The following is a 52,900-nucleotide window of genomic DNA, read 5'->3' as shown; positions in this document are numbered from 1 at the left end:
TGAGCCGATATCGAGACCGAAAGGTCTCTTTTTTATGCACAAAAACAAAACCGAAGGTTTAATAAGATATCAACAAATCAAAGTGTTATAGCTTTACGAAGAGCAAGCATTTGAAGTCGATGAATTAAGAATATTGGTTTATTATTAATAAGGCTTATGTTAGGTATTACATTTACAATACATGGTGCTCAAAAAATATTTGGTGGCTTTAAAGAGCCAATGGCAATGATGTCTGATTTAGGTTTCCCTGCCTTCTTCGGTGTTATTTTAGGATTATTTGAATTCATCGGAGGCATTTTAATGATCATTGGTTTATTTGCTAATTATGTAGCTGCCGGCTTTATCGTAATTATGCTTGGAGCTTTATTTACTGTCCATCTGTCACAAGGTTATATGGCATCTGAACTTGTGATTATACTATTGGTGATGAGTGTAGCCATATTGATTTCTTATAATTGGAAGAAAGCACTTGAACTGTATTAAGAAACTATTAATGTCTAATTATTACTTAATATAAACGATGGCACGTCGACAAGTTTTTAACTTATGGACGTGCTTTTTTTACTATACAGTTAATGATTTTATTAAAACGTCGGTGTGCTCTTTAAGTTTATGATTCGGAATACCACCAAATCCAATAATAAATTTTGGAAGTAGTTCATTTTCTTCCGCATAATTGTAAACGTTCAATTTTAATTTCAGTTTCTCAGCATTGTGGAGGCATTGAGACATTGTAAGTCCATTGTCAACAGTTATAGTAAAATGCATTCCTGTTAAAGCACCTTCGATTTTTAATTGATCTTCATGTGGCTTCAAACGTTCTAATATATAATTTAGTTTCTCTCTATAAATCTTTCTCATTTTATTTAAATGACGCTCAAAACTTCCAGATGACATGAAGTTAGCAATAATTTGTTGGATATGCACAGGTACTGTGTTGCTTTCTTTATAAGGCATTGACAGATAAGATTGTAATAATTTTTGAGGTAAAACAATATAAGCAATACGGCAACTCGGGTAAAGTGACTTTGAAAATGTACTAATATAAATCACTTTGTCATTTTTATCTAAACTTTGTAAAGCTGGAATAGGTTTACCGTAATATCTAAATTCTGAATCATAATCGTCCTCAATTATATATCGGCTATTTTGTTGATGTGCCCATTTAATTAACTGTGTTCGTTTCTTTAAATTCATGACATATCCTGTAGGAAACTGATGTGACGGTGTTATATAAACAATATCGTTATTAGAATTTATGATGTCAATCATATTAATTCCATCTTTTTCAACTGTTGCCTGTATATAATCATGCTTGTTTTTATCTAAAACATGTTTTATGGGCGGATAACTTGGTTTTTCTATTATAAAAGATGATGTTTTAAGTAAATCTGTAATCATGTTTAACAGCTGCTCTGTAGAAGATCCAATGACGATTTGATTGGGATGGCACGAAACCCCTCTACTATTAAATAGATAATGGGCAATTTGTTGACGTAAATTTAATTCTCCTTGGATATCACCTTTTTCTAAAAGTGCTAATTCATTATCTTCAAAGGCTTCTTTTGCATACTTTCGGAAAAGGTTGAGGGGGAAGTATTCTGCATCAATTTCAGCTAAATTAAAAGCATACTTGTATTGTTTACTCTCAGGTGTCTTAGGTTCGGTTTCTATAAATTGATTATTAATATTGATGACAGGTAATGACTGAATATCGGAAACATAATAGCCAGAACGTGGTTTAGAGTATATAAAACCTTCATCAAGTAGGAGTTGATAGGCGTGTTCAATCGTTGTATGACTAAGAGATAAATGTTCACTTAACTGGCGTTTCGATGGAAATTTGTCTTGTGCTTGGTATTGACCTTCTATAATTTGGTTTTTTAATTGTTCATAAAGTGAGATATATAATTTTTGCTTTTTCATTTTAATAACTGACCCCTAATTTTATAAATAAATTGTACCTTTTTAAATATCAGTTTATAACTTAAAATGAATTTAATCAAATTGGAAAAGGGGTTAATTTTATGTCAAAAATCGTAGGATCAGATCGAGTTAAACGAGGAATGGCTGAGATGCAAAAAGGCGGCGTTATTATGGACGTTGTTAATGCAGAACAAGCTAAAATTGCAGAAGAAGCTGGCGCAGTTGCGGTTATGGCTTTAGAACGTGTACCATCTGACATCAGAGCAGCTGGTGGGGTAGCACGTAGCGCTAATCCTAAAATTGTTGAAGAAGTAATGAATGCTGTATCAATTCCAGTTATGGCGAAAGCACGTATTGGTCATATTACTGAAGCACGTGTGTTGGAAGCTATGGGCGTAGATTATATTGATGAATCAGAAGTGTTAACACCTGCTGATGAAGAATATCATTTAAGAAAAGATCAATTCACGGTTCCTTTTGTATGTGGTTGTCGTAACTTAGGTGAAGCTGCGCGTCGTATTGGTGAAGGTGCTGCAATGTTACGTACTAAAGGTGAACCTGGTACTGGTAACATTGTAGAAGCAGTTAGACATATGAGAAAAGTTAATTCAGAAGTTAGTCGCTTAGTTGTGATGAATGACGATGAAATTATGACTTATGCAAAAGAACTTGGTGCGCCTTATGAAGTTTTAAAACAAATCAAAGATCACGGACGTTTACCAGTAGTTAACTTTGCAGCTGGTGGTGTTGCTACACCTCAAGATGCTGCTTTAATGATGGAATTAGGTGCTGATGGTGTATTTGTTGGTTCAGGTATTTTCAAATCTGAAGATCCTGAGAAATTTGCTAAAGCAATTGTTCAAGCTACAACGCATTACCAAGATTATGAGCTTATTGGCAAATTAGCTTCAGAATTAGGCACAGCAATGAAAGGTTTAGATATTAATCAAATCTCATTAGAAGAACGTATGCAAGAGCGTGGTTGGTAATATATGAAGATTGGTGTATTAGCATTGCAAGGTGCCGTACGTGAACACATCCGTCATATTGAACTTAGTGGTCACGAAGGTATTGCAGTTAAAAAGGTTGAACAATTAGATGAGATAGATGGGTTAATTCTTCCAGGTGGCGAATCTACTACATTGCGAAGATTAATGGATTTATATGGATTTAAAGAAAAATTACAACAATCTGATTTACCAATGTTTGGCACATGTGCAGGTCTTATCGTACTAGCGAAAGATGTCGAAGGTGAAACTGGCTATTTGAAGAAATTAGACATAACTGTTGAACGTAATTCATTTGGACGACAAGTAGATAGTTTTGAAGCAGAGTTAGATATTAAAGGTATTGCTGAAGACATTGAAGGTGTATTTATTAGAGCACCTCATATCGCTAGTGTTGAAGAGGGCGTAGAAATATTAAGCACAGTTGGCGATAAGATTGTAGCAGTAAAGCAAGGCAAATATTTGGGCGTATCATTCCATCCGGAATTAACAGATGATTACAGAGTAACGCAATACTTTATTGATCATATGGTTAAATAAATGAATAATGGCAATTTTAGGGATGTTTTAAAAGTCTTCAATTTGCAAAAAAATAACCTAGAACTTCTTTATAAATTGGAAGTTCTAGGTTATTTAATTTCGATATTAGATAAAGAAACCAGCAATTGCAGCTGAAATGAATGATACTAATGTTGCACCAAATAATAACTTAAGTCCAAAGCGCGCTACGACATCACCTTTTTCAGAGTTAAGTGATTTAATGGCACCTGAGATAATACCGATTGAACTGAAGTTTGCGAATGATACTAAAAATACAGACGTTACACCTTTCGCATGTTCAGATATATCTTTTAAGTTACCTAATGATTGCATTGCAACAAATTCATTAGATAATAATTTAGTTGCCATAACGGAACCTGATTTAACAGCGTCTTCCCAAGGTACACCAGCTAAGAATGCTAATGGTGCAAAGACAAATCCGATTAATGTTTGGAAGTCCCATTTAATTGCGCCACCTGATACTAAGCTAAATGCACCACTTACTAAACCGTTTAATAATGCGATGATTGAAATATAACCAATTAACATTGCGCCTACGATTACTGCAACTTTGAAACCATCTAAAATGTATTCTCCTAACATTTCGAAGAATGACTGTTTTTTAGTTTCGCTTTCGTCTACTAATAGTTTATCGTCTTCTTCATTAACTTTATAAGGGTTAATGATTGAAGCAATAATGAAACCACCAAATAAGTTTAAAACAACAGCTGTAACAACATATTTAGGTTCAATCAATGTGAAGTATGCACCAATAATTGACGCTGATACTGTAGACATTGCTGAAGCTGTTAATGTGTACAAACGTTGTTTAGGTATGTAAGGTAACTGTTGTTTCAATGAAATGAATACTTCAGATTGACCTAAGATTGCAGCAGCAACTGCATTGTATGATTCTAAACGTCCCATACCATTAATTTTAGAAATTAAGAATCCTAAAACATTAATAATCCATGGTAAGATTCGAGTATATTGTAAGATACCAATTAATGCTGAAATAAATACAATTGGTAGTAACACACTGAAGAAGAATGGTGGGTTTTTAGGATCTACGAACTTAAATCCGCCAAACACGAAGTTAACCCCTTCTGCAGCTTTTTGTAATAAGTAGTTAAATCCTTCCGAAATGCCCCCAATAACTGTAATACCTGCTGTCGTTTTCAATAAAATAAACGCGAACACAAGTTGGATAACTAATAAAATACGAACATATTGCCAGCGGATATTTTTTCTGTCAGAGCTAAACAAAAATGCAAGTGCCAAAAAGAAAATTATCCCTATAATCCCAATAAGAATATGCATAATTCTACTCCTTTAAATTTACTTAACTAATATAATACAATAAATTCTTACATGTAACATCAATAATTTTAGAAAATTAAAAAACAAATTGGTTGAAAAAGGTCAAAGATGCTCATATAATATAGTCAAAGAAGGTCAAAAGAGGTGGTAAATCATGCACAACATGTCTGACATCATAGAACAATACATTAAAAAGTTATTCGAAGAAAGTAATGAAGACGTGGTAGAAATTCAACGAGCAAATATTGCTCAACGGTTCGACTGTGTACCTTCTCAATTAAATTATGTCATTAAAACTAGATTCACAAACGAACATGGTTATGAAATAGAAAGTAAACGAGGTGGTGGAGGTTATATCCGAATCACCAAAATTGAAAATAAAGATGCAACGGGGTATATTAATCATCTGTTGCAAATCATTGGGCCATCCATTTCCCAGCAACAAGCTTACTATATTTTAGATGGTTTGCTAGATAAAGGTCTCATTAGTGAAAGAGAAGCAAGAATGATTCAAGTTATAGTTGATCGAGAGACTTTGAAAATGGATGTTGTTGCTCGAGATATTATTAGAGCGAATATTTTAAAACGTTTGTTACCAATCATTAGTTTTTATTAATAGAAAAGCGAGGTGTCTATGTGTGCTTTGCGAAAACTGCCATTTAAATGAAGCAGAGGTTAAACTTACAGTAAAAAGTAAAGAAGGCACTTCTGAGAAATGGGTATGTTCTATATGTGCTCAAGGTGAAAATCCTTGGCAACAAAATGAAACGCCATCCCCGCATTCTCAGTTTCAAGACGATATTGAAGAAGCATTTGTCGTCAAACAAATATTGCAACATTTGGCAACGAAACATGGTATTAATTTCCATGAAGTAGCTTTTCAAGAAGAGAAGCGATGTCCAACGTGTAAGATGACATTAAAAGATATTGCGCATGTAGGGAAATTCGGGTGTGCAAATTGTTATGCCACTTTCAAAGATGACATCGTAGATATAGTAAGACGCGTTCAAGGTGGACAATTTGAACACGTAGGTAAAACGCCTCGTTCGTCTCATAAGAAACTTGCCATCAAGAAACAAATTGAGGAAAAAACAAAATATCTCAATGTACTAATAGATGAACAAAACTTTGAAGAGGCTGCTATCGTTAGAGACGAAATAAAAGCATTGAAAGACGAGAGCGGGGTGGAACGCAATGAGTGATATGAATGCACATATCAGTGAATGGATGAAGGAAACTGAAGAATCTCCAATTGTTATGTCATCAAGAGTTCGATTGGCTAGAAATTTAGAAAATCACGTTCACCCACTCATGTTTCCATCAGAACAAGATGGGTTCAGAGTTATAAATGAAGTACAAGATGTATTGCCTGATTTAGATTTAATGCGTTTAGATACAATGGATCAACAAAACAAAATGAAACTTGTTGCAAAACATTTAATTAGTCCTGAACTGATTAAACAACCCGCATCAGCAGTGTTATTGAATAAAGATGAATCAATAAGTATTATGATTAATGAAGAAGATCATATACGCATACAAGCAATGGGCACCGATTTATCTTTACACGACTTATATAACAAAGCTAGTGAGATTGATGATACTTTAGATCAATCACTAGACATTAGTTATGATGAACATTTAGGATATTTAACTACGTGTCCAACAAATATTGGTACAGGTATGCGAGCAAGTGTGATGTTACACTTGCCAGGATTATCCATTATGAAACGTATGAATCGTATTGCACAGACAATTAATCGTTTCGGTTTTACAATTCGAGGTATATATGGAGAAGGCTCGCAAGTGTATGGCCATATTTATCAAATCTCAAATCAATTAACACTTGGTAAGACTGAAGATGAAATCATAGATAATTTAACTGAAGTTGTTCAACAAATCATAAATGAAGAAATGCAAATTCGTGAACGTTTAACTCAATACAATGAATTAGAAACGCTAGACCGTATTTATCGGTCATTGGGTATTTTACAAAATAGTCGAATCATTTCAATGGAAGAAGCTTCTTATCGTTTAAGTGAAGTGAAATTAGGTATCGATTTAGGGTATTTAACATTGAGTGATTTTAAATTTAATGAATTAATGGTAAGTATTCAATCAGCGTTTATCTATAACGATGAAGATGAAACAATCTCTGTAAATGAAAAGAGAGCAAATATATTAAGAGAATATACTCAATAGGAGGTACAAAAATATATGCTATTTGGTAGATTAACTGAACGTGCACAACGTGTCCTAGCACACGCACAAGAAGAAGCGATACGTTTAAATCATTCTAATATAGGTACAGAACATTTGTTATTAGGTTTAATGAAAGAACCAGAAGGTATTGCTGCTAAAGTATTAGAAAGCTTTAATATTACCGAAGATAAAGTGATTGAAGAAGTCGAAAAATTAATCGGTCACGGACAAGATCAAACAGGAACATTGCATTATACACCAAGAGCTAAGAAAGTAATTGAACTTTCAATGGATGAAGCAAGAAAGTTACACCATAACTTTGTAGGTACAGAACACATATTACTAGGTTTAATTCGTGAAAATGAAGGCGTAGCTGCTCGCGTATTTGCTAATCTTGATTTAAATATTACAAAAGCGCGTGCCCAAGTCGTCAAAGCACTAGGTAGTCCTGAAATGAGCAATAAAAATGCTACAGCAAATAAATCAAATAATACCCCTACATTAGATGGATTAGCACGTGATTTAACTGTCATTGCCAAAGATGGAACGTTAGATCCAGTTGTTGGTAGAGATAAAGAAATTACTCGTGTAATTGAAGTGTTAAGTCGTCGTACTAAAAACAATCCTGTACTAATTGGTGAACCCGGTGTAGGTAAAACTGCAATTGCAGAAGGCCTTGCTCAAGCTATTGTTAATAATGAAGTACCTGAGACACTTAAAGGTAAACGCGTGATGTCACTTGATATGGGAACAGTTGTAGCTGGTACTAAATATCGTGGTGAATTTGAAGAACGTTTGAAAAAAGTAATGGAAGAAATTCATCAAGCTGGTAACGTAATCTTATTCATTGATGAATTACACACATTAGTTGGTGCTGGTGGAGCTGAAGGCGCAATCGATGCGTCAAACATATTAAAACCAGCATTAGCACGTGGTGAATTACAATGTATCGGTGCGACAACATTAGATGAATATCGTAAAAACATCGAGAAAGATGCAGCGTTAGAACGTCGTTTCCAACCTATTCAAGTTGATGAACCAACAGTTGAAGACACAATTGCAATTTTAAAAGGATTACGTGATCGTTATGAAGCACATCACCGCATCAATATTTCAGATGAAGCACTTGAAGCGGCTGCTAAATTAAGTGATCGTTATGTATCAGATCGTTTCTTACCCGATAAAGCGATTGATTTAATTGATGAAGCAAGTTCAAAAGTAAGACTGAAAAGTCATACAACACCTAACAACTTGAAAGAAATTGAGCAAGAAATTGAAAAAGTAAAAAATGAAAAAGACGCAGCAGTTCATGCTCAAGAATTCGAAAATGCTGCTAATTTACGTGATAAACAAACTAAACTTGAAAAACAATATGAAGATGCCAAAAATGAGTGGAAAACAACTCAAGGCGATCAATCCACTTCTCTATCTAAAGAAGATATTGGTGAAGTCATTGCAGGTTGGACAGGTATCCCGCTTACAAAAATTAATGAAACTGAATCAGATCGATTATTAAATCTTGAACAAACGTTACATGATAGAGTTATAGGCCAAAATGATGCTGTAACTTCTATTAGTAAAGCGGTACGCCGTGCTCGTGCAGGATTGAAAGATCCTAAACGTCCAATCGGTAGTTTTATCTTCTTAGGTCCAACAGGTGTAGGTAAAACAGAATTAGCTAGAGCATTAGCAGAATCAATGTTTGGTGAAGAAGATGCAATGATTCGCGTTGATATGAGTGAGTTTATGGAAAAACATGCTGTGAGTCGTTTAGTTGGAGCGCCTCCAGGCTATGTAGGTCATGATGAAGGTGGCCAATTAACTGAGAAAGTAAGACGTAAACCATACTCAGTTATCTTATTTGATGAAATCGAAAAGGCGCATCCAGATGTATTTAATATTCTATTGCAAGTTCTAGACGATGGTCATTTAACTGATACAAAAGGACGTCAAGTTGATTTCCGAAATACAGTGATTATCATGACTTCAAATGTTGGTGCTCAAGAATTACAAGATCAACGCTTTGCTGGTTTCGGTGGCAGTTCTGAAGGTCATGACTATGAAACAATTCGCAAGACAATGATGAAAGAATTGAAAAATTCATTCCGCCCAGAGTTCTTAAACCGTGTTGACGACATCATCGTATTCCACAAACTTTCTAAAGATGAATTGAAAGAAATCGTTACAATGATGGTTAATAAACTAACACAACGACTATCTGAGCAAGATATTAATATTATTGTAACTGATAAAGCAAAAGAAAAAATTGCTGAAGAAGGCTATGATCCAGAATACGGTGCCCGTCCATTAATCAGAGCTATTCAAAAAACAGTTGAAGATAACTTGAGTGAATTAATTTTAGACGGTAACCAAATTGAAGGTAAAGAAGTTGTCATCGACCATGATGGTGATGAATTTAAATATAATATCAATGAAAAAAATAATGGTATTTCAGATGAAGACAACGAAGTAACTGAAACTGAAGCATAATACTATAAAATTAATGTTAAATATAAGCTGAGACATATCATATTCGAATGTCTCAGCTTTAATTTTTTGATTTCAATGAATCAATTTTAATCATTATAAGTATTAATTATCACTAAAATAAATAGAATCAAATTTATACTAATTTGCTTAAGTTTACATTTGTCATTGTGCAACGTTACATATAAAATAGATTTGTTCAAAGAAAAATCGGGGGTGCAATTTTGGCCAAAAAGAAAGTAATTTTTGAATGTATGGCTTGCGGCTATCAATCTCCAAAATGGATGGGAAAGTGTCCTAATTGTGGGTCATGGAATCAAATGGAGGAAATTGTTGAAAAAGTTTCAAATCCTAAACACGGCGTAAAGACATCAACGTCTAGCGCAAAAGTCCAGAAATTAAATGATATCAAGAATGAAGTGACACCGAGAGTTCAGACAGAATCAAAAGAGTTCAACCGCGTTTTAGGTGGTGGCATTGTAAGTGGCTCTTTAGTGTTAATAGGTGGAGATCCTGGTATCGGTAAATCAACGTTATTGCTGCAAATTTGTGCATCATTGTCACAAAAATTAAATGTACTGTATATTACAGGTGAAGAATCACTAAATCAAACTAAATTACGTGCCGGTCGACTAGATGAAGATTCGAGTAATTTAAATGTGTTAGCAGAAACAGATTTAGAGGTAATACATCAAACAGTTCAACAAGCACAACCTGATATTTTAGTTGTGGATTCCATTCAAACAATATATCATCCTGAAATTAGTTCGGCACCTGGTTCTGTGTCTCAAGTTAGAGAAAGTACACAGAGTTTAATGAATATTGCTAAACAAATGAATATTGCAACATTTATCGTCGGACATGTTACAAAAGAAGGTCAAATTGCAGGACCGCGTCTATTAGAACATATGGTTGATACTGTACTGTACTTTGAGGGAGATGAGCATCATGCTTATCGTATCTTGAGAGCGGTTAAGAACCGTTTTGGTTCTACTAATGAAATGGGCATTTTTGAGATGAAACAAAGCGGGTTAAAAGGCGTTCATAATCCTTCTGAAATGTTCTTAGAGGAACGTTCTACCAATGTGCCGGGATCAACGATTGTAGCAACTATGGAAGGTACACGACCTCTATTAATAGAAGTTCAGGCCTTAGTGACGCCTACAACATTTAATAACCCTAGACGTATGGCAACAGGTATAGATCATAATCGTTTGAGTTTATTAATGGCTGTATTAGAGAAAAAAGAAAACTATTTATTACAACAACAAGATGCATATATTAAAGTAGCTGGTGGCGTTCGATTGACAGAGCCGGCAGTTGATTTAAGTGTTATAGTAGCAACAGCTTCAAGTTTTAAAGATAAAGCAGTAGATGGGCTTGATTGTTATATTGGAGAAGTAGGTTTGACCGGTGAAGTGAGACGTGTTTCTCGAATTGAACAACGTGTTCAAGAAGCAGCTAAATTAGGCTTTGAACGTGTTATTATTCCACAGACAAATATCGGTGGATGGCAATTTCCTGAGGGCATTAAAGTAGTAGGAGTGTCTACAGTACATGATGCACTAAAGTATGCATTCAAATCGTAAATAAAGTGAAAAAGAGGTGAGACTTATGAAAGTATTAAAAGGAATTGTAATCATCATATATATTATTCTAGGTGCCGCACTTGGTATTTTGTTAATACCTGAAATACTCAAGGATTTTAATATTGATGGTTACCCATTTTTACATAACTATTATATTGATGGCTTAATTGGAATAGTAGTATTTTTCTTGATTTTTGGCTTCTTTATTAATAAAGTTACGAAAACTTTTAAAGCCATTGAACATTGGATTATGCAACGTAGTGCTGTTGAAATTTTATTTGCAACACTTGGACTTATCATTGGATTATTTATATCAGTTATGGCTTCGTTTATTCTAGAAATGATTGGAAACACGATATTAAATCATCTAGTACCACTTATTATTACATTATTGCTATGTTATTTAGGTTTCCAATTTGGTTTGAAAAAGCGTGACGAAATGTTAATGTTCTTGCCGGAAAATATGGCACGCTCTATGTCTAAAAGTAATATTAGTGCTGTACCTAAACTTTTAGATACAAGTGCAATTATCGATGGACGTATTTTAGATGTCATTCGTTGTGGTTTTATAGATGGTGAAATCCTTATACCGCAAGGTGTTATTAATGAACTTCAAGTTGTAGCTGATGCGAATGATAGTGTGAAACGTGAGAAAGGACAACGCGGTTTAGATATATTAAATGAATTGTATGACTTAGAGTATCCTACACGCGTGATACATCCACAAAAGTCTCACAGTGATATTGATGAACTATTGGTAAAGTTAGCACAAACTTATCATGCGCATGTGATTACTACCGATTTTAATTTAAATAAAGTATGTCACGTTCAAGGAATTAAAGCTTTAAATGTAAACGACTTATCTGAAGCAATTAAACCGAATGTTCATCAAGGTGACCGCATTAATATTCTATTGACTAAAATGGGTAAAGAGCCTGGTCAAGGTGTAGGCTATTTAGATGACGGCACAATGGTAGTCGTTGACAATGCGAAATCACTTGTAGGTAAATATGTAGATTTAGAAGTCATCAGTTTATTACAAACATCATCAGGACGTATTATTTTCGCTAAAAAAATAGACGATTCAGAGTAATGATAAATATGTTCTTTAAACTTAGAGATTAAGAAGATATGTTCAATTATAAAAAAATTAAATTATTGTAAGTGATTAGGTTTCATGTGAAACGCTAAATGTGGAGGGCACTCTTTTCAAGAAGCGAAGCATGGAACCTATTTACATAAAGTAGATTTATGAATTAATGATAATCTATAGCGCAAACAAGTGACTTATCAAAGTGTTGATTTAGTGCTACAATAATGAAGAAATGCGAACTTTTATCTAAGGTTAATGTAAAGTGGAAAGTTATTCGGGAACATGTCTAAAATGATAGTTTAGAATAGCTTTTTTCTAATGGTTTGAAGGTGTTTCTTACTGGCGTAGAACGACTCGGTTAGAGTGTAAAGTTTGTAGCCTGTATTAGATAAAGCGTATAAATTCGAAGTTAAAACATAACTAATATTTATAGGAGTGAATACGATGAGTGAACGCATTAGAGTGAGATATGCGCCAAGTCCAACTGGATATTTACACATTGGTAATGCAAGAACTGCATTATTTAATTATTTATTTGCTAAGCATTATGATGGTGATTTCGTAGTGCGTATTGAAGATACGGATAGTAAACGTAATCTTGAAGATGGTGAGTCATCTCAATTTGATAACTTAAAATGGTTAGGATTAGATTGGGACGAATCAATCGATAAAGACAAAGGTTATGGACCTTATCGCCAATCAGAACGTGGTGATATCTATAATCCACTTATTCAACAATTATTGGACGAAGATAAAGCGTACAAATGTTACATGACTGAAGAAGAGCTTGAAAAAGAACGTGAAGATCAAATCGCACGTGGTGAAATGCCTCGTTACGGTGGTCAACATGCACATTTAACTGAAGAAGAACGTCAACAATTTGAAGCTGAAGGTCGTCGCCCATCAATTAGATTCCGTGTGCCTAAAGATCAAATGTATACGTTTAATGATATGGTTAAAGGTGAAATTTCATTCGATTCAAACAATATAGGTGACTGGGTTATCGTTAAAAAAGATGGCATCCCTACCTATAACTTTGCTGTAGCTATCGATGATCATTACATGGAAATTTCCGATGTTATTCGTGGTGACGATCACGTTTCTAACACACCAAAACAACTTATGATTTATGAAGCATTTGGTTGGGAAGCGCCACGGTTTGGTCATATGTCGCTAATTGTTAATGAAGAACGTAAAAAATTAAGTAAACGTGATGGCCAAATTTTACAATTTATTGAGCAATACCGTGATTTAGGTTACTTGCCAGAAGCGTTATTTAACTTTATTACATTATTAGGTTGGTCTCCAGAAGGAGAGGAAGAAATCTTTTCTAAAGAAGAATTTATTAAGATCTTTGATGAAAAACGTCTCTCTAAATCACCAGCGATGTTCGATAGACAAAAATTAGCATGGGTTAATAACCAATATATGAAAACAAAAGATACTGACACAGTATTTGAACTTGCATTGCCTCATCTTATTAAAGCTAATTTAATCCCAGAATCTCCAAGTGAAGATGATAAAGAATGGGGTCGCAAATTAGTGGCACTATATCAAAAAGAAATGAGCTATGCTGGCGAAATTGTACCTTTATCTGAAATGTTCTTCCATGAAATGCCTGAATTAGGAGAAGAAGAACAAGAAGTCATTAATGGAGAACAAGTTCCTGAATTGATGACACATTTATATGGTAAATTAGAAGCTTTAGAGCCATTTGAAGCGGCTGACATTAAGAAAACAATTAAAGAAGTACAAAAGGAAACAGGTATTAAAGGTAAACAATTATTCATGCCTATTCGTGTTGCCGTAACTGGTCAAATGCATGGTCCTGAATTACCTAATACAATTGAAGTATTAGGTAAAGATAAAGTACTTTTACGATTGAAAAAATTCGTGTAAAGGACATCAGGCAAGTTGCACGAATGAGATGCTAATTTAACTTATCTAACACTTGAAATTTCACATTAAAGCAAATATGATAATGTTAAAGATGGCGAAGCCATTTTGGTATGAGTATTTAAAGGCGAAGGATTAGTAAATATTAGACTATGATTTCAGAGAGTGTACGGTTGCTGTGAGTACGCCATAGACGATGTTGAATGCACCTTTGTATAACCAACTAAATATAGTAAATGAGTATGATAAAGTGAATCTAGTAACCTATAGTTATATAGATATACTAGCTTGCATTTATCTAGAATACAGAGTGGAACCGTGCAATAGCGCCTCTAGCATCTTAAGTGTTAGGGGCGCTAATTATTTTATTTAGAGTGTATTTAAGTATTTTGTTATTAAATTTGGAAATTTTTAAACTTTTTAAAAAACTGAGGGGGCGACAGTCTTGATAAAAAGAATGAGAGACGATGTGAAAATGGTATTCGAACAAGACCCAGCAGCTCGTACAACATTTGAGGTTATTACAACATATGCTGGATTACATGCAGTTTGGAGTCACCTTATTGCACACAAACTATATAATAAGAAATGCTACGTATTGGCGAGAATTATATCTCAAGTATCACGTTTCTTTACAGGTATTGAAATACATCCAGGCGCGAAAATTGGCAAACGCTTATTTATAGACCATGGTATGGGTGTAGTAATTGGTGAGACTTGTACAATTGGTGATAATGTGACTATTTATCAAGGTGTAACACTGGGTGGTACGGGCAAAGAAAAAGGAAAGCGTCACCCTGATATTGGCGATAATGTATTAATCGCAGCTGGGTCAAAAGTGTTAGGTAATATTCAAATTGATTCAAATGTGAATATTGGTGCGAATTCAGTGGTATTACAATCAGTTCCAAGTTACACGACTGTAGTCGGTATTCCTGGACATATTATTAAACAAGAGGGTAAACGTATCGGTAAAACATTTGATCACCGTAATTTACCTGACCCTTTATATGAACAAATTAAGCAACTAGAAAAACAACTTGAAAAAGCGAAGAACGGAGAGATTAAAGATGATTACATTATATAATACATTAACGCGTCAAAAAGAGACATTTGAACCTATCGAACCAGGTAAGGTGAAAATGTATGTCTGTGGTCCGACAGTATACAATTATATTCACATTGGTAATGCACGTCCTGTCATAAATTATGATGTTGTACGTAGATATTTTGAATATAAAGGATACGAAGTGATTTATGTTTCAAACTTCACAGATGTAGACGATAAATTAATAAACCGTTCTAAGGAATTGAATGAGAGTGTACCGGATATTGCAGATAGATACATTAAAGCATTTTATGAAGATGTTGGTGCATTAAACGTTAAGAAAGCGACTTCGAATCCACGTGTAATGAATCATATGGATGAGATTATTGATTTTATTAAAGAGCTAGTTGATGAAGGTTACGCTTATGAGAGTGACGGCGATGTCTACTTTAGAACACGCAAATTTGAAGGTTACGGTAAATTAAGCCATCAATCATTAGATGATTTAAAGGTAGGAGCAAGAATAGAAGCTGGGGAACAAAAAGAAGATGCGTTAGACTTTACTTTATGGAAAAAAGCAAAACCAGGTGAAATTAGTTGGGAAAGTCCTTTTGGTGAAGGGCGTCCAGGTTGGCATATTGAATGTTCAGTAATGGCGTTTCATGAACTAGGCAAAACAATTGATATTCATGCTGGTGGTTCTGACTTACAATTCCCTCATCACGAAAACGAAATTGCGCAATCAGAAGCGCATAATCATGCCCCATTTGCTAATTACTGGATGCATAATGGTTTTATAAATATAGATAACGAGAAAATGAGTAAATCGTTAGGTAACTTTATACTAGTTCATGACATCATAAAAGAAGTAGATCCTGACGTTCTACGATTCTTCATGATTAGCGTACATTATAGAAGTCCTATTAATTATAATCTAGAACTTGTTAATGCAGCTAAGAGTGGTTTAGAACGCATTCGTAATAGCTATCAATTGATAGAAGAACGTGAAACAATCGCGACAGACATCGTTGACCAATCTAAATATATCGAACAAATCGATGCTATTTTAGAGCAATTTGAGACAGTAATGGATGATGATTTCAACACTGCTAATGCTGTTACGGCTTGGTACGATTTATCTAAACTTGCGAATAAATATGTTTTAGAGAACAATACATCTACTCAAGTCATTTCTCGATTCAAAGAAGTTTATCAGATATTTAGTGATGTACTTGGAGTTCCACTAAAAGGTAATAAATCAGATATGTTACTTGATGAAGATATTGAAAAGCTTATCGAAGAACGTAATGAAGCGCGTAAAAATAAAGACTTTGCACGTGCAGATGAAATAAGAGATATGCTTAAAGAACAAAACATTATATTAGAGGATACGCCACAAGGTGTACGCTTTAAACGTGGATAATATGGATATTAAATTGTTAAACCCGTTAACATTAGCCTACATGGGTGACGCAGTGTTGGACCAGCACGTGCGAGAATATATCGTTCTTAAATTACAAAGTAAGCCTAATCGATTGCATCAAGTTTCGAAAAGTTATGTGTCTGCGAAAAGTCAGGCGCAAACTTTAGAAACATTATTTGAAATGGGTTGGTTCACGGATGAAGAATTAGATATTGTTAAAAGAGGTCGTAATGCTAAAAGTCACACTAAGGCTAAAAATACGGATATTCAAACTTATCGTAAAAGTTCTGGTTTAGAAGCAGTCATTGGATATTTATATTTAGATCATCAAGAAGAAAGATTGGAAAATTTACTTGATATGATTGTTCAAACAGTCAATGAAAGGTAGTGAAAACAGTGGAAGATATCGTTATTGTCGGTAGGCATGCTGTTAAAGAAGCGATTGTTTCTGGCCATACAATTAATAAAATTTGGATACAAGAGGGAATCAGAAAGCAACAAATCAATGATATTTTACAAAATGCTAAAGAGCAAAAATTGATTGTGCAAACAGTTCCAAAATCCAAATTAGATAATTTAGCAAATGCACCTCATCAAGGTGTTGCTGCACTTATTGCACCATATGAATATGCTGATTTCGATCAATTTATTCAATCTCAAAAGGATAAAGAAGGTTTATCAACTGTAGTGATTTTAGATGGCCTTGAAGATCCGCATAACTTAGGCTCTATATTGAGAACGGCAGATGCTAGCGGTGTTGATGGTGTTATTATTCCTAAAAGACGTTCAGTAGCATTAACGCAAACAGTTGCTAAAGCGTCAACAGGTGCGATACAACATGTTCCAGTTATGCGTGTTACGAATTTAGCAAAAACAATTGACGAATTAAAAGAACATGGCTACTGGGTAGCAGGTGCTGAAGCGGATAATGCAACAGACTATAGAGAAATGGCGGTGGATATGCCATTAGCTATCGTTATCGGTAGTGAAGGACAAGGCATGAGTAGATTAGTGAAAGATAAATGTGATTTTTACATTAAAATACCTATGGTTGGACATGTTAATAGCCTCAATGCATCGGTAGCTGCTAGTTTAATGATGTATGAAGTATATCGTAAACGTCATCAAATCGGAGATAACGCATGAAAGATAAATATTTGATAATTGATGGCTACAATATGATTGGACAGTCACCTGAACTCGGTAAAATTGCAAAAGATAATTTGCAAGAAGCACGAGAGCAATTATTAGATGCTATAGCAAACTATAATGCTGTTGTAGCTGATGAAATTGTATGTGTGTTTGATGCGTATGAACAATCAGGTATAGAAAGAGAATACATTTATCATGGTGTAAAAACAGTATTTACAAAAGAAAAAGAGACTGCGGATAGCTATATAGAACGTTATGTTTATAATTTATATAACAAGCACACGACACATATTACCGTTGTAACCAGTGATATGAGCGAGCAACATGCAATATTTGGTGCTGGCGCATATCGTGTATCTTCGAGAGAGATGTGGCGTGATTTAAGAGAAAATGAAATCACAGTGAGTAAGTCATTAGATGATTTCACAGAAAGTAAACCGAGAACTCGCATTTCGTTATCAAATGATGTATTAGCAGAATTTGAAAAGATTAGACGTGGAAATCATAACAAAGATTAAAATCGTCCACTTGTCTTTTGAAAATGACTTCATATAAACTTTGCCTAACTTAATTTGAAAGGTAAGGTTTATGGCGCATCAATTTATACAACTAGAGAAGATCTTTAAAGCATTCCAAAATAGTCGTAGTAGTCACGAACAAGAGAGATTATTTATAGATATAGTAAACCACATACAACCTAAACTTTTTATAAAATTTAAAAGTTATGGAATGAAAAATGAAGATATTGAAGATTTAGTACAAGAAACTTTAATCAGGATTTATTTAGCACTTCATACATTTGATTTTAGTACAGATGTTCCTTTCGAACACTATTTGAATTGTATCGTACGATCGATGCGAAATGATTTTTGGAGAAGAAAATATATTGAGACTGATAAGCACGAAAGCATCATTAATGACTATGTTATTGATTACAAATTGAATCAATCAAGTAAACATATTGAAGATATCTTTATGATAAAAGAGAAGCGAGAATTGCTAGCGAGTAGTTTAACAGTATTAAGTCGATTCGAGCGAAGCGTAGCTGAATTACTAATGTCTGATTATTCGCCTAGTGAAATTGCAAAACAGCTAGGTATTAAAGATAAAGTGGTTTACAATAGTATTCAACGTTGTAAAATGAAAATGAAGTACTATTTATTGAGGCGTCTTTATTAAGTTGTATCAACTCATACACATCGGCGCTTGTTTGACATTTAATGTTAGGTTTATGTATAGTATACTGGTATTAAAATGAGCAAAGGTGAACTGATTTGAAAAAAGTACCTTTAATTTGTGATGTTTGTGGTACTAGAAATTATAACGTACCGAAAAAAGAAACTTCTGCAACGAGACTAGAAATAAAAAAATATTGTTCGAGATGTAATGCACATACGATTCATAAAGAGTCTAAATAATAGTGAAAGTATTGCTATTAAAGTTAACGGTTAACTAACTGTGAGTATGGAGGTAATTTTGATGGCTAAAGATAAGGGCACAAACAAAGAAAAAGACAGTTTCTTCCAAGGCGTTAAAAGTGAAATGGAAAAAACGAGTTGGCCAACAAAAGAAGAACTTTTTAAATATACTGTAATTGTAGTTTCTACAGTAATCTTCTTTATGGTCTTTTTCTGGGTATTAGATATAGGTATTGGGAATTTAATTGAACTATTTAGATAAGAATAAGGAGTGACAACATGTCTGAAGAGGTTGGCGCAAAGCGTTGGTATGCTGTGCATACGTATTCTGGATATGAGAATAAAGTTAAGAAGAATTTAGAAAAAAGAGTAGAATCAATGAATATGACAGAACAGATTTTTAGAGTTGTCATACCTGAAGAGGAAGAAACACAAGTTAAAGATGGTAAAGCTAAAAAACAACTAAAAAAAACGTTCCCTGGTTATGTACTTGTAGAACTAGTGATGACTGATGAATCTTGGTATGTAGTACGTAACACACCTGGTGTTACAGGATTCGTTGGTTCAGCTGGAGCAGGTTCTAAACCAAACCCATTATTACCTGAAGAAATGCGATTCATTTTAAAACAAATGGGACTTAAAGAAAAAACAATCGACGTAGAATTAGAAGTCGGAGAACAAGTTCGTATTAAATTTGGACCGTTCGCTAATCAAGTTGGAGAAGTTCAAGAAATCGAACCTGATAAATTTAAATTAACAGTATTAGTTGATATGTTTGGAAGAGAAACACCAGTTGAAGTTGAATTTGATCAAATAGAAAAACTATAATCAATTAAATTTTAAAAACATTGAACAACAAAAAAGATGAAATTTTACTATTGCTTTTTAAGTTGGTTCAGTGTTAAAATAATGTGGTCGCGTTTTTATAGCGCTCATTTCGTCACGAAATGTTTATGAGTGGGAGGGCAAAACTGAGCCCTGTGACCACATCACGATATCAAGGAGGTGCACATCGTGGCTAAAAAAGTAGAAAAAGTAGTTAAATTACAAATTCCTGCAGGTAAAGCGAACCCAGCACCACCAGTTGGTCCAGCATTAGGTCAAGCAGGTGTGAACATCATGGGATTCTGTAAAGAATTCAACGCACGTACACAAGAACAAGCAGGTTTAATCATTCCGGTAGAAATCAGTGTTTATGAAGATCGTTCATTTACATTCATTACTAAAACTCCACCGGCTCCAGTACTACTTAAAAAAGCGGCTGGCGTAGAAAAAGGTTCTGGTGAACCTAACAAAACTAAAGTTGCTACAGTAACTAAAGATCAAGTACGTGAAATTGCTCAAACTAAAATGCAAGACTTAAACGCTGCAGACGAAGAAGCAGCTATGCGTATTATCGAAGGTACTGCTCGTAGTATGGGTATCACTGTACAATAATTAATGAATACAAAGTTAGTTTAATTTTGAAATAAACTGATAGACGATAGCAGGTAACAGAAATGACAACGACAATATTGTCTATGATTAGTCTGGGTGACTAGTAATCTTTCTTAAGATTACTCAAACATTAGACATTCATCTGTTATCTGCTCTTAACTTGTGTTAGGCACAAGTAAGCGTGGGAGGAAATTCCGCTAAAACCACTAAAGGAGGAACAATAAATGGCTAAAAAAGGTAAAAAGTATCAAGAAGCAGCTAATAAAGTTGATCGTACTAAACATTATAGTGTTGAAGAAGCAATCAGCTTAGCTAAAGAAACAAGCATTGCTAACTTTGACGCATCAGTTGAAGTTGCTTTCCGTTTAGGAATTGATACACGTAAAAATGACCAACAAATCCGTGGTGCAGTAGTATTACCAAACGGAACTGGTAAATCACAACGTGTATTAGTATTTGCTAAAGGTGACAAAATCACTGAAGCAGAAGAAGCAGGCGCAGATTACGTAGGTGAATCTGAGTACGTACAAAAAATCCAACAAGGTTGGTTCGACTTTGACGTAGTAGTAGCTACACCAGACATGATGGGCGAAGTAGGTAAATTAGGTCGTGTATTAGGACCTAAAGGTTTAATGCCAAACCCTAAAACTGGTACAGTAACTATGGACGTTAAAAAAGCTGTTGAAGAAATCAAAGCTGGTAAAGTTGAATACCGTGCTGAAAAAGCAGGTATTGTACATGCTTCAATCGGTAAAGTTTCATTCAGCGATGAAAAATTAGTTGAAAACTTCAAAACTTTACAAGATGTATTAGCTAAAGCTAAACCATCATCTGCTAAAGGTACTTACTTCAAATCTGTTGCTGTAACTACAACAATGGGTCCTGGAGTTAAAATTGATACTTCATCATTCAAATTATAATTAAGTGTAAACTTATTTAATTATAGAACCTGTGACTTTCGAATGTCACAGGTTATTGTTATGTATATACAGAAATAACTTTTGTGTGAACATGATGTAATCTATAAATGGAATTTATTTATTCCGAACATATTGAAGTCTATGTCTTCATATATGATGGCGAAGAAATAATTAGTCGATAGAGAAGTAATAACTTTATCTCATTTATAGAAAAAATTGGAAAAGTGATTGACATATTACAATAATGAGGTTATATTATTTATTGTGATTATTTTACCTAAGACAGTAGGAGTTATAGTATAACTTAAAAATTATCCTGCCGAGGCTAAAATTGACTTGAACGTGTGATCATAAAAATGATCTTTCAAGCGCTTTTTGCCGTGGGTAGAAAGTGCTTTTTTTATTGAGAAATTTAAAAAGCACCAAAAATAAAAATGGAGGTGTCTGAATGTCTGCTATTATCGAAGCTAAAAAACAACAAGTTGATGTTATTGCTGAACAACTTAAAAATTCAGTTTCAACTGTTATCGTTGACTACCGTGGCTTAACAGTTGCAGAAGTAACTGAACTACGTTCACAATTACGTGAAGCTGGTGTTGAGTACAAAGTTTACAAAAACACTATGGTTCGTCGTGCAGCTGAACAAGCAGGTATCGAAGGCTTAGATGAATTCTTAACAGGTCCTACAGCTGTTGCAACTTCAACTGAAGATGTAGTAGCACCAGCGAAAGTTATCGCAGGATTTGCTAAAGAACATGAAGCTTTAGAAATCAAAACAGGCGTTATGGAAGGTAGCGTTATTTCAGCAGAAGAAGTTAAAACTGTTGGTTCATTACCTTCACACGATGGTCTTGTTTCTATGCTTTTATCAGTATTACAAGCTCCAGTACGCAACTTCGCTTATGCGGTTAAAGCTGTTGGAGAACAAAAAGAAGAAAGCGCTGAATAATTGCGCATAAAAAATTAAAATAATTGGAGGAAATATAAAATGGCTAATCAAGAACAAATCATTGAAGCAATTAAAGAAATGTCAGTATTAGAATTAAACGATTTAGTAAAAGCAATTGAAGAAGAATTTGGTGTAACAGCAGCAGCTCCTGTAGCAGCAGCTGGTGCAGCTGGTGGCGGAGACGCAGCAGCAGAAAAAACTGAATTTGACGTTGAGTTAACTTCAGCTGGATCTTCAAAAATCAAAGTTGTTAAAGCAGTTAAAGAAGCAACTGGCTTAGGCTTAAAAGATGCTAAAGAATTAGTAGATAACGCACCTAAAGTAATCAAAGAAGGCGTTGCTAAAGAAGAAGCTGAAAAACTTAAAGAACAATTAGAAGAAGTTGGAGCTACTGTAGAATTAAAATAATTCTAGTATCTTAACTTAATATCGAAGGTTATGTGTTTTTGATGTATTAATAATGCATTATCAGAAGTAACCCGAATTCTTTGAGAAATTAAAACCCCGTTATCACGATAACGGGGTTTTTACTTCATTTTCTAGTAAAATAAAGATGAACAATGAAAAAAGAGGTGACGTTATGGGACACTATTATGATGAAAATCCAAATGTACAAAGTGATGAAAGAGTCATTCAATATCATTATCATTCCCATCAATTAAATTTAACTACAGATGCAGGTGTGTTCTCAAAAGCACAAGTAGATTTTGGATCAGATACGTTAGTACAAACATTTTTAAACGAGCATCGTCCTGGACCAAGTAAGACGATTGCTGATGTCGGATGCGGGTATGGTCCGATAGGATTAATGATTGCAAAAGTTTCGCCACATCATCAAGTTACTATGGTTGATGTGAATCATCGTGCCTTAAATCTTGCTGAAAAGAATAAAAAAGCAAATCAAATTGATAACGTCATTATCAAAGAAAGTGATGGTTTATCACAACTAAAGGATAGTCATTTTGATTATGTACTAACCAATCCTCCCATTAGAGCTGGCAAAGAAGTTGTTCATCGTATTTTTGAAGAAGCATATCAACAGTTAAATTCACAAGGTGAGTTGTACGTTGTGATTCAAAAGAAACAAGGTATGCCTTCTGCTAAAAAGAAAATGGAAGAAATTTTCAATAATGTCGAAGTTGTTAACAAGAATAAAGGGTACTATATATTGAAAAGCCGAAAAGGTTGATTTCAAAGTCGTATTCTGATATAGTTATAAAATGTAAAAATTTATGTTCAATAAGTGTGTACTTTTACGCGAAAAGAGTACGATAAACAAGAATAAATGTAGAATCGAAAATGGTGTCATCAACTGTGTTGCCGTTTTCTTTTTGTCTTGTTATACGATTTTACGCGTATTGGTTCATCACACAATATTTGAGGGGTGAATCTGTTTGGCAGGTCAAGTTGTCCAATATGGAAGACATCGTAAACGTAGAAATTATGCGAGAATTTCAGAAGTATTAGAATTACCAAACTTAATAGAAATTCAAACTAAATCTTACGACTGGTTCCTAAAAGAAGGTTTATTAGAAATGTTCCGTGATATTTCTCCAATTGAAGATTTCACAGGTAACCTTTCTTTAGAGTTTGTAGATTATCGATTAGGTGAACCAAAATATGATTTAGAAGAATCAAAAAACCGTGACGCTACTTATGCTGCACCTCTTCGTGTTAAAGTACGTCTAATAATCAAAGAAACTGGCGAAGTTAAAGAACAAGAAGTATTTATGGGTGACTTCCCATTAATGACAGATACAGGCACATTCGTAATCAATGGTGCAGAACGTGTAATCGTGTCTCAATTAGTACGTTCACCATCCGTTTATTTCAATGAAAAAATTGACAAAAACGGTCGTGAAAACTATGATGCGACAATTATCCCTAACCGTGGTGCATGGTTAGAATATGAAACAGATGCTAAAGATGTAGTTTATGTACGTATTGATAGAACGCGTAAATTACCATTAACAGTATTATTACGTGCTTTAGGCTTCTCAAATGATCAAGAAATTATTGATTTATTAGGAGACAGTGAATATTTACGTAATACGCTTGAAAAAGATGGCACTGAAAATACTGAGCAAGCATTATTAGAAATATACGAACGTTTACGTCCTGGTGAGCCACCAACAGTTGAAAATGCGAAAAGTTTACTTTATTCACGCTTTTTCGACCCTAAACGTTATGATTTAGCAAGTGTTGGTCGTTACAAAGCTAATAAAAAATTACACTTAAAACACCGCTTATTTAACCAAAAATTAGCAGAACCAATCGTTAATAGCGAAACTGGTGAAATTGTTGCCGAAGAAGGTACAGTTTTAGACCGTCGTAAATTAGACGAAATTATGGAAGTTTTAGAAACAAATGCTAATAGTGAAGTGTTTGAATTAGAAGGTACAGTTATTGATGAACCTGTTGAGATTCAATCAATCAAAGTTTACGTACCAAATGATGAAGAAGGTCGTACGACTACTGTAATTGGTAATGCATTACCAGATTCAGAAGTTAAATGTATTACACCAGCAGATATTATTGCTTCAATGAGTTATTTCTTTAACTTGTTAAATGGCATTGGTTATACAGATGATATTGACCACTTAGGAAACCGTCGTTTACGTTCAGTTGGTGAATTATTACAAAACCAATTCCGTATCGGCTTATCAAGAATGGAACGTGTTGTACGTGAAAGAATGTCAATTCAAGACACAGACTCTATCACACCGCAACAATTAATTAATATCCGTCCAGTTATTGCGTCAATTAAAGAGTTCTTCGGTAGCTCTCAATTATCACAATTCATGGACCAAGCCAATCCATTAGCTGAGTTAACGCATAAACGTCGTCTTTCTGCATTAGGACCTGGTGGTTTAACACGCGAACGTGCTCAAATGGAAGTACGTGACGTTCACTACTCTCACTATGGTCGTATGTGTCCAATCGAGACTCCAGAGGGACCAAACATTGGTTTGATTAACTCATTATCAAGTTATGCACGTGTGAATGAATTTGGTTTCATTGAAACACCATATCGTAAAGTAGACTTAGACACTAACTCTATTACAGATCAAATCGACTACTTAACAGCTGATGAAGAAGATAGCTATGTAGTTGCTCAAGCGAACTCTCGCTTAGATGAAAATGGTCGTTTCTTAGATGATGAAGTCGTATGTCGTTTCCGTGGTAATAACACAGTTATGGCTAAAGAGAAAATGGACTACATGGACGTATCTCCTAAACAAGTAGTTTCAGCTGCGACAGCATGTATTCCTTTCCTTGAAAATGATGACTCTAACCGTGCATTAATGGGTGCAAACATGCAACGTCAAGCAGTACCATTGATGAACACAGAAGCACCATTTGTTGGTACAGGTATGGAACATGTTGCTGCACGTGACTCAGGCGCTGCAATTACAGCTAAATATAGAGGTCGCGTTGAACATGTTGAATCTAAAGAAATCTTAGTTCGTCGTTTAGTAGAAGAAAACGGTACTGAACATGAAGGTGAATTAGATCGTTATCCATTAGCTAAATTCAAACGTTCAAACACTGGTACTTGTTACAACCAACGTCCAATTGTTTCAGTTGGCGATGTCGTTGAATATAATGAAATTTTAGCTGACGGACCATCAATGGAATTAGGTGAAATGGCATTAGGTCGTAACGTTGTCGTTGGTTTCATGACTTGGGACGGTTACAACTATGAGGATGCTGTTATTATGAGTGAACGTCTAGTTAAAGATGACGTTTATACTTCAATTCATATTGAAGAATATGAATCAGAAGCCCGTGATACTAAACTAGGACCTGAAGAAATCACTCGTGATATTCCAAACGTTTCAGAAAATGCACTTAAAAACTTAGATGATCGTGGTATTGTCTACGTTGGTGCTGAAGTTAAAGACGGTGACATCTTAGTAGGTAAAGTAACGCCTAAAGGTGTGACTGAATTAACAGCTGAAGAAAGATTATTACACGCTATCTTCGGTGAAAAAGCACGTGAAGTACGTGATACATCATTACGTGTACCTCACGGAGCTGGTGGTATCGTTCTAGATGTTAAAGTGTTTAATCGTGAAGAAGGCGATGATACTTTATCTCCAGGCGTTAACCAATTAGTACGTGTATACATCGTACAAAAACGTAAAATCCATGTTGGGGACAAAATGTGTGGTCGTCATGGTAACAAAGGGGTTATCTCTAAGATTGTACCTGAAGAAGATATGCCTTACTTACCAGATGGACGTCCAATTGATATCATGTTAAACCCACTTGGTGTACCATCTCGTATGAACATCGGACAAGTATTAGAATTACACTTAGGTATGGCTGCTAAAAACTTAGGCATCCATGTTGCATCTCCAGTATTCGATGGTGCGAACGATGATGATGTATGGTCAACAATCGAAGAAGCAGGTATGGCTCGTGACGGTAAAACAGTCTTATACGATGGTAGAACTGGTGAACCATTTGATAATCGTATTTCTGTTGGTGTTATGTACATGCTTAAACTTGCACACATGGTTGACGATAAATTACACGCTCGTTCAACTGGTCCATACTCACTAGTTACACAACAACCGCTTGGTGGTAAAGCACAATTCGGTGGACAACGTTTCGGTGAGATGGAGGTATGGGCACTAGAAGCATATGGTGCTGCTTACACATTACAAGAAATCTTAACTTACAAATCTGACGATACAGTAGGACGTGTTAAAACTTACGAAGCTATCGTTAAAGGTGAAAACATCTCTAGACCAAGTGTTCCAGAATCATTCCGCGTATTGATGAAAGAATTGCAAAGTTTAGGTTTAGATGTCAAAGTTATGGATGAACAAGATAATGAAATCGAAATGGCTGATGTTGATGATGAAGATGCAACTGAGCGCAAAGTAGATTTACAACAAAAAGATGTTCCTGAAACTCAAAAAGAAACTACTGACTAATTAGAATTTGAAGTTATAAAAAAAGTAAGGGGTTAGAAACTCAGTTCGATTTAAACTTAAAATAAGCTAATCGTGCTGATTTCTTCCCTACAATCATATGACTTGTTTTAGTTTCAATAGATGTAAATCAATCAAATAGCACAGCTAATCTAAATTGAAGGAGGTAGGCTCCTTGATTGATGTAAATAATTTCCATTATATGAAAATCGGTTTAGCCTCACCTGAAAAAATCCGTTCATGGTCATACGGTGAAGTAAAAAAACCAGAAACAATCAACTATCGTACATTGAAACCAGAAAAAGATGGTCTTTTCTGTGAAAGAATTTTTGGACCTACAAAAGACTGGGAATGTAGTTGTGGTAAGTACAAACGTGTACGCTACAAAGGCATGGTTTGTGACAGATGTGGTGTAGAAGTAACTAAATCTAAAGTACGTCGTGAAAGAATGGGACACATTGAATTAGCTGCTCCAGTTTCACATATTTGGTATTTCAAAGGTATTCCAAGTCGTATGGGTCTTTTATTAGACATGTCTCCTAGAGCATTAGAAGAAGTTATTTATTTCGCTTCATATGTTGTAGTAGATCCAGGTCCAACAGGCTTAGAGAAAAAATCATTATTATCTGAAGCTGAATTCAGAGAATATTATGATAAATACCCAGGTCAATTTGTAGCTAAAATGGGTGCTGAAGGTATTAAAGACCTATTAGAAGAAATTAACTTAGACGAAGAATTAAAATCATTACGTGACGAATTAGAATCTGCAACTGGTCAAAGATTGACACGTGCGATTAAACGTTTAGAAGTTGTTGAATCATTCAGAAACTCAGGTAATAATCCAGCGTGGATGATTTTAGACGTACTTCCAATTATTCCACCTGAAATCCGTCCAATGGTTCAGTTAGATGGTGGACGTTTCGCAACAAGTGATTTAAATGATTTATACCGTCGTGTTATTAACCGTAATAATCGTTTAAAACGTTTATTAGACTTAGGTGCTCCTGGCATCATCGTTCAAAACGAAAAACGTATGTTGCAAGAAGCAGTTGATGCTTTAATCGATAACGGTCGTCGTGGTCGTCCAGTTACTGGTCCAGGTAACAGACCATTGAAATCACTTTCACATATGTTGAAAGGTAAACAAGGTCGTTTCCGTCAAAACTTACTTGGTAAACGTGTTGACTATTCAGGTCGTTCAGTTATCGCTGTTGGTCCAAGCTTAAAAATGTATCAATGTGGATTACCTAAAGAAATGGCGCTTGAATTGTTCAAGCCATTCGTAATGAAGGAATTAGTTCAACGTGAAATTGCTACTAACATCAAAAATGCTAAAAGTAAAATTGAGCGTATGGACGATGAAGTATGGGACGTATTGGAAGATGTAATTAGAGAACACCCTGTATTACTTAACCGTGCACCTACACTTCACAGATTAGGTATCCAAGCATTCGAACCTACATTAGTTGAAGGTCGTGCTATCCGTCTACACCCACTTGTAACAACAGCTTACAACGCGGACTTTGACGGTGACCAAATGGCCGTTCACGTTCCTTTATCTAAAGAAGCACAAGCTGAAGCACGTATGTTAATGTTAGCTGCTCAAAACATCTTGAACCCTAAAGATGGTAAACCTGTCGTAACACCATCACAAGATATGGTATTAGGTAACTATTACTTAACATTAGAACGTAAAGATGCAGTGAACACTGGTACTATCTTTAATGATACAAACGAAGTGCTTAAAGCTTATGCAAATGGCTATGTTCATTTACACACTCGTATTGGTGTACATGCGAAATCATTTAACAACCCTACATTCACAGAAGCTCAAAATAACAAAATTTTAGCTACTTCAGTAGGTAAAATAATTTTCAATGAAATCATTCCTGATTCATTCGCATACATCAATGAACCTAGTCAAACAAATCTTGAAGGTAAAACACCTGACAAATACTTTATTGATCCAACTCAATTAGGTGAAGGTGGACTTAAAGCATACTTTGAAGAACAAGAACTTATTGAACCATTCAATAAAAAATTCTTAGGTAATATTATTGCCGAAGTCTTCAATAGATTCAGTATCACTGATACATCTATGATGCTTGACCGTATGAAAGATTTAGGTTTCAAATTCTCATCTAAAGCTGGAATTACTGTTGGTGTAGCAGATATTGTTGTACTTCCAGATAAACAAGACATTTTAGATGAGCACGAAAAATTAGTAGAACGTGTATCTAAACAATTTAATCGTGGTTTAATTACTGAAGATGAACGTTATAATGCCGTTGTTGAAATTTGGACAGATGCCAAAGATCAAATTCAAGGCGAATTAATGCAATCTCTTGAGAAAACAAATCCAATCTTCATGATGAGTGATTCTGGTGCACGTGGTAACGCGTCTAACTTTACACAATTAGCTGGTATGCGTGGTCTAATGGCCGCACCATCAGGTAAAATTATTGAGTTACCAATCACATCTTCATTCCGTGAAGGTTTAACAGTGTTAGAATACTTCATCTCTACACACGGTGCGCGTAAAGGTCTTGCCGATACAGCCCTTAAAACAGCTGACTCTGGTTACCTTACTCGTCGTCTTGTTGACGTTGCTCAAGACGTTATTGTTCGTGAAGAAGACTGTGGCACAGACCGCGGCTTACTAGTTTCTGATATCAAAGAAGGTACAGAAATGATCGAACCATTCATCGAACGTATTGAAGGACGTTATTCTAAAGAAACAATTCGTCATCCTGAAACTGATGAAATCATCATCCGTCCAGACGAATTAATCACTGCTGAAATTGCTAAGAAAATCACTGATGCCGGTATTGAACAAATGTACATCCGCTCAGCATTTACATGTAACACACGTCACGGTGTATGTGAAAAATGTTACGGTAAGAACCTTGCTACTGGTGAAAAAGTTGAAGTGGGTGAAGCAGTTGGTACAATCGCTGCCCAATCAATCGGTGAACCTGGTACCCAACTTACAATGCGTACATTCCATACAGGTGGTGTAGCAGGTAGCGATATCACTCAAGGTCTTCCACGTATCCAAGAGATCTTCGAAGCACGTAATCCAAAAGGTCAAGCTGTGATTACTGAAATCGAAGGTGTCGTTGAAGATATTAAATTAGCAAAAGATCGCCAACAAGAAATTGTTGTTAAAGGTGCTAATGAAACAAGATCTTACTTAGCTTCAGGTACTTCTAGATTAAAAGTAGAAGTCGGTCAATCAGTTGAACGTGGTGAAGTATTAACTGAAGGTTCAATCGAACCTAAGAACTTCCTAGCTGTTGCTGGTTTAAATGCGACTGAAAGCTACTTACTTAAAGAAGTTCAAAAAGTTTATCGTATGCAAGGTGTAGAAATTGACGATAAACACGTTGAAGTAATGGTAAGACAAATGTTACGTAAAGTTAGAATCATCGAAGCTGGTGATACTAAGTTATTACCTGGTTCATTGGTTGACATTCATAGCTTTACAGATGCAAACAGAGAAGCGTTTAAAGAACGTAAACGTCCAGCAACTGCTAAACCAGTATTGCTTGGTATTACAAAAGCTTCTCTTGAAACTGAAAGCTTCTTATCAGCAGCATCATTCCAAGAAACAACTCGTGTACTTACAGATGCAGCAATCAAAGGTAAACGTGACGACTTACTTGGACTTAAAGAAAACGTTATTATTGGTAAGTTAATTCCAGCTGGTACTGGTATGAGACGTTATAGTGACGTTAAATATGATAAAGCTGAAACACCAGTTACTGAAACTGAAGAAGCAGAAATCATTGAATAATAAATGAAATAACACTGAATTCATATTCATTTCAATATCTACGAGACGGGACTTATCAATCTTTTAAGACGATAGTCTCGCTCTCGTTCTTTATTTTTTATAATTAGTAAAAAGTCTGCAAAATATGTTGACTTAATGCTGATTTAAGTGTTATTATTGTAAAGGTTGATGCAAGCAGAACTTTGGAGGATATTTTAATGTCTAATGAAAAAGTTGCACGCTTTAACAAACAACACTATGTAGTTGGTCTTAAAGAAACGCTTAAAGCGTTAAATAGAGATCAAGTTGCATCTTTGATTATTGCTCAAGACGTTGAGGTACATTTGTTAGCTCACGTATTTAGTTTAATCAATCATAAAAATATGCCTATTACTTATTTTCAAAGTAAGCATGCTTTAGGAAGTTATGTAGGTATTAACGTTAATGCAACAATTGTTGCGTTATTGAATGAGAATTAGTAAGTATATTGCTTACTAAATTTTATTTAACCTAAAAATGAACCACCTGGATGTGTGGAATTAAAAAGTGAAGAGAGGAGGACATTTCAATGCCAACTATTAACCAATTAGTACGTAAACCTAGACAAAGCAAATCTAAAAAATCAGATTCACCAGCTTTAAACAGAGGTTTTAATAGTAAAAAGAAACAATTTACTAACTTAAATTCACCTCAAAAACGTGGTGTTTGTACTCGTGTAGGTACTATGACACCTAAAAAACCTAACTCAGCGTTACGTAAATATGCACGTGTGCGTTTATCAAACAATATTGAAATCAACGCATACATCCCTGGTATCGGTCATAACTTACAAGAACACAGTGTAGTACTTGTACGTGGTGGACGTGTTAAAGACTTACCTGGTGTGCGTTACCACATCGTACGTGGTGCACTTGATACTTCAGGTGTTGACGGACGTAGACAAGGCCGTTCATTATACGGAACTAAAAAACCTAAAAATTAAGTTTAAGATTGTGTAAATTTTAATTTCAATTTTTAATAATATACTATAATAGGAAGGGAGGATTTTAATTATGCCTCGTAAAGGATCAGTACCTAAAAGAGACGTATTACCAGATCCAATTCATAACTCTAAATTAGTTACAAAATTGATCAACAAAATTATGTTAGATGGTAAACGTGGAACAGCACAAAGAATTCTTTATTCAGCATTTGACCTTGTAGAACAACGCAGTGGTCGTGATGCTTTAGAAGTATTTGAAGAAGCAATTAACAACATTATGCCAGTATTAGAAGTAAAAGCCCGTCGTGTGGGTGGTTCAAACTACCAAGTACCAGTTGAAGTTCGCCCAGAACGTCGTACTACACTAGGGTTACGTTGGTTAGTTAACTACGCTCGTCTTCGTGGTGAAAAAACTATGGAAGATCGTTTAGCTAACGAAATCTTAGATGCTGCTAATAACACAGGTGGTGCCGTTAAGAAACGTGAGGACACTCACAAAATGGCAGAAGCGAACAAAGCATTCGCTCACTACCGCTGGTAAGATTAAAGCTTTAACCCTGAGTGTGTTCCGTCACATTGGTTTACCAAATAAGATGGCTCATGCTTAGGGCATCGCCATATTCAATAGTACTTATTCAGTAATTACTGGAAGGAGAAAAACAATGGCTAGAGACTTTTCTTTGAAAAACACTCGTAACATCGGTATCATGGCTCACATTGATGCTGGTAAAACAACTACGACTGAACGTATTCTTTACTATACAGGTCGTATCCACAAAATTGGTGAAACACACGAAGGTGCTTCACAAATGGACTGGATGGAACAAGAACAAGACCGTGGTATTACAATCACATCAGCTGCTACAACAGCTCAATGGGATGGCCACCGTGTAAACATTATCGATACTCCAGGACACGTAGACTTCACTGTTGAGGTTGAACGTTCTTTACGTGTACTTGATGGTGCGGTTACTGTACTTGATGCTCAATCAGGTGTAGAACCTCAAACTGAAACAGTTTGGCGTCAAGCTACAACTTATGGTGTACCTCGTATCGTATTCGTAAACAAAATGGATAAATTAGGCGCTAACTTCGACTATTCTGTAAGTACATTACATGATCGTTTAGATGCTAACGCTGCACCTATCCAATTACCAATTGGTGCCGAAGACGAATTTGAAGCTATCATCGACTTAGTAGAAATGAAATGCTACAAATATACTAATGACTTAGGAACTGAAATTGAAGAAATTGAAATTCCTGAAGATCACAAAGAAAGAGCAGAAGAAGCTCGTTCTAATTTAATCGAAGCAGTTGCAGAAACTAACGATGAATTAATGGAAAAATATCTTGGTGATGAAGAAATTTCAGTAGCAGAGTTAAAAGATGCAATTCGTCAAGCAACTACTGACGTAGAATTCTACCCAGTACTTTGCGGTACAGCATTCAAAAACAAAGGTGTTCAATTAATGCTTAACGCAGTAATTGACTACTTACCATCACCTTTAGATGTTAAACCAATCGTAGGCCATCGTGCTGAAAATCCTGAAGAAGAAGTAATTGCTAAACCAGACGATTCAGCTGAATTTGCTGCATTAGCATTCAAAGTTATGACTGACCCTTACGTTGGTAAATTAACTTTCTTCCGTGTATATTCAGGTACTTTAACATCAGGTTCTTACATTAAGAACTCAACTAAAGACAAACGTGAACGTGTAGGTCGTTTATTACAAATGCATGCTAACTCACGTCAAGAAATCGACACTGTTTACTCAGGCGATATCGCTGCTGCAGTTGGTCTTAAAGATACAGGTACTGGTGACACATTATGTGGTGAAAAGAATGACATTATCTTAGAATCAATGGAATTCCCTGAACCAGTTATCCACTTATCAGTAGAACCAAAATCTAAAGCTGACCAAGATAAAATGACTCAAGCTTTAGTTAAATTACAAGAAGAAGACCCTACTTTCCATGCACACACAGATGAAGAAACTGGACAAGTTATCATCGGTGGTATGGGTGAGTTACACTTAGACATCTTAGTTGACCGTATGAAGAAAGAATTCAACGTTGAATGTAATGTAGGTGCGCCAATGGTTTCATATCGTGAAACATTCAAGCAATCTGCACAAGTTCAAGGTAAATTCTCTCGTCAATCTGGTGGTCGTGGTCAATACGGTGATGTTCACATTGAATTCACACCAAATGAAACTGGCGCAGGTTTCGAATTCGAAAACGCTATCGTTGGTGGTGTAGTTCCTCGTGAATACATTCCATCAGTTGAAGCTGGTCTTAAAGATGCTATGGAAAACGGTGTATTAGCTGGTTATCCATTAATCGATGTTAAAGCTAAATTATTTGATGGTTCATACCATGATGTCGATTCATCTGAAATGGCCTTCAAAATTGCTGCATCATTAGCACTTAAAGAAGCTGCTAAAAAATGTGATCCAGTTATCTTAGAACCAATGATGAAAGTAACAATCGAAATGCCTGAAGAATACATGGGCGATATCATGGGTGACGTAACAGCTCGTCGTGGACGTGTTGATGGTATGGAACCTCGTGGTAATGCACAAGTTGTTAACGCTTATGTACCACTTTCAGAAATGTTCGGTTACGCAACTTCATTACGTTCTAACACTCAAGGTCGCGGTACTTACACTATGTACTTCGATCACTATGCAGAAGTTCCAAAATCAATTGCTGATGATATCATCAAAAAAAATAAAGGTGAATAATTAAACTTGTTTTAGCTAGAATTTCTAGGTAAAATACAGCGTAAGCTTATTAATTAAGTGAACATCTTTATGAATTGATTTTTTACTGAAAATGCATTATAAATGAATTATGAATTCTAACAATCATTATGTCTCATGATGGTGAGAAACTATCATGAGAGATAATATTGAAATAACTTTTACTAGAATAGGAGAGATTTAATAATGGCAAAAGAAAAATTTGATCGCTCAAAAGAACATGCCAATATTGGTACTATCGGTCACGTTGACCATGGTAAAACTACTTTAACAGCTGCTATCGCAACTGTATTAGCTAAAAATGGTGACACTGTAGCACAATCATATGACATGATTGACAACGCTCCAGAAGAAAAAGAACGTGGTATCACAATCAATACTGCACACATCGAGTATCAAACTGACAAACGTCACTATGCTCACGTTGACTGCCCAGGACACGCTGACTATGTTAAAAACATGATCACTGGTGCTGCTCAAATGGACGGCGGTATCTTAGTAGTATCTGCTGCTGACGGTCCAATGCCACAAACTCGTGAACACATTCTTTTATCACGTAACGTTGGTGTGCCGGCATTAGTAGTATTCTTAAACAAAGTTGACATGGTTGACGATGAAGAATTATTAGAATTAGTTGAAATGGAAGTACGTGACTTATTATCTGAATACGACTTCCCAGGTGACGATGTACCTGTAATCGCTGGTTCAGCATTAAAAGCTTTAGAAGGCGATGCTCAATACGAAGAAAAAATCTTAGAATTAATGCAAGCAGTTGATGATTACATTCCAACTCCAGAACGTGATTCTGACAAACCATTCATGATGCCAGTTGAGGACGTATTCTCAATCACTGGTCGTGGTACTGTTGCTACAGGCCGTGTTGAACGTGGTCAAATCAAAGTTGGTGAAGAAGTTGAAATCATTGGTATCCATGACACTTCTAAAACAACTGTTACTGGTGTAGAAATGTTCCGTAAATTATTAGACTACGCTGAAGCTGGTGACAACATCGGTGCATTATTACGTGGTGTTGCTCGTGAAGACGTACAACGTGGTCAAGTATTAGCTGCTCCAGGTTCAATCACACCTCACACAAAATTCAAAGCAGACGTATACGTTTTATCTAAAGACGAAGGTGGACGTCACACTCCATTCTTCACAAACTATCGTCCACAATTCTATTTCCGTACTACTGACGTAACTGGTGTTGTTAACTTACCAGAAGGTACAGAAATGGTTATGCCTGGCGACAACGTTGAAATGACAGTAGAATTAATCGCTCCTATCGCGATTGAAGACGGTACTCGTTTCTCAATCCGTGAAGGTGGACGTACTGTAGGATCAGGCGTTGTAACTGAAATCTTCGAATAATTTTAATTATTCCTTATTTCTTAATGAGACTCCCTATTGGGAGTCTTTTTTTATTTTTGTAAATGTCATATTTACATTTTAATCTTATTTCTAGTTTTCAGATTATGCTTTTTCAATCTCATTTTTAATAATAATAAAAAATGCCTATGATCAACTCAATATAAAAGTAATCATAGACATACAGAATCTAAATAAATTTATTCAATTTTAAAATACTTGTTCAATTTCTAAAATTTTTAAAAACTCACTAGCTGCATACTTAAATGCAGACTCATCGATGTCAAAGTGAGGGTTATGATGTGGCGCTGTTATGCCTTTGTCTGGATTACCACAGCCAGTTAAGAAAAAAGCACCTGGACGTACTTTTAAATAGTGAGAGAAATCCTCACCAATCATCATTAATTCAGATTCATTAAAACGTAAATGCAAATCATTCGCTGCTTGTTTAACAACTTCATATGCATTTACATGATTATGTACAGGTAAATAACCACGAATGTATTCCAAGTCATAAGTTATGTCGTTTGCTAACGCAAGTCCTTGTAATAACTTATCCATTTTATTGTGTATATGAGTTTGAAGTTCTGTGTCGAATGTTCGCACAGTTCCTTTACAAAAGGCACTATCAGGAATAACACTATCCGATGATCCTGCTTGAATCATTCCGAATGTGAGCACTGCTTCTTTTACAGGATCAATTGTTCTAGAGATGATCTTTTGCGCACTTAGGATAAACTCTGCCATGATGACGATAGGGTCAATGGTTTCATGTGGCTTAGCACCATGTCCACCTTTACCTTTAATTGTAACTGAGAACTCATCTGGTGATGCCATAATAGCACCAGGTCTTGAATATATTGTACCAGTACGATAACCACTCCATAAATGTGTACCATAAATTTTGTCTACACCATTTAAGCAACCATCATCAATCATTTCTTGAGAACCACCAGGCATAATTTCCTCACCATATTGGAAGATAAAGACCACATTTCCTTTTAATAAATGACGATGTTCATGCACAATTTCAGCGACACCTAATAAAATTGCTGTATGTCCGTCATGACCACATGCATGCATTAATCCATCATTTTTAGATTTATAGGGTACATCGTTAAGTTCTTGTACCGGCAAAGCATCAAAGTCAGCGCGAAAGGCCACAGTAGGGCCATTTTCTTTTCCTTTAAACGTTGCTTTAATACCATTACGCCCAATAGGTGATTCGATCTCGCAATCAAGATGACTGAGCTGATTTAGAATATAATTATGCGTCCAAGTTTCCTCGAAAGAAGGTTCAGGATATTGATGCATATATCGGCGCATCTGTATCATTCTATTTTCCTTATTACTGGCTAATTGAAACCAATCTAACACATTAACCACTTCTTCCTAATTATTGTGAATTTTAGTATACCAAATTCTAATACAACTCAATAGTTTAATTATTTATTTTTTGAAAAATGAAGTGAAAATTACATGTTGTATGAACAATTGTACATGAGGTGAAGAATATGCAATATATTGAATTTATTGGAATGATAGTGCTTTCATGTTGAAGGAAAATCAGTTATGATTATGTTGATATAAAAAATACAAAGGGGATATGAATATGGTTCAATCACTACACAATTTCTTAGAAGAAAATATTCAATATTTAAAAGATAATGGATTATATAACGAAATCGATTCTATCGAAGGTGCTAATGGTCCAGAAATCACAATCAATGGGAAACAATATATTAACTTATCATCAAACAACTACTTAGGACTAGCGACAAATGAAGATTTAAAATCTGCTGCTAAACATGCTATCGATTCACACGGTGTTGGTGCTGGTGCCGTACGTTCAATCAACGGTACATTAGACCTACACGATGAATTAGAAGATACTTTAGCTAAATTCAAAGGTACTGAAGCAGCTATCGCTTATCAATCAGGTTTCAACTGTAACATGGCAGCTATTTCAGCAGTAATGAACAAAAACGATGCGATTCTTTCAGATGAATTAAACCATGCTTCAATTATTGATGGTTGTCGTCTATCTAAAGCTAAAATCATCCGTGTTAACCACTCTGATATGGATGACTTAAGAGCTAAAGCAAAAGAAGCTGTAGAATCTGGTCAATATAATAAAGTAATGTACATTACTGATGGTGTATTCAGTATGGATGGAGATGTTGCTAAATTACCAGAAATCGTTGAAATTGCTGAAGAATTCGGTTTAATTACTTATGTTGATGATGCACATGGTTCAGGCGTTATGGGTAAAGGTGCAGGTACAGTTAAACATTTTGGCCTACAAGATAAAATTGACTTCCAAATCGGTACACTTTCTAAAGCTATCGGTGTAGTTGGCGGTTACGTAGCAGGAACTAAAGAATTAATTGATTGGTTAAAAGCTCAATCACGTCCATTCTTATTTTCAACTTCTTTAGCACCTGGAGATACAAAAGCAATTACAGAAGCTGTGAAAAAATTAATGGCTTCTACTGAATTACACGATCAATTATGGGATAACGCTAAATATTTAAAAGATGGCTTAGAAAAACTTGGATTCAATACTGGTGAATCAGAAACACCAATTACACCAGTTATTATTGGTGATGAAAAAGAAACTCAAGAATTTAGTAAACGTCTTAAAGATGAAGGCGTGTATGTAAAATCTATCGTATTCCCAACAGTACCTCGTGGTACAGGTCGTGTAAGAAACATGCCTACAGCAGCACATACACAAGAAATGTTAGATAAAGCAATTGCTGCTTATGAAAAAGTTGGTAAAGAATTAGGTACTATTAAATAAATTAAAATAGAAGATAGAATTTTTAGACTGGGATGATATTCATTGTCCCAGTCTTTTTATTGTGACAAAAAGCTGATTTTGAAATTTATGCTTTGTTTTTATGTGAGGAACAGATTAGTATTTTGGTAAAATTGATTTATAACAAATAATTTTAAAATATGAAGTGAGAAACTAAAACAATATAAGCTTATAGTGCAGAAGGAGGGATACTCGTGTTACGTTTAAGACAATTGAGCTATGCAGATAAAGATGCTTTAACGAAGTACCTCCAAGAATGGTATGTGAATGATGAACCAATAGTGCCTTCAAACACAGACATGTCAAGGTATGAATCATTTGAGAGTATGGTAGACCATCTAAATAGTACTGAAGTTGATGACGACTGGGTACCGACGACAACATTATTTTGTTTCGAGGATGAGGTGATTGTTGGTGCAGTCGATATTCGTCATTACTTGAATCAACGCTTAGTAAATATAGGTGGTCATGTAGGTTACGGAGTGTGTAAGTCACGTAGAGGACAAGGTATTGCTTCGTTGATGCTGAAAGAGGCTAAAGCTTTTCTAAAAGAAATAGGCGTAGATAAAGTGTTAATGACTACAAATCCCAAAAACGTTGCCTCTCAAAAAGTGATCAAACATAGTGGGGGTTATGAAATTGAATCTTACGTTAAAAAGAATGGAAATTTGGTCAGTCGATTTGAAATTCCTAATGAATGAAGGTTAGATGAATGAAGGATTTAAAAGTAGTATATGCATTGATACAAAATGAAGAAGGGAACGTGTTATTAGTTCATAATACAGATGGTGGCGGATGGTCATTACCAGGTGGCAAAGTTGAATACGGTGAAACTTTAGTTGAAGCGCTAAATCGGGAAGTTAGAGAAGAAACAGGATTATTAGTTGAAGTTAACGACATAGTAAGTGTTAATGAGGGTAAATCGACACAAATGAATGTTCATACACTTTTTTTCATGTTCAAAGCACAGGTTCAAGATTATACAACAGACATACAAATGAAAGATGAAATTTCGACATTAGGTTGGTTCTCGATTCCAGAAGCTGATGAAAAGTTAATCTATTATCATCATAGTTTGAATGCGTTTTTAAATAATAAGGCTACTTATTATGATGAGGGTTTCGTGGATTGAAATGTGAAAAAGAGGATGGGCCAAATATAATATTTTAATCATTCAGAGTACATTTGCAGAAGCTAACTCAACTGAAAAGACACTTAAATCAAGCACATCAAAATTTTTAGTACATTTAAGAGTGAAATCTAGCTAAAAAATTTAAAAGATTAATGAATAATGCAAATTAGAGTGGCACAACGATTTCGTCGTGCCACTCTAGGCGTCAAAAGTTTATAAATAGTTTCATAATAAGCATGAAATCTCAAGGCTACACTTCTGTGCAAGCCTTTTATTTATAGTAATAAGATAGCACCATTAACATATAAGCACAATACTAAATTAATACTTTAATCAAATTAACTTAACATATATACATTTTTGAAATAATGGTATTGATAATGCCATTTAACAATGACAATTTGGTGTTTTGACGGGTAAAAGATAAAAAGATATTAAATATAAAGTGGAGGTATCAGACATGTTAGTTTTGAATGAACAAGACCAGCAATCATTATTAGACATGAAAGAAGTCATTGATGAAGTTGCGAATTCATTAAAGGCATTTTCAGGAGGGAAGACAGACACACCGTTAAGGTATGTCTTACCGTTTAATGAAGGTAATAGATATTTAGTTATGCCAGCATTATCTGATGATCTTAAAGTGGTTGGTATTAAAACAGTTACATTTGCGCCAGATAATCCTAAAAAAGGCAAAAAGACAATTACAGGATCAGTGTTATTAAGTGATTATGAAACTGGGGAAACATTAGCTGTATTAGATGGTAGTTATTTAACTAAGATTCGTACAGGTGCTATCTCTGGAGTAGCAACTAAATACTTGGCACGTGAAGATGCTAAAACACTATGTGTTATTGGTTCTGGTGATCAAGCACAAGGACTAATTGCTGCAGTAATGGCAGTTAGAAATATCGATACAATTCACTTTTCGAGTCGTACTAAGGAAAATGCAGAACGTTTAGCTCAAAAAGTAGCTAATAATTATAATGTATCGACAAAAGTCTTTGAAGAAGCGGATGATGCGATGGAAGAGGCTGATGTTGTTGTAACTGCGACAAATTCTAATCATCCGGTATATTCACATTCATTACATCCCGGCGTTCATTTAAACGCAGTAGGCTCATTTAAACCAGATATGCAGGAATTACCATCAGAGTCTATGTTAGTAGCGAATAAAATTGTCGTTGAATCAGTAGAAGCAGCGATGGAAGAAACTGGTGATTTAAAGGTACCTCAAGAAGAAGGAATTATAACGAAAGATTCATTACATGGTGAACTAGGGGACATCGTAGCCGGTAAAGTTTCAGGGCGTGAAGATAATAAGGAAGTAACGCTATTTAAATCAGTAGGGTTAGCAATTGTAGATATCGTTGTTGCTAATTATTTCTATAAAAAAGCAGTAGCAAATAAAGAAGTATAATGTTGAAGTAGCTTTAATATTGTGAGGAAATTGCGAGTGTAAGTATGTAATCTTAAATAAATAGACTGCCAGGCCACTAAAAATTAAAGTATTCACATTAAAGAACTTACTGTGTTTATCTGCACATTTTCAAAATTATGAATAAACCGTGTAAATGACATATTGTTAACTGTCATCTACACGGTTTTTAATTTGAAATTATGCTGATTTTTTACGAGTTCGGATGTAAATTAATCCTGTTCCTGCTACTACTAATATAATAGCGATACCATGTTCTAAACTGCCATCTTTCAAACCTGCATTTGGTAATGATGTGATGGCGTCATGTTCTTGTGTAAACATAAGATTTGAATTTTTAGAAGCATTACTATTAGTAGTTATTAGTGTCTCATTATAAAAATTATCTTTAGGATTCATTTGAACTGGGAATTTAATGACATCTTTACAATGTTGTGAATGACTTGCATAACAAGTCAATTGGTCTCGTGTTCCTTTGTTGTTATTAGAAATACTCACTAAGTTTGAAGTAGGGTGATGTTCGATTGCATTTCCTTTTATGTTGTTAGTATGCATCTTGTCGGTAGCGCTTGGAATGACAATATTATCATCAGTGCTATTATGAGTTTGATTATTGTTAGCTGGGATTTCAATTACGTTGTCATTATCTTTTTGATGGTCTTTATTAGGGAATTCAATGACATTATCTTTATTAGAAGAATCAGTTTGTTTATCGTCTTTAGTATTGTCATCATTATCATTAATATGACCGGTATTGTCTTTGTCATCATTGTTTGAATCTGGTGTTTGTTGTTGGCTATCTTGTCCATTAGTTGAATGATTATTATCATTATCTTCTTTACCAGTATTTGGTTGTTCATTACTTTCCGGTAGACCATTAATGATACGTACAGGTTCTTCGGTATTGTATTGATTTAAATCTGTATTCTTAATATATTGAGCGACAACTGCATCTAAAGAAATGCCTTCCTCACGTTGTCCACCAAACATATCATAGCCATCTCCTTGATTAGCTGTGAAGTCATTGGTAGTTACATAGTAAGTACGGTTAGGATCTAGATCTTCATATTCTCCATTCTCTTTATTCAGTACCTTGATTGCATTAATGCGTTGGCCAGATGCTTTATTGATATCATAATACACTCTGAGTGAGTCAGATACTTGTAAGAATCCTCCATTTGCACCTAAGACCTTCTTACCGTCATGAGTTTCAGTATCAGCACTTAAACTGTGTTCAAATGCTTTTTCAACATCTGAACCTTTCACTTGAATTTGAGAAATTAAATTACCGAATGGTAACACTGTTATGATGTCATTTTCAGTAACCTCACCTTTTTCAATTGAAGCTCGAATACCACCACCGTTAGTGATTGCGAAATCAGGTTGATGTGAGAAATTCTTAGAGGCATATGCTTCCATAGCATCCGTAATTAGGTTACCTAGGTTTGTTTCTTGCGTGCGCGCTTGAGCACGTTCACCATTTAACGTCACTGTATTATTAGGTATAACAACTGTTGATGTTTCTTTTAAGAAGTCGTCATTTGCCTTTTTAGTTTGTGCATCAATTTGTGAGTCAGGTGTGATATCTTTGGCGTCCGCTACATTGATTAATGATGCTTTGATATCAGACGCTTTTTGATTTTGAAAAGTAAAATCCACACGTCCTACATTTGCTAGTGCAGTACCAGTTTGAGCGAGTAGATTATTGGTACCATAATGTTCACCGTTATCAATCACGGTATGTGAGTGACCATCTAATACGAAGATAGGTTGTTTAAATGAAGCGTCTTTCGTAAGTTGATCAATTAAATAATCACCACGCCAAGTTTTTTGCGTCGATTTATCTACACCTAAGTGCGATAAGATAACGAATACATCGACATTGTTTTTAATCTCATTCATGGCTTGTTTGACACTAGTTAATGGGTCTTTAAATTCAATACCTTCAACAGCAGTAGGCGACGTTTTAGTTTTTGTTTCAGGTGTCGTGACACCTACAATACCATAACGGACATTGTTTTTAGTTACTGTAGTTGAAGAATCAAATACGCGTTTACCATTTTTGTAGATATTAGAAGAAACAATAGGGAAGTTTAATTGTTTCTGCAATTTAAGTAATTGATCATAACCAAAGTCAAATTCATGGTTTCCGACAGTCATTGCATCATAGCCAACACTATTCATAGCTTTGGCCATTTCTTCTCCCTTTGAATTGTTAGAAACAGGTAAACCTTGAAAAGCATCTCCTGAATCCACCATTAAATCCGGATTATATTTGTCTTTAAGACCTTTTACTTTAGCCATACCGATGACTCTCCCATCATCCTCTACAAATCGGCCATGAATATCATTTGTATGTAAAATTGTATGTTCATTTGTGTTGTCAGAAGTAGTTGCCATTCTTTTGTTAACAGTCACATGTTGAGATTTAGGTGCTGCTTGTTCTGATGTAGTATTGCTATTTTTAGATACTTGCTTTGAAGCAGGTGTAGATTGTTGTGATTCTGGAACATTACGCTTTTGCTGTTGTTGAGTTGATTCTTGAGGTGTTTGTTTAACTTTAGTGGAAGTAGATTCTTTTGTAGTTTCTACTTGCTTAGACTTGCTTTGCTCCGACGTCGAAGGAGAAGGTTTCACCTCCGTATCATGGGATTGCGATGTATTATTTTCATTTGAAGTGGATTCAGACGATGCTTTTTCTTGTGAAGATGTATTATTTTCGTTTGTAGCAGGTTCAGGTGTAGCTTTTTCTTGTGAAAAGGCAGAACCTTGAGATGAATTATTATGCTTCTCTGAAGTAGTGTTTTGTGTTGTAGACGTTTCAAAATTAAGATGTGAAGTTGTTTCAGACGAAGGTGTGGCTTGGTAATTATGTGAAACGTTGTTTGACTCAAGAGATAAAGGTTTATTAGTTGATTCAATGTTAGCTGATAATGCTTCTTTTGAAGCAGATTGTGGTACTTCTGCGGTAGCTGTTGTGTTAGTAGCTTGTGTTGCCTGTGATTCAGCTGCATAAGAGGTACCAGTTGTAATACCAAATACGATAAAACATAAAACTAAAAGTGGAATAAGATATCGCTTCATATTTGCCTCCTTTATTAGATGAAATTTACATTCTCATATTAGCATAAGTCGCAAAGCCTTAAGCTTACTCATTAAATTATTTACAATAATTTTAAAAACAATTAATAAATATAACGTTATGAAGAGTATGTATCTCTGACTTTTCAAAAATAAAATGAATTTAAAAGAGTGTACTTTGTGAGTATACAAGAAAGCGCTTTTATATTATAATAAACATGTAAATAGGGATTATGTACACCCTAAAAGGACAATAATTCGTGGTAAACACACAAAGGGAGTTTTTTATTTATGGAAAGAATCGTAATTACAGGAGCACTTGGTCAAATTGGTACTGAGTTGGTATTAAAATGCAGAGAAATTTACGGAAATGACAATGTATTAGCTACGGATATTAGAGAGCCGGAAGAAGATTCACCAGTTAACAATGGTCCGTTTGAAGTATTAGATGTTACAAATCGTGAAGCTATGATGGCAATCGTTGAGAACTTTAAAGCAGATACGTTAATGCATATGGCTGCATTATTATCAGCGACTGCAGAGAAAAATCCTTTATTAGCATGGGATTTAAATATGGGCGGTCTAATGAACGCATTAGAAACAGCTAGAACGTATGAATTACATTTCTTCACACCAAGTTCAATTGGTGCATTTGGTGATTCAACGCCTAAGAAAGATACACCACAAAATACAATTCAACAACCTACTACAATGTATGGTGTGAACAAAGTTGCAGGTGAGTTATTATGCCAATACTATTTCACAAAATTTGGTGTCGATACGCGTAGTGTGAGATTCCCAGGACTTATCTCTCATGTTAAAGAACCAGGTGGCGGTACTACTGATTATGCTGTTGAAATTTATTTTGAAGCGGTTAGAAAAGGTCGTTACACAAGCTATATTGCTAAAGACACATACATGGATATGATGTATATGGATGATGCAATTGATGCAATTATTAAATTAATGGAAGCAGATAGCGACAAACTTGTAACACGTAATGGCTATAACTTAAGTGCTATGAGTTTTGAACCTGAGCAAATTAAAGCTGAAATCCAAAAACATTATCCTGACTTCGCATTAGATTATGAAGTAGATCCAGTACGTCAAGCAATTGCTGATAGCTGGCCAGATAATATTGATACAAGTTATTCTCGTAAAGAGTGGGGCTTTAACCCTAAATACGATTTAGCTGGTATGACTGAATTAATGTTAAAAGCAATTGAAGAAAAAGAACAAAATAAATAAAGTTTGACTGTCATACAAGTCATATAACACAGAACCTCAGACGAAATGTTTGAGGTTTTCTTTTTTATCCGAAATTAGTTAGTAACGGCCATTAAAAATTTACTAAAGTATGTTATTTTTAAAGAAAGGGTTTACATTTAGTATTTAGTTTGAATTTTTAGAAAATTCATTGAATCAACATTACGAGATTGCTATAATTTAATATACTATTACTAACTAAGATTTATTTAGGAGGCTTTCATCATGTCAGAAAAAGTTAAATTTGAACAACGCGACTCGCTTAAAGAAAAACCAGAAGGTAATTTAGGGTTCGGTCAATACTTTACAGATTATATGTTAAGTTTTGATTATGATGTAGATAAAGGTTGGCATGATTTAAAAATTGTTCCTTACGCACCATTTGAAGTTTCACCAGCTGCACAAGGTCTTCACTATGGACAAGCGGTATTTGAAGGTTTAAAAGCATACAAACATGAAGGAGAAGTTGTATTATTTAGACCAGACCAAAACTTCAAACGTATTAATGATTCATTAGCACGATTAGAAATGCCTAAAGTAGATGAAGAATTATTATTAGAAGGTTTAAAACAATTAGTAGACGTTGAACGTGATTGGGTACCTGAGGGAGAAGGACAATCATTATATATCCGTCCGTTTGTATTTGCGACTGAAGGCATTTTAGGAGTAAGAGCATCTCATCAATACAAATTATTAATTATTTTATCTCCATCAGGCGCGTATTATGGCGGAGACACTTTAAAAACAACTAAAATTTACGTTGAAGATGAATATGTTCGTGCCGTACGTGGTGGTGTAGGATTCGCTAAAGTAGCAGGTAACTATGCTGCAAGCTTATTAGCACAAACAAATGCTAATAATTTAGGCTATGATCAAGTATTATGGTTAGACGGTGTAGAACAAAAATATGTTGAAGAAGTTGGTAGTATGAATATCTTCTTCGTTGAAAATGGTAAATTAGTTACACCTGCCTTAAATGGAAGTATCTTACCAGGTATTACACGTAAATCAATCATTGAATTAGCTAAAGAGTTAGGCTATGAGGTTGAAGAACGTAAAGTGTCAATCGATGAATTATTTGAAGCTTACGACAAAGGTGAATTAACTGAAGTATTCGGTTCAGGTACAGCAGCAGTTATTTCTCCAGTCGGTACATTAAAGTATGAAGATAGAGAAATCGTTATTAACAATAACGAGCCAGGAGAAATCACTAAAAAATTATACGACACATATACTGGTATCCAAAGTGGTAAATTAGAAGATACACATGGTTGGCGTGTAGTTGTCCCAGAATATAAATAAGGTAAGTTTAAAGAACTAGAAATCCTGAGGAATTGAGGTTTCTAGTTTTTTTGTTTTATTGCGAAGTTTTAAATATAAGATTGCTGATTTATTATTAGAAATAGATAGAAATGTTTGAAAATAATACAGAAATCATTAAAAGACTTGCAATGGCACTTGATCAACAAGAATTGAATAAATATGATTCAGATGTTCTCTTTATATTACTTCAAGATAAAATTTTGGGAAGTAAATATTCTAGAATTACTCTTAAAGGAGTTAAAGATATCGCAGGATATTCAAGAAATAAAGTTAATGAGGTAATAAAAAAATATGAAAGCAAATTAATTAAGTTAAAAAGTAATCCTGTTGTTTACGAGGTGAAGGATAGTTACGTACAAGAATTGCTTTTTATGCAAAACAATATAAATTGAAATATATAAACATACAAATACGCATCGTTAATGGGCAATTACGCAATAAACGCCAAATTTATCCTCAGGTGCTTACAATAAAAGTGTAATTTAAATATTAATGAAGGAGTGGAATCAAATGACAGACGTATTCGGTTTCATAAAAAAAGCGATTGACTTTATTAGTAGCATTTTAGTACACGGTGAACCTAAATAATTATTTTTATAATGAAAAATCACCCCGGTGTTAGATTAAAAATCTAATTTTCGGGGTGAATTATTTATATCGGTTTTTAAATTACACAATCATAAATTTCGCTCAATTAAATCAACGTAGGCAAATGATAAATGAAACGGTATTGGTTCGCGTATTTTTGAAACTTAAAAGATATTAAATAAGTTTGTATAATAAAATATAAAGATGATTGGGGGGGATTGAATGAAATTTAAACTAATTACTTATTTCGATGAAAGCTATATTGATTCAATTTACGAAACATATCAATCAGTTGGTTGGTTAAAACATGATAAAGATAAGATACGAAAAATTTTCGAGAATAGTACGCACGTAGTCTTAGCAATTTATGATAATAAAGTCATTGGTTTTGCTAGAGCATTATCAGATGGTGTATTCAATGCAGCTATTTATGACTTAGTTGTTAATAAAGATTTTCAAAATAATCAAATTGGTATGCATATGCTTAAACACATTCTTAAGGAAATAGGGTCACTTTCATGTATCCATTTAATCTCAACTATCGATAATTTAGAATTTTATCAAAAGGCTGGATTTAAAAAATTGAAAACTGGTATGGTTATATATCAAGATAAACGCCTAACAGATACATATACTGAATAATTGGTAGATGGAATATTAAATCATTCTATTGAGTCTAAAATAAAAATTTGTATTACAATAGAAGAGTTAATAATCATAATTCACAGGAGTGTTATGAAAATGGAATGGATATTATTTGATAAAGACGGGACATTAATAGAATTTGATAAGAGTTGGGAGAAAATTGGTATAAGATTAGTGGATAGTCTTTTAGATGAATTCCCAGTAGCTAATAAAGAAGTTGCACATCGACAATTAGGTGTTCTTGATAATGCAATCGTTCCTGATTCTGTAATGGGTTCAGGGTCACTAGATGAAATGATTAAAGCTTTTAATAACGTTGTTGGTAAAGATGTCTCAACTTGGACACGTAATACGAGCCAGGAACTTGTTGATACACGTGTGCCAGAGAACAACTGGATTGATGGTGTGTATGATATGATTCAATCTTTAAAAAAAGACGGCTATAAAATTGGAATTGTTACAAGTGATTCACGAAAAGGAGTATTGCAATTTCTTGAAGATACCAATTCTAAAGACGCTTTCGACTTAGTTATCTCTACAGAATCACATGCAGCGGAAAAGCCAAATCCAGCAGTATTAAATCCACTGTTTGATTCTTATGATGTCAAACCTGAAGATGTAGTTATAGTAGGAGATACTAATAACGACATGAAAACAAAGGTTAATGCTGAATTAGGTTTAGCAATTGGTGTGCTTACTGGTATAGCTAAAAAAGAAGAGTTAGTAGATGCTGATGTGATAATAGAGACAGCTGTGAGTGTGCCCGAAGTCTTAAAACAATATATTGAAAACAAATAAGGTAAAAAATGTAAAAACGCTACACAAAGAGTTTGAAATGTGTAGCGCTTGTTTATGTTAACGATTATCTACCTTGCGATAAGTATTAATTACATGAGCAATTTTATCAATAATTGGGTCTAAAGAGTCTAGGTTTTCATGAATATCATATTCGTTGATGTTAACGCGCACGACCGGACAGGCATTAAAGTTATTTATCCAGTCATCATAACGTTTGAATAACTTTTGCCAATACTCAGGATCCGTATTAATTTCCATATCACGACCACGTGCTTTGATACGCTCAATTACTTCATTGTAGTCGCACTCAAGATAAATTAATACATCAGGTTTAGGGAAGTAAGGTGTCATTACCATTGCATTGAACAATTCAGAATATGTTTTAAAATCATCTTCATTCATAGTACCTTGTTCTTCATGCATTTTCGCGAAAATATCAACATCTTCATAAATAGAGCGATCTTGAATGAATCCACCACCATATTCAAACATACGTTTTTGTTCTTTAAAACGTTCTGCTAAAAAGTAGATTTGTAAGTGGAAACTCCAACGTTCAAAGTCATCATAAAATTTATCTAGATAAGGATTATGATCAACATTTTCAAAAGAGGTTTTAAAATTCAATTTGTCAGCTAAAGCCTGTGTCAATGTCGATTTCCCAACACCAACGGTACCAGCAATGGTGATTATTGCGTTTTGAGGTACTTTATAATTATTCATGTTCAATTGCTCCTATCATAGGTCTTATTTTTTCTAAAATTGATTGATAATCTGAGTCATTTTTAACAAAATCAATTTCACTTGTATTAATTAAGACGACATTCGCGCCTTCACTTTTCATGGCATTATAAAATGTTAAATAATCTTCTTTGAGATTCAATAAATAGTTATCCTCAATATGATGTTCAAAACTACGATTACGTTGAGCTATTCTTTGTTTCAGAACCTCCAAATCAGCATCTAAGAAAATAATCATGTTAGGCATTTCAAGATCTTCAGTTAAAATATCGAAAATGCGGTCAAATTTATCAAATTCATTATTACTCAACGTGTTACGAGCAAAAATTTTATTTTTATAAATATGATAATCGCTAACAACACCTTGAGTCATTTTAGCGATATCTTTTGCCTGTTTATATCGATTACAGAGGAAAAACATTTCTGTTTGAAAACTCCATTTAGAAATATCATCGTAGAAGTCAGATAAAAATGGATTTTCATCAATTATTTCTTTTTCTTCATAGTAATTTAATGTCTGGCTAAGCTTATGAGTTAGGGAAGATTTACCTACACCAATTGGGCCTTCAATTGCGATAAATGGTTTGTTCATAATCACATCTCCAAATGTTAAAATAGACAATGAGTATTGTATCATAAGTGAGGTATAACACACATGGCAAATGATGAATATTACATGAAATTAGCGATTGAAGAAGCTAAAAAAGCTCAAAAACTTGGAGAAGTTCCTATAGGCGCAATTATAGTTAAAAACAATGAAGTCATAGCAAGCGCACATAACTTAAGAGAAACTGCGCAGCTACCTACGGCTCACGCAGAACATATCGCTATTGAACGTGCTTCAAAAGTAGTTGGGAGTTGGCGTTTAGAAGAATGCAAATTATATGTGACACTTGAACCGTGCGTCATGTGTGCCGGTGCCATTGTAATGAGTAGAATTCCTAAAGTGGTATACGGCGCCACTGATCCTAAAGGTGGATGTAGTGGTAGCTTGATGAATCTATTAGAAGAATCTCAATTTAATCATAGAGCTGAAATTGTTAAAGGCGTACTTGAGCAAGAATGTGGTGATTTATTACGAAACTTCTTCCGTGAATTACGATTAAAGAAGTCTAAAACGAACAAGTAAGCGTACAAATTGAGCTATATTTGTTAAAATAATACACGTGAATTAAGTGTTCAAGTTGAGATTTTAAATTTTAACTTTAAGATGTTTTTTTAAGATAAATAGCAATTAATTAAGAGAATGAAACGAGGTAACTGTATGATTAAATTAATAGCAACAGATATGGATGGCACATTGTTAAATGCTGCACATGAAATTTCAAAAGAAAATGTTGATGCGATTAAATTTGCACAATCACAAGGAATAACAGTTGCCATTGCGACAGGTCGTGCATTTTATGAAGCGAACACACCTGTAGCTGAAACAGATTTAAGTGTGCCATACATTTGTTTAAATGGTGCAGAAGTACGTGATGAATCGTTTAATATTATGAGTACCTCTAACTTAAATCATGAATTAGTGGAACGCATAAAATCCATCTTGAACCATGAAGATGTATACTATCAAATTTACACTAATAGAGGGATTTATACAGAAGATCCTACTAAAGATTTAGATATATATTTAGATATTGCTAAACAAGCAGGACAAGAAGCGGATGTTGAAAAGATTAAAAACGGCATTCAAAAGCGTATAGATAATGGCACATTAAAAGTTGTAAATAGTTATGAAGAAATTGAAGATATCCCGGGAGAATTAATCATGAAAGTGTTAGCCTTTAATCCCGATTTAGAGAAAATAAACGCCATTGGAGCAGAACTTTCAGCTATTCCAAGTTTAGCCATTTCATCATCTTCACGCGGAAATCTTGAAATTACACATTCTGACGCGCAAAAAGGAATCGCGTTAGAGTCTATTGCTAACCAATTAAATATTGATTTAAAAGACGTTATGGCATTAGGTGATAATTTGAATGACGTGTCAATGCTAGAACGTGTAGGTTATCCGGTCGCAGTAGAAAACGCTATGCCAGAAGTTAAAGCAGTTGCTAAATATGTAACTGATACCAATGAAAATAGTGGTGTTGGAAAAGCCATCATGAAGTTATTGAAAGAAGAAAATAATTAATATTAAGAGGTGTATAGTAGAAATGAAAGGACTTATAATTGTTGGTAGTGCCAAAGTTGGCTCACATACAAATGCGTTAGCTAAATACTTAGTGGGACAGTTTGATACACATGATTTAGATGTTGATATTTATGACTTAGCAGAACGCCCATTAAATCAACTTGATTTTTCAGGAACAACACATTCAACAGAGGAAATTAAGGCAAATACAAAAGAGTTCCAAGACAAAGCAATGGAAGCAGATTTCTTAATTTTAGGTACGCCAAACTATCATGGCTCATATTCAGGTATTTTAAAAAACGCTTTGGATCATATCAATATGGATTACGTTAAAATGAAACCAGTGGGCTTAATAGGGAATAGTGGTGGAATTGTAAGTTCGGAGCCGCTATCACATTTACGAGTCATTGTTCGCAGTTTATTAGGTATTGCTGTACCTACACAAATTGCAACACATGACTCAGATTATGCAAAATTAGAAGACGGTACGTTATATTTAAATGATGAAGAATTTCAATTACGCGCGAAATTATTTGTCGATCAAATTGTATCATTTGTAAATAATAGTCCATATGAACATTTAAAATAAATTTTAATAATTGTAAAAAACACATATATAATATAATAGAAGAAACTAATTTAAAGAGTCCGGGACATAAAGTTCTTGGATAAGTGAAAAAAGACAATTTCTATTGAAAT

49 protein-coding genes and 1 other annotated feature are annotated in these 52,900 nt (G+C 34.6%); of the genes, 43 read left to right on the top strand and 6 right to left on the bottom strand.

Features of this window, described 5'->3' with window-relative positions:
• Positions 1-132: 132 nt before the first annotated feature.
• Positions 133-483: a DoxX family protein gene (locus tag HMPREF3265_RS01955; RefSeq protein WP_256323907.1), complete on the top strand. Its 351-nt coding sequence runs from the start codon at positions 133-135 to the stop codon at positions 481-483.
• An 81-nt stretch (positions 484-564) separates the two neighbouring features.
• On the opposite strand, the gene HMPREF3265_RS01950 is transcribed toward HMPREF3265_RS01955, so the two are convergent.
• On the bottom strand, positions 565-1,926 hold the full coding sequence (locus HMPREF3265_RS01950; protein WP_037552098.1) for a MocR-like pyridoxine biosynthesis transcription factor PdxR: 1,362 nt from the start codon (positions 1,924-1,926) through the stop codon (positions 565-567).
• Between the two features lie 101 nt (positions 1,927-2,027).
• Here HMPREF3265_RS01950 and pdxS point away from each other — a divergent pair, with 101 nt between their 5' ends.
• Together pdxS and pdxT are read left to right on the top strand one after the other, a co-directional pair.
• The gene (pdxS, locus tag HMPREF3265_RS01945; RefSeq protein WP_011276742.1) at positions 2,028-2,915 is read left to right on the top strand and encodes a pyridoxal 5'-phosphate synthase lyase subunit PdxS; all 888 of its coding nucleotides are present in this window, start codon (positions 2,028-2,030) and stop codon (positions 2,913-2,915) included.
• Between the two features lie 3 nt (positions 2,916-2,918).
• Positions 2,919-3,473, top strand: coding sequence for a pyridoxal 5'-phosphate synthase glutaminase subunit PdxT (pdxT, locus tag HMPREF3265_RS01940; protein ID WP_037552097.1), 555 nt, complete (start codon positions 2,919-2,921; stop codon positions 3,471-3,473).
• A gap of 105 nt (positions 3,474-3,578) precedes the next feature.
• On the opposite strand, the gene HMPREF3265_RS01935 is transcribed toward pdxT, so the two are convergent.
• The gene (locus HMPREF3265_RS01935) at positions 3,579-4,793 is read right to left on the bottom strand and encodes a NupC/NupG family nucleoside CNT transporter (protein ID WP_070860929.1); all 1,215 of its coding nucleotides are present in this window, start codon (positions 4,791-4,793) and stop codon (positions 3,579-3,581) included.
• Positions 4,794-4,947: 154 nt separating this feature from the next.
• On the opposite strand from HMPREF3265_RS01935, the gene HMPREF3265_RS01930 reads away from it, so the two are divergent.
• The 28 genes from HMPREF3265_RS01930 (at position 4,948) to tuf (ending at position 36,240) form a co-directional block, all read left to right on the top strand.
• On the top strand, positions 4,948-5,409 hold the full coding sequence (locus HMPREF3265_RS01930; protein WP_070443018.1) for a CtsR family transcriptional regulator: 462 nt from the start codon (positions 4,948-4,950) through the stop codon (positions 5,407-5,409).
• A 22-nt stretch (positions 5,410-5,431) separates the two neighbouring features.
• Positions 5,432-5,995 carry a UvrB/UvrC motif-containing protein gene (locus HMPREF3265_RS01925; protein WP_011276738.1) on the top strand — a complete coding sequence of 188 codons (564 nt, stop codon included), beginning with the start codon at positions 5,432-5,434 and terminating at the stop codon, positions 5,993-5,995.
• Positions 5,988-6,995, top strand: coding sequence for a protein arginine kinase (locus HMPREF3265_RS01920; RefSeq protein WP_037552094.1), 1,008 nt, complete (start codon positions 5,988-5,990; stop codon positions 6,993-6,995). The genes HMPREF3265_RS01925 and HMPREF3265_RS01920 overlap by 8 nt, the downstream gene beginning before the upstream one ends.
• 15 nt (positions 6,996-7,010) lie before the next feature.
• Positions 7,011-9,485, top strand: coding sequence for an ATP-dependent Clp protease ATP-binding subunit (locus tag HMPREF3265_RS01915; protein WP_070860928.1), 2,475 nt, complete (start codon positions 7,011-7,013; stop codon positions 9,483-9,485).
• Positions 9,486-9,706: 221 nt separating this feature from the next.
• Positions 9,707-11,071, top strand: a complete 1,365-nt coding sequence (gene radA / locus HMPREF3265_RS01910) for a DNA repair protein RadA (RefSeq protein ID WP_070860927.1) — start codon at positions 9,707-9,709, stop codon at positions 11,069-11,071.
• A 25-nt stretch (positions 11,072-11,096) separates the two neighbouring features.
• Positions 11,097-12,164: a PIN/TRAM domain-containing protein gene (locus tag HMPREF3265_RS01905; protein WP_053025233.1), complete on the top strand. Its 1,068-nt coding sequence runs from the start codon at positions 11,097-11,099 to the stop codon at positions 12,162-12,164.
• A gap of 444 nt (positions 12,165-12,608) precedes the next feature.
• Positions 12,609-14,063, top strand: a complete 1,455-nt coding sequence (gltX, locus tag HMPREF3265_RS01900; RefSeq protein WP_070860926.1) for a glutamate--tRNA ligase — start codon at positions 12,609-12,611, stop codon at positions 14,061-14,063.
• 454 nt (positions 14,064-14,517) lie between these two features.
• Positions 14,518-15,147, top strand: a complete 630-nt coding sequence (gene cysE / locus HMPREF3265_RS01895) for a serine O-acetyltransferase (RefSeq protein ID WP_176744743.1) — start codon at positions 14,518-14,520, stop codon at positions 15,145-15,147.
• Entirely contained in the window at positions 15,131-16,531 is a 1,401-nt protein-coding gene (cysS, locus tag HMPREF3265_RS01890; RefSeq protein WP_070581355.1) for a cysteine--tRNA ligase, read from the top strand. The genes cysE and cysS overlap by 17 nt, the downstream gene beginning before the upstream one ends.
• A gap of 1 nt (position 16,532) precedes the next feature.
• Positions 16,533-16,919 (top strand): Mini-ribonuclease 3, encoded by a 387-nt coding sequence (locus HMPREF3265_RS01885; protein WP_029376688.1) that lies wholly within the window; start codon positions 16,533-16,535, stop codon positions 16,917-16,919.
• An 8-nt stretch (positions 16,920-16,927) separates the two neighbouring features.
• Complete coding sequence (gene rlmB, locus HMPREF3265_RS01880; protein ID WP_070443014.1) at positions 16,928-17,677, top strand: 23S rRNA (guanosine(2251)-2'-O)-methyltransferase RlmB; 750 nt, start codon at positions 16,928-16,930, stop codon at positions 17,675-17,677.
• Positions 17,674-18,201 (top strand): NYN domain-containing protein, encoded by a 528-nt coding sequence (locus HMPREF3265_RS01875; protein WP_011276728.1) that lies wholly within the window; start codon positions 17,674-17,676, stop codon positions 18,199-18,201. The genes rlmB and HMPREF3265_RS01875 overlap by 4 nt, the downstream gene beginning before the upstream one ends.
• A gap of 70 nt (positions 18,202-18,271) precedes the next feature.
• Positions 18,272-18,862 (top strand): sigma-70 family RNA polymerase sigma factor, encoded by a 591-nt coding sequence (locus HMPREF3265_RS01870; RefSeq protein WP_070443011.1) that lies wholly within the window; start codon positions 18,272-18,274, stop codon positions 18,860-18,862.
• A gap of 95 nt (positions 18,863-18,957) precedes the next feature.
• Positions 18,958-19,101 carry a 50S ribosomal protein L33 gene (gene rpmG, locus HMPREF3265_RS12105; protein WP_075140394.1) on the top strand — a complete coding sequence of 48 codons (144 nt, stop codon included), beginning with the start codon at positions 18,958-18,960 and terminating at the stop codon, positions 19,099-19,101.
• Between the two features lie 61 nt (positions 19,102-19,162).
• Entirely contained in the window at positions 19,163-19,363 is a 201-nt protein-coding gene (gene secE, locus HMPREF3265_RS01865) for a preprotein translocase subunit SecE (RefSeq protein ID WP_011276726.1), read from the top strand.
• 17 nt (positions 19,364-19,380) lie between these two features.
• Positions 19,381-19,929 carry a transcription termination/antitermination protein NusG gene (gene nusG, locus HMPREF3265_RS01860; protein WP_037552085.1) on the top strand — a complete coding sequence of 183 codons (549 nt, stop codon included), beginning with the start codon at positions 19,381-19,383 and terminating at the stop codon, positions 19,927-19,929.
• Positions 19,930-20,115: 186 nt separating this feature from the next.
• The gene (rplK, locus tag HMPREF3265_RS01855) at positions 20,116-20,538 is read left to right on the top strand and encodes a 50S ribosomal protein L11 (protein WP_001832298.1); all 423 of its coding nucleotides are present in this window, start codon (positions 20,116-20,118) and stop codon (positions 20,536-20,538) included.
• Between the two features lie 224 nt (positions 20,539-20,762).
• Positions 20,763-21,458 (top strand): 50S ribosomal protein L1, encoded by a 696-nt coding sequence (gene rplA, locus HMPREF3265_RS01850; protein WP_011276724.1) that lies wholly within the window; start codon positions 20,763-20,765, stop codon positions 21,456-21,458.
• 258 nt (positions 21,459-21,716) lie between these two features.
• Positions 21,717-21,868 (top strand) — a sequence feature (ribosomal protein L10 leader region).
• 38 nt (positions 21,869-21,906) lie between these two features.
• Positions 21,907-22,407: a 50S ribosomal protein L10 gene (gene rplJ, locus HMPREF3265_RS01845; protein ID WP_011276721.1), complete on the top strand. Its 501-nt coding sequence runs from the start codon at positions 21,907-21,909 to the stop codon at positions 22,405-22,407.
• A 39-nt stretch (positions 22,408-22,446) separates the two neighbouring features.
• Positions 22,447-22,815: a 50S ribosomal protein L7/L12 gene (rplL, locus tag HMPREF3265_RS01840; RefSeq protein ID WP_011276720.1), complete on the top strand. Its 369-nt coding sequence runs from the start codon at positions 22,447-22,449 to the stop codon at positions 22,813-22,815.
• A 172-nt stretch (positions 22,816-22,987) separates the two neighbouring features.
• Positions 22,988-23,596, top strand: a complete 609-nt coding sequence (locus tag HMPREF3265_RS01835) for a class I SAM-dependent methyltransferase (protein WP_070440613.1) — start codon at positions 22,988-22,990, stop codon at positions 23,594-23,596.
• Between the two features lie 205 nt (positions 23,597-23,801).
• Positions 23,802-27,353 carry a DNA-directed RNA polymerase subunit beta gene (rpoB, locus tag HMPREF3265_RS01830; RefSeq protein ID WP_037552082.1) on the top strand — a complete coding sequence of 1,184 codons (3,552 nt, stop codon included), beginning with the start codon at positions 23,802-23,804 and terminating at the stop codon, positions 27,351-27,353.
• Positions 27,354-27,552: 199 nt separating this feature from the next.
• A complete protein-coding gene (gene rpoC / locus HMPREF3265_RS01825; RefSeq protein WP_176744744.1) occupies positions 27,553-31,146 on the top strand; it encodes a DNA-directed RNA polymerase subunit beta' in 3,594 nt (1,197 codons plus the stop codon).
• Between the two features lie 197 nt (positions 31,147-31,343).
• Complete coding sequence (locus HMPREF3265_RS01820) at positions 31,344-31,604, top strand: ribosomal L7Ae/L30e/S12e/Gadd45 family protein (RefSeq protein ID WP_070440607.1); 261 nt, start codon at positions 31,344-31,346, stop codon at positions 31,602-31,604.
• Between the two features lie 89 nt (positions 31,605-31,693).
• Positions 31,694-32,107, top strand: coding sequence for a 30S ribosomal protein S12 (rpsL, locus tag HMPREF3265_RS01815; protein ID WP_016931318.1), 414 nt, complete (start codon positions 31,694-31,696; stop codon positions 32,105-32,107).
• Positions 32,108-32,177: 70 nt separating this feature from the next.
• On the top strand, positions 32,178-32,648 hold the full coding sequence (gene rpsG, locus HMPREF3265_RS01810; protein ID WP_001137495.1) for a 30S ribosomal protein S7: 471 nt from the start codon (positions 32,178-32,180) through the stop codon (positions 32,646-32,648).
• A gap of 121 nt (positions 32,649-32,769) precedes the next feature.
• On the top strand, positions 32,770-34,851 hold the full coding sequence (gene fusA, locus HMPREF3265_RS01805) for an elongation factor G (RefSeq protein ID WP_049396704.1): 2,082 nt from the start codon (positions 32,770-32,772) through the stop codon (positions 34,849-34,851).
• A 204-nt stretch (positions 34,852-35,055) separates the two neighbouring features.
• Positions 35,056-36,240, top strand: coding sequence for an elongation factor Tu (gene tuf / locus HMPREF3265_RS01800; RefSeq protein ID WP_037552072.1), 1,185 nt, complete (start codon positions 35,056-35,058; stop codon positions 36,238-36,240).
• A 207-nt stretch (positions 36,241-36,447) separates the two neighbouring features.
• Here tuf and HMPREF3265_RS01795 read toward each other — a convergent pair whose 3' ends face one another.
• Positions 36,448-37,614 carry a M20 family metallopeptidase gene (locus tag HMPREF3265_RS01795; protein WP_037552069.1) on the bottom strand — a complete coding sequence of 389 codons (1,167 nt, stop codon included), beginning with the start codon at positions 37,612-37,614 and terminating at the stop codon, positions 36,448-36,450.
• A gap of 235 nt (positions 37,615-37,849) precedes the next feature.
• Between HMPREF3265_RS01795 and HMPREF3265_RS01790 the strand changes: the two genes are divergently transcribed.
• The 4 genes from HMPREF3265_RS01790 (at position 37,850) to HMPREF3265_RS01775 (ending at position 41,610) form a co-directional block, all read left to right on the top strand.
• Positions 37,850-39,040: a glycine C-acetyltransferase gene (locus tag HMPREF3265_RS01790; RefSeq protein WP_070860925.1), complete on the top strand. Its 1,191-nt coding sequence runs from the start codon at positions 37,850-37,852 to the stop codon at positions 39,038-39,040.
• A 212-nt stretch (positions 39,041-39,252) separates the two neighbouring features.
• On the top strand, positions 39,253-39,759 hold the full coding sequence (locus tag HMPREF3265_RS01785) for a GNAT family N-acetyltransferase (RefSeq protein WP_070860924.1): 507 nt from the start codon (positions 39,253-39,255) through the stop codon (positions 39,757-39,759).
• A gap of 11 nt (positions 39,760-39,770) precedes the next feature.
• Positions 39,771-40,190, top strand: coding sequence for an NUDIX hydrolase (locus HMPREF3265_RS01780; protein ID WP_053025244.1), 420 nt, complete (start codon positions 39,771-39,773; stop codon positions 40,188-40,190).
• 460 nt (positions 40,191-40,650) lie between these two features.
• Positions 40,651-41,610, top strand: a complete 960-nt coding sequence (locus tag HMPREF3265_RS01775; protein ID WP_070860923.1) for an ornithine cyclodeaminase family protein — start codon at positions 40,651-40,653, stop codon at positions 41,608-41,610.
• Positions 41,611-41,808: 198 nt separating this feature from the next.
• Here the strand turns inward: HMPREF3265_RS01775 and HMPREF3265_RS01770 are convergent, their stop codons facing one another.
• The gene (locus HMPREF3265_RS01770; protein WP_070860922.1) at positions 41,809-44,712 is read right to left on the bottom strand and encodes a 5'-nucleotidase C-terminal domain-containing protein; all 2,904 of its coding nucleotides are present in this window, start codon (positions 44,710-44,712) and stop codon (positions 41,809-41,811) included.
• Between the two features lie 288 nt (positions 44,713-45,000).
• On the opposite strand from HMPREF3265_RS01770, the gene HMPREF3265_RS01765 reads away from it, so the two are divergent.
• The 5 genes from HMPREF3265_RS01765 (at position 45,001) to HMPREF3265_RS01745 (ending at position 49,329) form a co-directional block, all read left to right on the top strand.
• On the top strand, positions 45,001-45,957 hold the full coding sequence (locus HMPREF3265_RS01765; protein ID WP_033079552.1) for an L-threonine 3-dehydrogenase: 957 nt from the start codon (positions 45,001-45,003) through the stop codon (positions 45,955-45,957).
• Positions 45,958-46,200: 243 nt separating this feature from the next.
• On the top strand, positions 46,201-47,277 hold the full coding sequence (locus tag HMPREF3265_RS01760) for a branched-chain amino acid aminotransferase (RefSeq protein WP_070860921.1): 1,077 nt from the start codon (positions 46,201-46,203) through the stop codon (positions 47,275-47,277).
• A gap of 110 nt (positions 47,278-47,387) precedes the next feature.
• A complete protein-coding gene (locus HMPREF3265_RS01755; protein ID WP_141764258.1) occupies positions 47,388-47,690 on the top strand; it encodes a TrmB family transcriptional regulator in 303 nt (100 codons plus the stop codon).
• Between the two features lie 418 nt (positions 47,691-48,108).
• The gene (locus HMPREF3265_RS01750) at positions 48,109-48,528 is read left to right on the top strand and encodes a GNAT family N-acetyltransferase (protein ID WP_070839434.1); all 420 of its coding nucleotides are present in this window, start codon (positions 48,109-48,111) and stop codon (positions 48,526-48,528) included.
• A 99-nt stretch (positions 48,529-48,627) separates the two neighbouring features.
• The gene (locus tag HMPREF3265_RS01745) at positions 48,628-49,329 is read left to right on the top strand and encodes an HAD family hydrolase (protein WP_049395836.1); all 702 of its coding nucleotides are present in this window, start codon (positions 48,628-48,630) and stop codon (positions 49,327-49,329) included.
• Between the two features lie 57 nt (positions 49,330-49,386).
• On the opposite strand, the gene HMPREF3265_RS01740 is transcribed toward HMPREF3265_RS01745, so the two are convergent.
• Complete coding sequence (locus HMPREF3265_RS01740; RefSeq protein WP_049395837.1) at positions 49,387-50,049, bottom strand: deoxynucleoside kinase; 663 nt, start codon at positions 50,047-50,049, stop codon at positions 49,387-49,389.
• Positions 50,042-50,659, bottom strand: coding sequence for a deoxynucleoside kinase (locus tag HMPREF3265_RS01735; protein ID WP_059748246.1), 618 nt, complete (start codon positions 50,657-50,659; stop codon positions 50,042-50,044). Before HMPREF3265_RS01735 ends, HMPREF3265_RS01740 begins: the two co-directional genes overlap by 8 nt.
• Positions 50,660-50,722: 63 nt before the next feature.
• Here HMPREF3265_RS01735 and tadA point away from each other — a divergent pair, with 63 nt between their 5' ends.
• From tadA to HMPREF3265_RS01720, 3 genes are all read left to right on the top strand, one after another.
• Positions 50,723-51,196: a tRNA adenosine(34) deaminase TadA gene (gene tadA, locus HMPREF3265_RS01730; protein ID WP_070860920.1), complete on the top strand. Its 474-nt coding sequence runs from the start codon at positions 50,723-50,725 to the stop codon at positions 51,194-51,196.
• A gap of 135 nt (positions 51,197-51,331) precedes the next feature.
• Positions 51,332-52,201 carry a Cof-type HAD-IIB family hydrolase gene (locus HMPREF3265_RS01725; protein ID WP_070860919.1) on the top strand — a complete coding sequence of 290 codons (870 nt, stop codon included), beginning with the start codon at positions 51,332-51,334 and terminating at the stop codon, positions 52,199-52,201.
• Between the two features lie 22 nt (positions 52,202-52,223).
• Positions 52,224-52,790 (top strand): NADPH-dependent FMN reductase, encoded by a 567-nt coding sequence (locus HMPREF3265_RS01720; protein WP_070860918.1) that lies wholly within the window; start codon positions 52,224-52,226, stop codon positions 52,788-52,790.
• Positions 52,791-52,900 lie beyond the last annotated feature (110 nt).

Source organism: Staphylococcus sp. HMSC62B09 (genome assembly GCF_001839115.1).
In the GTDB taxonomy this organism is placed as follows: Bacteria; Bacillota; Bacilli; order Staphylococcales; family Staphylococcaceae; genus Staphylococcus; species Staphylococcus haemolyticus.
Note: the sequence above shows the minus strand (reverse complement) of the source record. Positions and strands in the feature narration are given on the sequence as shown.

Bases quoted from the DNA above. Each gene is read 5' to 3' on its own strand.
- HMPREF3265_RS01935 (WP_070860929.1), bottom strand. From the start codon at position 4,793: ATGCATATTCTTATTGGGATTATAGGGATAATTTTCTTTTTGGCACTT.
- HMPREF3265_RS01735 (WP_059748246.1), bottom strand. From the start codon at position 50,659: ATGAACAAACCATTTATCGCAATTGAAGGCCCAATTGGTGTAGGTAAA.
- cysE (WP_176744743.1), top strand. From the start codon at position 14,518: ATGAGAGACGATGTGAAAATGGTATTCGAACAAGACCCAGCAGCTCGT.
- HMPREF3265_RS01745 (WP_049395836.1), top strand. From the start codon at position 48,628: ATGGAATGGATATTATTTGATAAAGACGGGACATTAATAGAATTTGAT.
- rpsG (WP_001137495.1), top strand. From the start codon at position 32,178: ATGCCTCGTAAAGGATCAGTACCTAAAAGAGACGTATTACCAGATCCA.
- nusG (WP_037552085.1), top strand. From the start codon at position 19,381: ATGTCTGAAGAGGTTGGCGCAAAGCGTTGGTATGCTGTGCATACGTAT.
- gltX (WP_070860926.1), top strand. From the start codon at position 12,609: ATGAGTGAACGCATTAGAGTGAGATATGCGCCAAGTCCAACTGGATAT.
- rplL (WP_011276720.1), top strand. From the start codon at position 22,447: ATGGCTAATCAAGAACAAATCATTGAAGCAATTAAAGAAATGTCAGTA.
- HMPREF3265_RS01875 (WP_011276728.1), top strand. From the start codon at position 17,674: ATGAAAGATAAATATTTGATAATTGATGGCTACAATATGATTGGACAG.
- rpsL (WP_016931318.1), top strand. From the start codon at position 31,694: ATGCCAACTATTAACCAATTAGTACGTAAACCTAGACAAAGCAAATCT.
- HMPREF3265_RS01775 (WP_070860923.1), top strand. From the start codon at position 40,651: ATGTTAGTTTTGAATGAACAAGACCAGCAATCATTATTAGACATGAAA.
- HMPREF3265_RS01915 (WP_070860928.1), top strand. From the start codon at position 7,011: ATGCTATTTGGTAGATTAACTGAACGTGCACAACGTGTCCTAGCACAC.
- HMPREF3265_RS01755 (WP_141764258.1), top strand. From the start codon at position 47,388: ATGTTTGAAAATAATACAGAAATCATTAAAAGACTTGCAATGGCACTT.
- pdxS (WP_011276742.1), top strand. From the start codon at position 2,028: ATGTCAAAAATCGTAGGATCAGATCGAGTTAAACGAGGAATGGCTGAG.
- HMPREF3265_RS01950 (WP_037552098.1), bottom strand. From the start codon at position 1,926: ATGAAAAAGCAAAAATTATATATCTCACTTTATGAACAATTAAAAAAC.
- tuf (WP_037552072.1), top strand. From the start codon at position 35,056: ATGGCAAAAGAAAAATTTGATCGCTCAAAAGAACATGCCAATATTGGT.
- rplA (WP_011276724.1), top strand. From the start codon at position 20,763: ATGGCTAAAAAAGGTAAAAAGTATCAAGAAGCAGCTAATAAAGTTGAT.
- HMPREF3265_RS01820 (WP_070440607.1), top strand. From the start codon at position 31,344: ATGTCTAATGAAAAAGTTGCACGCTTTAACAAACAACACTATGTAGTT.
- HMPREF3265_RS01905 (WP_053025233.1), top strand. From the start codon at position 11,097: ATGAAAGTATTAAAAGGAATTGTAATCATCATATATATTATTCTAGGT.
- HMPREF3265_RS01920 (WP_037552094.1), top strand. From the start codon at position 5,988: ATGAGTGATATGAATGCACATATCAGTGAATGGATGAAGGAAACTGAA.
- HMPREF3265_RS01780 (WP_053025244.1), top strand. From the start codon at position 39,771: ATGAAGGATTTAAAAGTAGTATATGCATTGATACAAAATGAAGAAGGG.
- HMPREF3265_RS01885 (WP_029376688.1), top strand. From the start codon at position 16,533: ATGGATATTAAATTGTTAAACCCGTTAACATTAGCCTACATGGGTGAC.
- HMPREF3265_RS01930 (WP_070443018.1), top strand. From the start codon at position 4,948: ATGCACAACATGTCTGACATCATAGAACAATACATTAAAAAGTTATTC.
- HMPREF3265_RS01720 (WP_070860918.1), top strand. From the start codon at position 52,224: ATGAAAGGACTTATAATTGTTGGTAGTGCCAAAGTTGGCTCACATACA.
- cysS (WP_070581355.1), top strand. From the start codon at position 15,131: ATGATTACATTATATAATACATTAACGCGTCAAAAAGAGACATTTGAA.
- HMPREF3265_RS01790 (WP_070860925.1), top strand. From the start codon at position 37,850: ATGGTTCAATCACTACACAATTTCTTAGAAGAAAATATTCAATATTTA.
- pdxT (WP_037552097.1), top strand. From the start codon at position 2,919: ATGAAGATTGGTGTATTAGCATTGCAAGGTGCCGTACGTGAACACATC.
- HMPREF3265_RS01765 (WP_033079552.1), top strand. From the start codon at position 45,001: ATGGAAAGAATCGTAATTACAGGAGCACTTGGTCAAATTGGTACTGAG.
- rplJ (WP_011276721.1), top strand. From the start codon at position 21,907: ATGTCTGCTATTATCGAAGCTAAAAAACAACAAGTTGATGTTATTGCT.
- HMPREF3265_RS01725 (WP_070860919.1), top strand. From the start codon at position 51,332: ATGATTAAATTAATAGCAACAGATATGGATGGCACATTGTTAAATGCT.
- HMPREF3265_RS01835 (WP_070440613.1), top strand. From the start codon at position 22,988: ATGGGACACTATTATGATGAAAATCCAAATGTACAAAGTGATGAAAGA.
- rpoC (WP_176744744.1), top strand. From the start codon at position 27,553: ATGAAAATCGGTTTAGCCTCACCTGAAAAAATCCGTTCATGGTCATAC.
- HMPREF3265_RS01750 (WP_070839434.1), top strand. From the start codon at position 48,109: ATGAAATTTAAACTAATTACTTATTTCGATGAAAGCTATATTGATTCA.
- HMPREF3265_RS01870 (WP_070443011.1), top strand. From the start codon at position 18,272: ATGGCGCATCAATTTATACAACTAGAGAAGATCTTTAAAGCATTCCAA.
- tadA (WP_070860920.1), top strand. From the start codon at position 50,723: ATGGCAAATGATGAATATTACATGAAATTAGCGATTGAAGAAGCTAAA.
- HMPREF3265_RS01740 (WP_049395837.1), bottom strand. From the start codon at position 50,049: ATGAATAATTATAAAGTACCTCAAAACGCAATAATCACCATTGCTGGT.
- HMPREF3265_RS01770 (WP_070860922.1), bottom strand. From the start codon at position 44,712: ATGAAGCGATATCTTATTCCACTTTTAGTTTTATGTTTTATCGTATTT.
- secE (WP_011276726.1), top strand. From the start codon at position 19,163: ATGGCTAAAGATAAGGGCACAAACAAAGAAAAAGACAGTTTCTTCCAA.
- fusA (WP_049396704.1), top strand. From the start codon at position 32,770: ATGGCTAGAGACTTTTCTTTGAAAAACACTCGTAACATCGGTATCATG.
- HMPREF3265_RS01760 (WP_070860921.1), top strand. From the start codon at position 46,201: ATGTCAGAAAAAGTTAAATTTGAACAACGCGACTCGCTTAAAGAAAAA.